The sequence below is a fragment of the Advenella incenata genome, from assembly GCF_004217095.1.
In the GTDB taxonomy this organism is placed as follows: Bacteria; Pseudomonadota; Gammaproteobacteria; order Burkholderiales; family Burkholderiaceae_B; genus Advenella; species Advenella incenata.
The window spans coordinates 2,309,602-2,367,272 of record NZ_SHKO01000001.1 but is presented as its reverse complement, the minus strand read 5'-3'; the positions used below and the strand labels follow the sequence as shown (position 1 = coordinate 2,367,272).

The following is a 57,671-nucleotide window of genomic DNA, read 5'->3' as shown; positions in this document are numbered from 1 at the left end:
TTAGTGTCAATATCCCGCCACTGCCGGAACATCATTGGAGTTCACTGCGCGTTACGCGACTAGGACGGCGTCATCCGTCGCAACCGGTCATCAAAAGCGCCAACCCGGCAGGCGAACCTATTTACTGGATCGGCATGGTAGGCGAGGTTGCCGACTTTGCCGAAGATACAGATTTTGGTGCAACCAGTCAGGGGCTCATTTCCGTGACGCCGCTGCAACTGGATCTGACACACTACAAGCAATTGAACCAGGCACGCAGCTGGGTGGAGCTGAGCAATGCGTAAACCTCCCTTTGGCACCGGCACGCACTTCGGAAATGTAAATGATGTTAACGAAAGCCGAACACGCCTTTCTTTTCCGTCCAACAAAATTAAAATTACGCCAACCAATAGCAACACCCGTATTATTGTTGCGGCAAATGCAGCACGCCCGGCTTCGGCAGTGCCTGCCACCGAAGCACGAGGCGGCCAGAATATCGGCTTAAATTCTGATCGGCTGCGCGCACTTATGGTTGAGCGACTTCGGCAAAAGGGCATTACCGACGAACGGGTTCTGCAGGCCATGCGCTCTGTACCTCGGCATGTCTTCATTGATCAGGGGCTGGCTAGCAGGGCGTACGATGATGCGGCGTTGCCCATCGGTTTTTCCCAAACCATCTCGCAGCCGTGGGTCGTTTCACGTATGCTTTCAGCGGTCGCGGAAAACCGAAAGCCGCAAAAAATGCTGGAAATCGGTACCGGTTGTGGCTACCAGGCAGCCGTGATGGCGGCAATGTGCCACGAAGTGTATACAATTGAACGAATCAAGCCGTTGTATGAAATGGCCAGAGGTACGCTGCGCGAGCTTAAACTGGTGTCCCGCATACGTCTGGTTCATGGCGATGGCATGCTGGGTATGCCGTCGGTTGCTCCGTTTGATGCCATCGTCATTGCCGCGGCTGGGCTGCAGATCCCGACCGCATTGCTGCACCAGCTGGACATAGGTGCCCGTCTGATTGCGCCCGAAGGTTCGGATCAGCAGAAACTGGTGCTGATCGAAAGAACCGGCGTAAACAGCTGGGATCGTAAGGAACTTGAACCTGTACGCTTTGTTCCACTGCGTGCAGGCATACAATTGTGACAGGAGAAAATACCCGTTTTGCGTACGTGTTACGCATCCATTGAACAGGTAGGTAAAACATATGCAGATTCACTCAATGAAAAGAAAATTCCCCGTTTTAATTGGATCCCTGGTATTGGCGGCGACGCTGGCCGGTTGCGGAACCTCTTCACGTGCGCCGGTCTCCGAGCTGGGTTCCGGCAGTTCAGCCAGTGGCCCTGCTGGTCCGGGCGAATATGTCGTGCAGCGCGGCGATACGCTTTATAAAATTTCCCGCGCCAATAACGTCAGTGTTTCCCAGCTGATGTCAATGAATAAACTTTCTTCTCCGTCACTCGAGGTAGGCCAGCGGCTGCGTGTATCTACAAGCGCATCGTCCAGCCCAGCCGGCACAGATTCGAACGTCGCCGGCAGCGCAACACCAACCGCAGCAGGCAGCGTCTCAGCCACGCCGGCCAGCGACGCCACCGCCGTGTCCTGGGGCTGGCCAGTGGCCACCACCAAAATCATCACGCAGTTTTCTGCAAGCACGCGGGGTATTGACATCGAAGGCAAGCTGGGCGATCCGGTCTCGGCCGCGGCATCCGGTTCAGTTTCCTACGTAGGCAATGGTTTGCGCGGTCTGGGCAACCTGATTCTGATTTCTCACAGCAATGGCTTTATCTCGGCCTATGCCCACAACAGCAAGTTGCTGGTCAAGAATGGGCAGAAAGTGTCCAAAGGCCAGAAGATTGCCGAAGTCGGTCAATCGGATACGTCATCACCACGCCTGCATTTTGAAATCCGCCGTCGTGGCCAGCCTGTCAATCCATTGTCTTACCTGCCACGCCGCTAAGTGGCAAAACCCGTCTGAAAGTGTCGCGCGCCATGATTCCAACGCTTGTTTTCGATCTTGAAACCATCCCCGATGCCAAGGGTCTGCGCGCGCTGAATGACTGGGATGACACCCTCTCGGATGCCGAGGTGGTCGAACGTGCCAGGGCGCTTCGCATTGAACAGACGGGCAATGACTTCTTTCCCTTGCATCTGCAGAAAATTGCCGTTATCGGTTGCGTCTTTCGCGACGACAACGGTTTTCGCGTGCGCACGCTGGGTGAGCCGGACGATGACGAGGCCGTGCTCATCGCCGGTTTTTTCAAGACCATTGAGCGCTATACACCCAGGTTGGTCAGCTGGAACGGGTCGGGCTTTGACCTGCCTGTTCTGCATTACCGCTGCCTGATCCACGGCCTGTCTGCACCGCGGTATTGGGATATGGGTGAAGATGACCGCGAATTCAAATATAACAACTACATCAGTCGCTATCACACCCGTCATATCGACCTGATGGATCTGCTTGCCAAGTTCAATGGCCGCGCCAATGCGCCACTGGATCAACTGGCCAAGCTTTGTGGCTTTCCCGGCAAGCTGGGCATGGATGGCAGTCAGGTGTGGGATGCATGGCGTGACGGCAAGGCTGATGAGGTCCGTGCATACTGTGAAACGGATGTAGTCAATACATGGCTGGTCTATTGCCGTTTCCGCCTGATGAAGGGCGAGCTGGACAAGACCGCCTATGAAGAAGAAGTTGCCCTGGTGCACAGCAGCCTAGCTGCCCTGAACAAGCCACAATGGCAGGAATACCTGGCTGCCTGGGATTATCGCTAGCGCACTATTGCTGTAAATACACATGGCAGGACGGGCCACGGGAGAGCCGGGCCTTGCGCTTTAGGTAATGCATTGAAAGATCTGCACCGCTATTGAAACACACTTGTAATTGCTTGTGACCCAGAATGGGTACGTCACCGACATGCTTATGACGTCATCGACAGACTAAACAAGGAGTATAAAATGGCTGTTCAATTTTCAGGTTCTTTCCTCGTAAAATCTCTTCTGGCCAGCGCGTTGTCCGCAGCGGTTGCCACCACTGCATTTGCGCAGGCGGTAAAGGCTGATACGGAATCCAACCCTATCAGCCCATCCGTACAAAGTGAAAGCACCAACATGGAATACCATCGCATTGGTGAGGCCAAGCCGCAGCAGGGCGTCAGAAAGCACCATAAAGGTGACGGCCACAAACACGGATATCATCGCAAGGGCAACATGCGTCACGGGGCAATTGTGATTCCTGGCCTGGGTGCAGGCAGTCAGAAACTGGTTGATGACCTGAAACTGACCGACGAACAAAAAGCCACGCTCAAAACGATCAAGGACGAACATAAGGCTGCCCGCGAACCTAATCGCGAGGCCTTCCGCAAATACCAGGAAGAGCGGCGCAAGCAACTGGATTCCGGCAATGTTGATCCAAAAGCGCTGCTGGAAGCACAGAAAGAAATGCACGAGGGCTTTGAGAAAAAAATGGCAGATGATCAGGCCAAATGGCTTGGCCTGTGGGACACATTTAGCGCCGAGCAGAAAGCAACTGTTGTTAAATACTTCAAGGATCGTTCTGCCAAATGGGAAGAACATCGCAAGAAATTTCAACAGGAACGCGCAAAGATGACCGAAGAGCCAAAACCTGAAGCGCAAGCCGCCGCCAGTGATAGCAAACCGGCACCAGCAGCACCAAAACAGTAAACGTTGCCCCTGTCCGGCCTGCCTTTCCGGGAAGTGAGGTAGAGCAGGGCAGCAAGACGTCACTGTTGTGGGCCCGTCAGCAAGTGCTGGCGGGCTTTTTTGTGGCCGGTGAACGCGATAACGAGGCTGGACGCGACTGGTGGGGCCATGTCAGAGGGTTTGGCCAAGATCTCGCTTGCCATCTTCAGTCTGGATGCTGTCGCCAGTGGTTGTGATAAATCGACCAGAGCGTGGTTTTGCCGACAATTGTTTTGCAATGTTGCCGTTTCGCGCCAACTTGGCTGGCTGGGTCATTAAAATAACGCCTTCAGAATACAGAGGTCACCCATGCAGGAAACATTTACCATCGAATCCCTTGATCTGGAAGCGCGCGGCATCGCCCGGCGCGAAGGCAAGGCCATTTTCGTTGAAGGCGCGCTGCCTGCAGAAAAGGTAAGGGCTGATATTGTTCGCCGCAAGCCCTCATATGAAATAGCCCGCACAACGTCGATCATCAAAGAGTCGAGCCAGAGAGTCACTCCACGCTGCCCCAGTTTCGGCACCTGTGGCGGCTGCATCATGCAGCATCTGGATATCACTGCCCAGGTGGCGATCAAGCAGCGGGCGCTGGAAGATGGATTCAGGCATATTGCCAAAATGACGATACCCAGAGTCTTGCCGCCGCTGCAGGGCCCCGCGTGGGGCTACCGCTATCGCGCACGCCTGTCGGTACGCAAGGTGATCAAGAAGGGCAAAGTGCTGGTTGGGTTTCACGAACGCAAGAGCCGGTATGTGACCGACATGACTGAATGTCATGTACTGCCGCCCTATGTTTCGGACATGCTGGTTCCCTTGCGTGAGCTCATTGGCAGCCTGAGTATTGACGACAAAATCCCGCAGATCGAAGTAGCCGTTGGTGAAGCCACGACTGCGCTGTTGCTGCGCCACCTGGAGCCGTTAACCGCTGTCGATATTGAACAGCTGGATGCCTTCTCGACGCGTCATAACGTAGTGTGGTGGTTGCAATCGAAGGGCCCCGATACCGTCAGGCCGCTGCACGAGGAACAGGCCGATTCTCTGTATTACCTGTTGCCGCAGTTCGGGCTGAAAATGCCATACAAACCAACGGATTTCACCCAGGTCAATTATTTCATCAACCGCTCTCTGATTGCCAAGGCACTCAATCTGCTGGATGTTCAGGCCGATGAGCGGGTGGCGGACCTGTTCTGTGGTCTGGGCAACTTTACCTTGCCCCTGGCTACCGTGGCACGTGAGGTGGTTGGCATCGAAGGCAGCAGCATACTTACCGATCGCGCATTGCAGGCGGCCAGCCAGCACAACCTGCAGGAGAAAACTCGCTTTGCTACGCTGAACCTGTTTGAGGTCGATGTGGCCTGGTTGCGCAACCTGGGACACTTTGACCGTATGCTGATTGATCCGCCCAGAGAGGGTGCGCAGGCGGTAGCGCTTGCCTTGGCACAACTTGAACCGCAAGAGCGTCCGACGAGAATCGTTTACGTGTCCTGTAATCCGGCGACTCTGGCGCGGGATGCAGGCATTCTGGTGCACGAAGGCGGCTACAAATTAAGTGCGGCAGGTGTCGTAAATATGTTCCCGCATACCGGGCATGTCGAATCCATTGCGGTATTCGAAAGCGGGTCGGGCGACGCCGCCGAGCCCACTGCTGCTGCACAGTAAACCGGCAGGATCCGGGCGCATGGTCTGGACTGCCGCGGCAAGACAGCCCCCGGTCAGGCTAAATAGGGTCAGGCTATATCGATCAAGGTCGATAACGTTAGGAAGACAAGATCGCGACCTTCTCTAAGAGCAGATCAAAGGGTGCATTGTCATTGCAAAACGATTGCTGCGATCGATTTCGTATCGGTGGCAGCGCGTAGTAAATAAAAAGACGGCGCCCGTCAAATACCGGTGCGCCGTCTTTTTTGCTTCAGACTTAATGCAGGTCAGGCCAGTTCGGCCAGCACGCGCTCAGCTTCGGCCTTGACACGGGCGGGCGCAGTGCCGCCTATATGCGCGCGTGAGGAGACAGAGCCTTCCAGGGTAAGAACGCTGAACACATCGCTATCGATCGATGTATTGAACTTGCGCATCTCTTCTAGCGTCAGATCGGCCAGATCGCACTGTTGCTCTTCGCAATGGCGTACAGCCAGGGCAACGGTCTCGTGCGCGTCACGAAAGGGCAGTCCTTTCTTGACCAGATAGTCGGCCAGGTCGGTGGCGGTAGAGAATCCCATCAGGGCAGCATCGCGCATGGCCTGTTTGCGCACCCGAATACCGCCGATCATGTCGGCAAATATCGTCAATGTGTCGCGCAAGGTATCGGCCGAATCAAACAGGCCTTCTTTATCTTCCTGGTTGTCCTTGTTGTAGGCCAGAGGCTGGCCTTTCATCAGCGTCAGCAAGGCAATCAGATTGCCGTTTACCCTGCCGGTCTTGCCTCGGGCCAGCTCCGGTACATCGGGGTTTTTCTTTTGCGGCATGATGGAACTGCCGGTGCAGAATCGGTCTGCCAGATCGATAAAGCCGATGCGCGGGCTCATCCACAAAATCAGTTCTTCCGACAGTCGGGAAATATGCGTCATGACCAGGGAAACGGCGGCGCAGAATTCGATGGCAAAATCGCGATCGGATACGGCATCCAGTGAATTGCGGCAGACGCTGTCAAAGCCCAGCAACGTGGCAACCTGCTCGCGATCGATAGGGTAGGAGGTGCCGGCCAGCGCAGCTGCACCCAACGGCAGGCGGTTGCAGCGCTTGCGGCAATCGGTCAGGCGCTCGGCATCCCGGGCGAACATTTCAGAGTAGGCCAGCAGATGATGACCGAAAGTAACCGGCTGGGCGACCTGCAAATGCGTAAAGCCGGGCATGATCGTATCGTGATGCTCCAGGGCCACTTGCGCCAGGGCACGACGCAGCGCGGTGATCAGTTCCAGTGACACGTCAATTTCTGAACGCAGCCACAAGCGGATGTCCGTTGCCACCTGGTCATTGCGTGAGCGGCCGGTGTGCAGGCGTTTACCGGCGTCCCCGATAAGCTCAACCAGGCGTTTTTCGATATTAAGGTGCACATCCTCCAGGTCCAGCAGCCAGGTAAACGTGCCGACGTCAATTTCCTGAAGAATTTGCTGCATGCCCTTGTCGATGGCGGCCAGATCGTCGGCGGAGATAACGCCTGTTGTGGCCAGCATAGTGGCGTGGGCCAGCGACCCCTGAATGTCAAAACGGGCCAGTCGCTTGTCAAAATCGACCGAAGCGGTGTAGCGCTTGACCAGGTCTGATACGGGTTCGGAGAAACGGGCCGACCAGGCCTGGGCTTTTTTGTCGAATTGATTGGTTGGGTTAGGGCTGTCTGTCATAGTGTGTGCTGATCTGTCCAATGTCGGTATTTTGCATTAATCAGCGGTATTTTAGACGCTCATCTCAGATGCTTGTGTGATAATCGGTGGTTTGCAAAAGAAACAGAGCGGGATAATGGAACCATCGGTCAGTGTCGCATTTGCACAAATCAATCAGAAGGTCGGAGATCTGGCCGGTAATGCGGCACGCATTGTCCAGGCCGCCGCACTCGCTCACGAGCAGGGGCAAGACATCCTGTTATTGCCCGAGCTGGCGCTTACCGGCTATGCACCTGAAGACTTGTTGCTGCGCTGCCAGTTTCTCGCAGACCAGCAGGCTGCGTTGCAGTCCCTGCAGGAAACACTGGCAGGCTTCCAGGATCTACATGTGGTATTGGGGCATGTTGTCAGCACAGACAAGGGCACCTTCAATGCCGCCAGTGTTTTTCTCAATGGCGACAACCTGGGCACGTACCTCAAGCAGGAGTTGCCCAATTATTCCGTATTTGACGAAAGGCGCTATTTCACGGCGGGGCGCAAGCCACTGGTGTTTACCGTCAGGGAACATACCTTCGGCGTGACCATCTGCGAAGACGTATGGTTTGCCAGCGCTGCCACGGCGGCGCGGCAGGCTGGGGCAGATACGCTACTGATCCTGAACGCCTCGCCCTATATGGTGCGCAAGCACGAAACCCGACTTGCCGTGGTGCGTCGAAACGTCTGTGACACCGGCATGGGCGCCATCTACTGCAATCTGGTAGGCGGGCAGGACGAACTGGTTTTCGATGGTCACTCTTTCGTGATAGACCGTCATGGTGACGTTGTGACCGAACTCAATAGTTTTTGCCAGGCGATGGGGCGCGTCCAGATCTTGTCGGGACAGATCCAGGACCTGACGCCGTTGCCTCTCGGGGCGGACCACTCGGTACCCGTGCAACCCCAGGAAAATGAGGTGGCCGAGGCCGAAATCTGGCGTGCGCTGGTTATGGGGACGCGCGACTATCTGGGTAAGAACTTCTTTGGAAAAGCCGTGATTGGTCTGTCCGGCGGTATTGATTCGGCCGTGGTGTTGGCTATTGCGGTTGATGCGATTGGCGCAGAGAACCTGCATGCGGTCATGATGCCTTCGCGCTTTACCGCAGACATGTCGGTCAATGACGCACAGGACATGGCTCAACGCCTTGCCGTTCGCTATGACGAGATTGCCATATCGCCCATGTTCAACAGTTACCTGGAGGCGCTGGCGCCCATTTTCGGCGACTTACCCCAGGACACGACCGAAGAGAATCTGCAGGCGCGGATTCGCGGGGCATTGCTGATGGCGTTGTCCAACAAATTCAATGCCATCGTGCTGACCACGGGCAATAAATCTGAACTGGCAACGGGCTATTGCACACTATATGGCGATATGGTGGGCGGCTATGCTCCCCTGAAGGATATTCCCAAAACGCTGGTATATCGCCTGGCGAGCTGGCGCAATACGCAGTCTGCGATCATTCCAGAGCGTATCATCACGCGGGCGCCCTCTGCTGAGTTGCGCGAAGACCAGACTGATCAGGACAGCCTGCCCGAATATGAGGTGCTGGACACCATCCTGGAACATCTGATGGAGCACAATGACTCGGTGGAAGCCATCGTCAATACTGGTCTGGCCCGTGAAGATGTGGAAAAGGTGGCGCGATTGTTGCGAATCAATGAATATAAACGGCGTCAGGGATCTCCCGGGCCCAAAATCACCACCCGGGCGTTTGGTCGCGATTGGCGCTTCCCGATAACGAACGGCTATCGATTCTAGGCTGCATAATTAAAAAATATGCTATTCTTTTCCAGTAAAAAAGCAGGGCCACGCCCCGCAAAGTAAAGGAAACCACGTGAAATTAATAACAGCCATCATTAAACCCTTCAAGTTGGACGAAGTTCGTGAATCTTTGGCAGATATCGGCGTCAGCGGTCTGACCGTTGCAGAAGTAAAAGGGTTTGGCCGTCAGAAAGGGCACACAGAGCTTTATCGTGGCGCCGAATATGTGGTGGACTTTCTTCCCAAAGTCAGGGTAGAGGTGGTCATTACAGACAGCCTGGTTGAATCGGCCATTGAAGCCATTATCAAGGCGGCGCGTACCGGCAAAATAGGGGATGGGAAAATTTTCGTAACCCCGGTCGAACGGGCAATTCGCATCCGTACCGGTGAGCAGGACGACAACGCACTTTAATCCCAAAACGAGCAGATCCCTGTGAAACAGCGGCGACAAACGCAGCGTTTTTCCAGCCCAATGTTTTTGACGTTAGCCCCACCGCCGCAGGTGTCGCCAAAGATCATGCATCCAGCGGCATGACGCTTGTCTTTGCAAAATTTACGACCGTCTGCTTTGAAAGTAGTCTGTATGACAATTGAAATGCCAGCCCTGTCAAACCCTGGGATACTTGAGCAATTGCGACCAGAAGGCCGGTAAAAAACATTCGGTTACCTGCAGCGGCTGGCCGTTTTTCCAGAAAACCGAGCGACGCGTGGGCAACCTGGACAGTGAAGGCGAGGGCAGTTGGTCAGCGCGCACGACGGCTTTAAATATTGGCATTGGCGATTTTGCTATGCAGGACTCGAACACAGATCGTACAATAGCCGGATCATGATACAGAATATCGGCCAGTGGCCGTGTGCGTAGCCGACGTACTGCCTGCCATACTGATTGGGCAGCATCCAGCGGCGTTATGCTGCGGGCGACTACCGCAGGCGTGCCGTCAATAGACATGCAGATCTCCCGTACCCAGACAACCGTATTGGCTGCCTTTCTGATGGTCCGCGCTTCATCTGTGCTGACTACTTCGGCAAATTCACCGACAACCTGGATGCGTACGTCACCTTGTCTGCGCAAGCCCTCAGTAAGCGGGCCGGGACGAGACAGCCAGTATTTCTGGACAGGATCCAGTTTAGGCGGTGGCCGGCTCAGCCAGCCAGGGGAATAAGGTTCATGCTTCATGGGTCGCGGGATGTGAGAGCCTGCAGATAAATCGTGGTATTGAAATGGCCACGTTCAAACAGAAACGTCCGGTGCGTCCGGACAAAGAAACACACTATAGCAAATTTGCGTAAGCAAACGGAATCAAATGGAAAAGACAAGAATATCTAAACTGCTTGCCGAACGAGGACTGTGTTCCCGACGTGAAGCCGACGCTTACATTGAACGCGGTTGGGTGCGCGTAGACGGAAAGGTCGCCACGCTGGGCGAGAAGGCGTTTCCCAATCAGTCCATTACGCTGGACAAGTCAGCCCAGGCGCGACAGACGGCCCGCGTCACTATCATTATGAATAAGCCGGTGGGCTACGTGTCCGGTCAGGCCGAAGAAGGTTATCGGCCTGCGGTAACCTTGATCACGCCCGATCGGCAGTACGATCGTGACAAGCATACCTTCAGTCCATCACATTTAAGAGGGCTGGCGCCTGCCGGCAGGCTGGATATCGATTCCCAAGGCCTGCTGGTTCTGACTCAGGACGGACGTATTGCCCGACAGCTGATCGGCGAAGACTCCGAAGTGGAAAAGGAATATCTGGTTCGCGTCGAAGGCAGGATCAGCGGCAATGGGCTGCAATTGCTCAGTCACGGGCTATCCCTTGACGGTGATGTGCTGCGTCCGGCGCAGGTAAGCTGGCAAAATGACGACCAGCTCAAGTTCATTTTGCAGGAAGGCAAGAAGCGGCAGATTCGCCGCATGTGCCAAATGGTGGGCTTAAATGTGATCGGCTTAAAACGGGTTCGCATGGGCAATGTGTCGCTGGCGGACCTGCCTCCAGGCAAATGGCGCTATCTTAAAAGTCATGAACGCTTTTTGTGATCGGGTGGGAAAAGTGTCCATGAGAATTTTCTACAATATCTTATAATGGCGCCATAAATCTTTTACCAGAATTAAGGAAACCGATTATGCACATGAAAAGAGGGGCACTTTTTGTCGCAATCGCTGCTACGCTGACCCTGGCAGGCTGTGACACTATGGATCACTTGCTCAAGAATCGTTCAGGCGGCACGCGAGTCAGTGATGTGCCGACTTCGCCACCGTCTTCTTCCGGCCAGGCGCCGGCCCCCGCGGCTTCCACTCCGCCAGCACCGTCGAGCTCGGTCGCTTCATCGTCACTTATCATGTATATTGCGTCGCGCACGCCAATGCAGGGTTATACGGCCGTGCGACAAAATGGCGTGCTGGTGCATGTCGATCCGACCCAGACGCTGACCCGCAACGACTTGCAGAACGCCGTGGCGACTCGCAACAGCGCCGGCAAGGCTTTTGTGAAACTTGAGTTTTCCCCATCGGGCAGCCAGCGACTGGCCAGTCTGACCAGCAACAATATCGGCAAGAGCTTTGCCGTAACCCAGAAAAACCGTCTGGTATCGATCATCAATATCGGCAAGCCCATTACGTCGGGCGTGCTGTACGTGCCGATGTCCAGCGAACAGGCGGCCACCAGCTTTGAAGACCAGATTCTGGACGGCGAGTAGTAAAGCTGGCGCTACATTAGCAACAGGGTAACGTGCTTTGGCACAGCAAGCGCCCAAAATTGGCAGGTCATGACACGACAAAGTCGTCATGTGATCCCGCTGCAGGCAGCTTAGTGGTACTGGCAAAGGGCCCCTTGAGCCTTGCCCGGTACGTTGCCAGTGTTCATGAAGCGCTTAATCCAGTAAATGCAAATAAAGGCCGGAAAATTTCCGGCCTTTATTTGCATTTTGCGATCATCAGGCAATCGCAGCGCGCCAGGATCTTGTCAGGCAAATGACAAAGAGAGCGTGGCAACGACCGGCGCATGGTCCGACGGTTGTTCATTGCCACGGGGCGCCTTGTCGATAACGCAGGCTGTACAATGCGGGGTCAGCGACGGGCTCAGCAGGATATGGTCGATGCGAAGCCCGGCGTTGCGGCGAAACCCCATCATCCGGTAATCCCACCAACTGAACAGTTTTTCTTCCTGGTCAAACAGACGAAATGAGTCGCTGAGCCCAAGGCCGCTGAGCGCCTGCATGGCGGCGCGCTCCTTGGGGGAGATCAGAATATCGCCCGTATATTTGGGATGCACATCGCGGTCTTCGGGCGCAATGTTGTAGTCGCCGCAAATGGTCAGATTGGGAAATAATTTCATCTGTGCTTCAACGAACTGGTTGAGCGCAGCATACCATTCCAGTTTGTAGTTGTATTTGTCGCTATCGAGCGCACTGCCGTTGGGGCAATAGGCGCAGATGACGCGCATCGGACCTTCGCTGGTCTGGCAGGTGGCGGTGATCAGCCGTTGCTGGGTATCGGGGTAAAGCGGATTGTTGACGATCACGTCTTCCAGTGACGAACGCGACAAAATGGCCACGCCGTTGTAGGTTTTCTGACCGGTCCAGACGGCGTCGTAACCCAGTTCCTGGAACGCATCTTTGGGAAATTTTTCATTGACCTGCTTGAGCTCCTGAATACACAAAATATCGATACTGTGCTGATCCAGCCAGGCCAATACCTGCGGCAGACGTACAGTGAGCGAATTGACATTCCAAGTAGCGATTTTCATAGCGGTCCTGATTTTCCGTTGAACACAAACAGCGGGCTTTCATTGTATGCCGGATGCGTTATGATTCGGTTCTCTTTACACAAAAAAAGGAATTATCATGCCTGACGTTTTCGTGGTATCCGGTGTTCGTACTGCCATTGGCGGCTTTGGCGGAAGTCTGAAAAATGTAAGCCCTGGCGAGCTGGGAGCAACGGTCATCCGGGCAGCCATGGAGCGTGCTGCGGTGACGGGCGACGATATCGGCCACGTTGCGCTTGGACATGTCATCAATACCGAGCCACGCGACATGTATCTGTCGCGCTATGCGGCGGTCACTGCCGGTGTCGCACAGGGCACGCCGGCCTTCAATGTCAACCGCCTGTGCGGCTCCGGCCTGCAGGCCGTCGTCTCCGCTGCCCAGACATTGCTGCTGGGAGACGCCCAAATTGCTATCGCCGGCGGCGTCGAGAACATGAGCCGCGCGCCTTACATAGCGCCGGCACACCGCTTTGGCGCCAGAATGGGTGACAGTGTGATGCAAGACATGATGACCGGCGCGTTGTCCGATCCGTTTGAAAAAATGCATATGGGGGTCACGGCCGAAAACGTAGCCAGGGAATACGGCGTGTCCCGTCAGCAGCAGGACGAACTGGCCGTCGCTTCCCATCAACGCGCGGCGAACGCCATTGACCTGGGCTATTTCAAGGAGCAGATCGTGCCGGTGGTCATGAAATCACGCAAGGGCGATATTGTGTTCGATACCGATGAGCATGTTCGACGCGACATCACGCTCGAGGGGCTGTCTGCCCTGAAACCGGTGTTTGTCAAGGAAGCCGGAACAGTTACCGCTGGTAATGCGTCGGGTATTAATGACGGCGCAGCCGCACTGGTGCTCATGAACGGTGAAATGGTCAAGGAGCGCGGCGCGAAACCGCTAGCCCGCCTGGTGGCTTACGGCCACGCCGGTGTTGACCCTCGCCTGATGGGTATTGGTCCGGTTCCGGCAACGCGCAATGCACTGGCCAGGGCCGGGCTGAAGATTGAAGATATGGACGTGATTGAGGCCAATGAAGCGTTTGCAGCCCAGGCTTGCGCAGTCACGCAGCAATTGGGAATGGATCCGGCCAAAGTCAATCCCAACGGCAGCGGTATCGGGCTGGGCCATCCGGTGGGTGCAACCGGGGCCATCATTACAGTGAAGGCCTTGCACGAGTTGCAACGTGTTGGCGGTCGCTACGCATTGGTAACCATGTGTATAGGCGGCGGGCAGGGCATTGCCGCCATCTTTGAACGGGTTTGATTGTACATGCAGCACCAGAAAACGGAACCACATCCCGACTACGATGAACCGATGATTTCCGAATCGCAGGGTGTGCGGTACCTGCATTTCAATAGCGAATGGATTCAGGGCGCCATGCGGGTGAACCGTCCTGAAAAACTGGAGTTCGACTATACACAGCAAATGATGGCCTGGCTGTTGTTTCTGGCCCCACCGGTTGATCGGGGTATTGGTATTCTGGGATTGGGGGCCGGGTCGCTGACGCGTTTTTGCCAGCATCATTTCGATAGCGATGTCGTGACCGTGGAATGGAATCCCCAGGTCACCGCCATATGTGAGTCTGCTTTTGAGTTGCAGCAAACGGCCTCGTGCCGGGTGGTGCATGAAGATGCGCAGGACTGGGTCCAGGATCCGCTCAATGAAAACGGCTATGGCGCGCTCATGGTGGATCTGTATGATTACACCGCGCAGGGGCCGGTCTGTTCGTCTGACCAGTTTTACCGGGGTTGTCGGCAGGTATGCGGCGATCTGGGAGTAGTCACGATAAACCTATTCGGCCATCACGGCAGTTTTCGCAAGAATTTTCGCAATATCAAAAAGGCATTTGATGATCGCGTGATCCTGTTTCCCGAAACAATTGATGGGAACCGTATCGTCATTGCATTTTGCGGTCCTCCATTGCAGGTCACGCTCGAGCAGTTGCAGCAGCGAGCCAGACGGGTGCAGAGCCTGTACCGGCTGCCGGCGACGGGCTGGCTTCGGACGCTGCTGCAGGAAAACGGCAAGACCGGAGAACTGATCAGTTTCTAAGTGCCGGCAACCTTGGCTGTGCGTCCAGGTTACGTTACCAGCGCACTTATTCTCGTTAATACCACTGGTACAAAGCGGTTCGCTGTGACAGAATCGCTGAGTTCAGAACATGTCATTCAGGAGTTGTTATGATCAAGGGCACGTTTGCTTTCTGTCTTTCCGCCGCGCTGGTTTCAACCGCATTGCTTGCGGGCACAGCCCAGGCGGCAGACAAGTTTGTTGCCGTTACATCCATCGTTGAACATCCGGCCCTGGATGCCGTGCGCGATGGTGTAAAGGAAGGTCTGGCCAAGGAAGGCTTTGTAGAAGGCAAAAATCTGAAATGGAAATATCAAAGCGCGCAGGGCAATACCGGTACGGCAGCCCAGATTGCACGCCAGTTCATCGGTGAAAGGCCCGATGCCATAGTGGCCATTGCCACGCCATCAGCACAGGCTGTGGTTGCAGCAACCAAGACTATTCCGGTGGTGTATTCGGCTGTCACTGACCCGGCTGCCGCCCAGTTGGTCAAGTCCATGGAGGCCTCGGGCGCCAACGTAACAGGTGTTTCCGACGTGCTGGTCCTGGAAAAGCAGATTGAATTGATCAAGCAGGTATTGCCCAAGGCCAAGCGCGTAGGAATTGTTTACAATCCGGGCGAAGCCAATTCCAGCGTGGTGGTCAAACGCCTGAAGGAACTGTTGCCCAAGTCTGGCATGACGCTTGTTGAAGCGTCCGCGCCACGCTCGGTCGATGTGGGATCGGCTGCGCGCAGTCTGGCAGGCAAGGTTGATGTGATCTATACCAATACCGACAACAACGTGGTATCGGCCTACGAAGCCTTGGTCAAGGTCGGCAACGAGTCCAAGATCCCGCTGGTCGCTTCGGACACCGATAGCGTCAAGCGCGGGGCCATTGCCGCGCTGGGCATCAACTACAAGAATCTGGGAATTCAGACTGGTACAATCGTAGCGCGTATCCTGAAAGGCGAGAAGCCAGGCAGCATCGCTTCCGAAACCAGCAAAACGCTGGAGTTGTTCGTCAACCCGGGGGCTGCCCAAAAGCAAGGGGTCACATTGAGCGAAGACTTTGTCAAAAGCGCCAAAGTGGTTGTGAAATAACCCGTTGTCACCATTTTCACCGGCCTGGGCTCATCTCAGGCTTTTTTATTTGATCACAAGTTCTTAACATGTCTCTTTTTTCTTCCCTTGGCGCGCTGGAACTGGGTTTTATCTACAGCCTGGTCGCGCTGGGCGTGTTCATCTCCTTTCGCGTCTTGCGCTTTCCCGATCTGACGGTCGATGGTACGTTTGCTACGGGCGGCGCGGTGTCTGCGCTTCTGGTCAGTAGCGGTTATGACCCCTTCGTGGCCAGCGCGGCAGCGATGCTCGCTTGCGGCTTTGCCGGAATGATCACCGGCTGGCTCAACGTCAAGTTGGGCATCATGGACCTGCTGGCCAGTATTTTGATGATGACGGCCCTGTATTCGATCAACTTGCGCATCATGGGTGGACCCAATATCCCGCTGATCACCAGCGACACCGTGTTTTCGCTCACGCAACCGGCGGCGCTCGACGATTATGTCTGGCGCCCCGTATTGCTGTTCATTGTGGTGGTTGGCGCCAAAATTCTGCTGGACGCCTATTTTTCAACCCGCTCGGGACTGGCCATGCGTTCGACCGGCTCGAATTTGCGAATGGCGCGAGCCCAGGGCATTGCTACAGACCGCATGGTGCTTATTGGCATGGCGCTGTCCAATGCGCTGGTGGGCCTGGGCGGAGCACTGTTTGCCCAATCGCAGGGCGGCTCTGATATTTCCATGGGAATCGGCACCATTGTGATTGGCCTGGCGGCGGTCATCGTGGGAGAAAGCATTTTGCCTGCACGACGTTTTCTTTTTATTACGCTGGCCGTTATAGTAGGGGCTATCCTCTATCGTTTTTTCATTGCATTGGCGCTCAACAGCGATTTCATCGGCCTCAAGGCACAGGATCTGAATTTGATTACTGCATTGCTGGTGGCCATCGCACTGATTCTGCCCAAGCTTCGCCGTAACCTGCGAATCAAAGGACGCGCCTGATATGTTGAACGCACAAAATCTACATATTACCTTCAATGCCGGCACCCCCATTGAAACCCGCGCGTTGCGTGGCTTGTCCCTGAGTATCCCACAAGGGCAATTCGTGACCGTGATCGGCTCCAACGGCGCCGGTAAGTCCACTTTTCTGAATGCGGTGTCGGGTGAGCTGATGGTTGACTCCGGCACGATTCATATCAACGACCAGAACGTCACCCGCAAAAGCGTGTGGCAGCGGGCGGTCAATGTGGCGCGGGTGTTTCAGGACCCGATGGCGGGCACCTGTGAAGACCTGACGATCGAAGAAAATATGTCGCTGGCCTATTGTCGGGGCGGCCAACGCGGCCTTCGTCCGGCTTTGCGCAGTGATCTGCGACAGTTGTTCCGGGAGCGCCTGACCATTCTGGGGCTGGGCCTGGAGTCGCGGCTGACTGACCGCATCGGCCTGTTGTCTGGCGGACAGCGTCAGGCGGTGAGTCTATTGATGGCGGCACTGCAGCCAAGCAAAATACTCCTGCTGGACGAACATACTGCTGCGCTCGATCCACGGACCGCGCAATTTGTTCTGGATCTTACAGAAAAGATCGTGACTGAACAGAAACTGACCACTATGATGGTCACGCACAGTATGAAGCAAGCACTGGAGATCGGCGAACGGACGATTATGCTGCATCAGGGACAGGTTGTTCTGGATGTGGCCGGCGAGCAGCGCCGGGACATGACGGTCAGGGACCTGCTGCAAATGTTCGAGAAGGTCAGGGGAGAGCAGATCACCGATGATGCCCTGTTGCTCGATTGATACTGTGCGGGTTTAAAAAGTAGATTTTGACCCTTCCTGGCGGGCAGATGGCGACAAAACAGGCATAGGCGTGTTATTTTTATTGCATCTTTGTCGGCGACTGATCGCTCAGCTCGATTTGCCAGGCGCTGTACCAGTGGTGATGCAGCCAGGTTGCACCCGGTATTGGCCCGCTGATACGGTGGCCTGAGTTAGCCACTGTACTGGCAGCGGGGCCTTCACAGCTGTGTTTTGTCATTATGCGACGGATCCGGCACATTGCGCCGCTTGGTCCTTCTTAGTCCTTTTCTCAGGTGAGTGTGCTCACAACATTCCCGAGAATTCGATAAAAACCCTAGAACTTAAGGGTTTATACTAAATAGTATTTGCTTAGGCAATTATTTTCTGGTTATAATCTTTTCTTCAATACCGTTCAATCTGCTATCCGTCAGGATCAGCCCTCGCTCTCAAGGTTTCCAACCCAATGACAAACAGACTCTTTTTACACAAGCGCTATGTTGCAACAGTTTTGCTGTCGTGCCTGGTTGCGCTAAGCGGTTGCGGTAAGGAAGATCAGCAAGCAGGCGCGCAAGGCGGCCCGCCGCCGACACCTGTCAGCACAATCAAACTGGCCGAAACACCCACCACCATCTTTACCACGCTCCCTGGTCGGGTCAGTGCTGTGCGTGATGCGCAGGTGCGTGCCCGGGTTAACGGTATTGTGCAAAAAATTGAATTTGAGCAGGGTCGCGAGGTGAAAAAAGGGCAGGTGCTCTTCCGGATTGATCCGGCGACCTACCAGGCACAATATGCACAGGCCGAAGCGGCCTTGAATCAGGCCAAAGCGACGGCAGGCAGTGCCCGGCAACTGGCCAATCGCTATAGCACGCTGGTCAAATCCAATGCCGTGAGCCGTCAGGAATATGACGATGCCCGGGCGCAGGCAAATCAGGCAGATGCTACCATCGCTTCAGCTAAAGCTGCCCTGGATGCAGCCCGTATCAATTTGTCTTATACCGATGTGGAATCGCCCATTGACGGCATTATTGGCCGGGCACTGGTTACTGAAGGAGCGCTGGTCAGCGGGACCGAAGCTACCGAATTGGCGCATGTGCAGCAAATGGACCCGGTTTACGTAGACTTTACCCAGTCTACTGCCGAACTGTACCGTTTGCGCAAGGCGATGGCAGATGGGCAATTGACCAAGGTTGACGAAAACACGGCTGTGGTTCAGCTTGAACTGGAAGACGGTACACAGTACCCGGAAAATGGCCAGTTGCTTTTTACCGGCGTCAGCGTTGAACCTACTACCGGCCAGGTGACCCTGCGGGCCACATTCCCCAACTCGGACAAGCTGCTGCTGCCTGGCATGTACGTTACTGTCAAGCTAGAGCAGGGCAAGGATGATAAGGCGTTGCTCATTCCAACCCAAGCCATTCAGCGTTCTACCGATGGTCTGAACAATGCCATGGTTGTACGCGACGGCAAGGTTTCTGTGGTGACCATCCAGACAGGCGGCGAAGTGAAAACCGATACGATCGTTACACAGGGCCTTAAAGCCGGTGACGAAGTGATTGTTGAAGGATTCCAAAAAATTCGCCCAGGCGCTCCGGTCAAACCTCAGCCCTGGAAAAAAGACAAGGCGGCAGGCGATAAGAGCCAGCAGCCTGAGTCTGGCACTCAGGAACCACCCAAGCAAGGGGCTGACAAGACCCCAGCACAGGAAAGCAAGCCTGAACAGCAGGGCGACAAGCCGGCACAGTGAGTATATAAAACATGTCAAATTTTTTCATTAACCGGCCAATTTTTGCCTGGGTTATTGCGATTATCATATTCTTTGCGGGTATCGTTTCCATCCCCAATATGGCAATTTCGCAGTACCCTGAAGTGGCACCGCCGACCATCACCGTACGTGCTACATACCCTGGTGCAGGCGCCGAAGAGGTCGCCCGCTCGGTTACCAGTTTGATCGAGAACGAGCTCAACGGTGCCCAGGGTATGCTGTACTATGCCTCTACCAGCGATTCCTACGGCGCCGCCAAAATCGACGTGACCTTTGAACCGGGCACCGACCCGGATCTTGCCCAGGTGGACGTCCAGAACCGTATTTCCAGCGTAAACTCCAAGCTGCCTCAGGCGGTGACTCAACAGGGAATTACGTTCTCCAAGAGTACGGCAGGGTTCCTGATGATCGTGACCCTGACCTCTACCGACGGCTCGCTCGACGATGCAGGCCTGGGCGACTACATCACGCGCAATATCCAGAACTCGGTCTCCCGGATCAAGGGTGTCGGCGAATTCCAGCTGTTTGCGTCACCACGCGCCATGCGTATTTGGGTAGATTCGGCAAAAATGACGTCGTTTGGCCTGACCACCAGCGATATCAAGACCGCCCTGCAAACACAGAATGCGCAAATTACCGGCGGTACCCTGGGGTCGCCGCCAACGCCGGATGACCAGACCACCAGTGCGACGGTAATCGTCAATGGCCAGCTTAGCACCGTTAAGGAGTTTGGCGATATTGTTCTGCGCGCCACAACAGGCGGCTCGACAGTTCGACTGCGCGATGTGGCCCGCATTGAAGTGGGTGCCGATTCCTATCAGTTTGGATCACGCCTGAACGGCAAAACGGCAGCTGCATTCGCCGTCTCGCTGGCGCCCAACGCCAATGCGCTGGAAACCTCGAACCTGGTCCAGGCCGAGATGGAAAATCTGGCCCAGTATTTCCCTGACAATATTGAATACAAGGTTCCCTACAACACGGCTCCGTACGTCGATGCGTCTATCACCCAGGTGGTTCACACCTTGGTTGAGGCGATGCTGCTGGTGTTCGTCGTGATGTACCTGTTCCTGCAGAACATCCGCTATACACTGATACCTGCGATTGTGGTCCCGGTGGCGCTGATGGGCACGCTGGCTACGCTGTCGGCCATGGGTTACTCCATCAATACGCTCACGATGTTCGCCATGGTGCTGGCCATCGGTATTCTGGTGGATGACGCCATTGTGGTGGTGGAGAACGTTGAAAGGATCATGGCCGAAGAAGGCCTGCACCCCAAAGAAGCCACGGTCAAGGCGATGCCACAGATTTTCGGGGCGATCGTTGGTATTACACTTGTGTTGATGGTCGTGTTCGCGCCCCTGTTCTTCATGAGCGGGTCCGCAGGCGTGATTTATCGCCAGTTCGCCGCGGCAATGATCATTTCTATCGGCTTTTCCGCATTCCTGGCGCTGACCTTTACGCCAGCGATGTGCGCCACGCTGCTCAAGCCTGTGCCCAAGGGGCATCATGATAAAAAAGGCTTTTTCGGCTGGTTTAACCGGACGTTTGCCAGAATCACGAACAACTATACTGGTTTCGTGGGCAGCATGCTCAAACGCGGTGGACGCATGATGCTGATTTATCTGGGGCTGGTCATTCTGCTGGGCTTTCTGTATCTGCGTCTGCCCACTTCGTTCCTGCCGACCGAAGATCAGGGCTACGCCGTCACCAATATTGAGTTGCCGGCTGGTGTCTCAGCCAAGCGGACTGAAGAAGTCATCAAGCAGGTCGAGGAGTACTATGGGAAACAGCCTGAGGTGGAGAATATCATCACCGTGCAGGGTTTCAGTTTCAACGGCTCCGGTCTGAACTCGGCCATTGCCTTTACGCCATTCAAGAAATTCGATGAGCGCAAAGGGGCAGAGCACAACGCCATGTCGGTCGCAGGTCGCGCCACGGGGCAACTGCTTTTCGGTATTCCTGATGCCATGGTGCTATCGATTGTGCCACCGTCCATCCCGTCGCTGGGTACGGCTACTGGTTTTGACTTGCGCTTGCAGGATCGCGGTGGTATGGGTCAGACCCAATTGCGTGAAGCGGCCAACCAACTGATACAGCTGTCTGGCCAGAGCAAGATTCTGTCGCAGGTGCGTATTTCCGGCCTGGGCCCTGGCCCGCAGCTGAAAGTCACGGTTGACCGCGTCAAAGCCTATTCGCTGGGCGTGAATATGACCGAAGTAGGTAATGTCCTCTCGGGCACGATCGGTAACAGTTATCTGGGGCAATTCCCGAACCAGGGCTGGATGCAGAACGTGTGGATTCAGTCCGAAGCCGCGCAGCGGATGTCGCCTGAAGATATTCTCAAACTGCGGGTGCATAACACCAATGGCGAACTGGTCCCCATGTCTTCGTTCGTGACCCTTGACTGGGTACATGGCGAAACGCAGATCCAGCGTTACAACAGCTATGATTCCATCACTATCCAGGGGCAGGCCAATGCCGGCTATGCCAACGGCGAGGCGATGGACGAGATTGTGAAACTGATTGGCCAATTGCCTGCGGGTATCGGCTATGAGTGGACGGGTCTGTCCTATCAGGAAGTGCAGGCAGGAAGTCAGGCCACGATTTTGCTTGCGCTGGCTTTTGCAGTGGTATTCCTGGTGCTGGCGGCGCTCTATGAGAGCTGGTGGATTCCTTTGTCGGCCGTTCTGATCGTACCGCTGGGTATGCTGGGCACGGTCGGTCTGGTTACCCTGGTGGGCATGTCAAATGACATTTACTTCCAGGTGGGGATGATTACCGTTATTGGTCTGTCCGCAAAGAACGCCATTCTGATTGTGGAATTTGCCAAAGACGCCTATGCTTCGGGCAAGGGCTTGGTTGAGTCCACGCTTGAGGCGGCCAAACTGCGGTTCCGCCCAATTCTGATGACCTCGTTCGCATTTATCATGGGCGTCATACCGCTTATGCTGGCCAACGCCGAAGGTGCGGCAAGCCAGCAGGCTGTGGGTTATGGGGTGTTTGGCGGTATGGTAGCGGCGACACCGTTTGCCGTGCTGTTCGTCCCAACGTTCTTCGTTGTGGTGATGACGTTCTTCAAAGTGAAACCACGGCTGTTGGGTCGTCAGGCTGATGAACACGAGAAAGCCACCGAAGCCGAAAAAGAATCTCAGCATATCTATACCGATGTGGCTGAGGCAGATGATATGACCGCCAGTGGCGACAGCAAACGTCAGGACGGATCACCTCCAAAAGGAAATGAGTAATCATGCAAGGGTCACAACGTACATTGCCCCGTTTTTCCGCTGTTTTCATGGCCGTCCTGCTGGCTGGCTGCTCTTTGTCACCCGACTATACGCGGCCGGACGCACCGGTTCCGTCTACCTATCCGGGACAAAACAACGCCAACCAGGCGACGGTTGCCGACTTGGGATGGGAGCAGTTTTTCCGTGAACCCCGCCTGAAGGCGCTGATTGGCTTGGCGCTGGAAAATAACCGCGACATGCGTATTGCGGTAAAGCGGGTTGATGAGGCGCGTGCCCAATATGGCATTACGCGCAGCGACCAGTTCCCGCAAATTGGAGCTACGGCGCAGGAAACGGCCCAGCGCATGCCGCCCAATATGCGTATGGCCGGCCCGGATAGTCCGTCGGTCTCGCGCAGCTTTACGGCAGGTATCGGTATTACCGACTTTGAACTGGATTTCTTCGGCAAACAGCGCAACTTGTCTGAAGCGGCGTTCCAGGCTTATCTGGCCACCGTGGAAGGACGCAAAACGGCGCAGATCAATCTGATCGGTCAACTGGCTACGGCTTACTACAATTTGCGTGCCGCTCAACAGCAAAGGGATCTGGTTGCCAAGACGCTCAAATCGCGTCAGTCTACCTATGATCTGGTGCAGACGCGTTTTCGCGGCGGCGTAGCGTCGGCGCTGGATGTCAATCAGGCCAAGAATCTGCTGGACTCTGCCCGGGCAAGCTCAGCTGAACTGGATCGCAGCGAACAACTGGCCCGAAATGCGTTGCAGCTGATTATCGGCGCACCGATTCCGGCCGGCCTGCCTGCGGCCAGCCCGTTCGCCGGCGACGTATTAATGACGAAAATCCCTGCGGGACTGCCTTCCGATCTGCTGGTAAGACGTCCAGATATTATTGCCGCAGAACACGAGTTGCTGGCTGCCAATGCCAACATCGGCGCGGCAAGAGCGGCTTTTTTCCCAAGCATTTCACTGACCGGGCTGATTGGATCGGCCAGTCTGGGCTTGGGTACGCTTTTTTCTGGCGGACAAGGTTCCTGGTCGTTCAACCCGGTTATCACCATGCCAATCTTTACGGCAGGGCGGTTGCGTAACAATCTTGAGCTGAGTGAAGTACGCAAGGATATTGCAGTGGCTCAGTATGAGAAATCGATTCAGACGGCATTCAAGGAAGTGGCTGACTCGCTGGCAGGGGAAGCGACCTACGGTGCGCAGTTGCAAGCCCTCAGGGACCAACAAAAATCTGCATACGAATCGCTCAATCTGTCGGATCTGCGTTACAGAAACGGCATAGACAGCTTCTTGCAAGTTCAAACTGCGCAGATCAATCTGTTCACCGTACAGCAAAGTTTCGTCCAGGTTGGGCTCGAGTCCTTGCTGAACAAAGTGGAGTTGTATAAGGCCCTGGGTGGCGGCTGGAATCGTGATACCACGATGCGTCCGAATCCCGATGCTCCCTTGACCAATACGGCGCCCGTTTCTGGTAACGCGACACAAATCACGCCGTCAACACAGCCATAAAGCAGGACGTATTCATGATTGATCTGGGTGTAAATATTGATCATGTGGCCACGCTGCGCCAGCAGCGCGGTTGTGGCTATCCTGATCCGGTCCGTGCAGCGTTGCTGGCCGAGCAGGCTGGCGCTGACGCCATTACGCTGCATTTGCGCGAAGATCGCCGGCATATTCAGGATAGCGATGTCCATGCCTTGCGGCCCTTGTTGAAAACGCGAATGAATCTGGAATGCGCTGTGACCGACGAAATGCTGGATATCGCCTGTCAGGTGCGTCCTCATGATGTCTGTCTGGTGCCAGAAAAGCGCCAGGAACTGACCACCGAAGGCGGGCTGGATGTTCAGACCCACTTCGAATCGGTCAGCCAGGCCATCAGCAAGCTGCACGCCGCAGATGCACGGGTGTCACTCTTTATCGATCCTGATCCTGAACAGATCCGTGCCGCCGTACAGGCGGGCGCCGGCGTCATTGAGCTGCATACGGGCAGCTACGCGCAAGCCACGGGCGAGGCACAGCAGCTTGAACTTGAACGCATCCGGCTGGCGATTGCGGAAGGCTTGCGCCAGGGCTTGAAAGTCAATGCCGGCCATGGTCTGCATTATCAGAACGTCCAGGCCATTGTGGCGCTTGGCGGCATCTCTGAATTGAATATAGGCCATGCCATCGTGGCCCAGGCGATATTTGACGGTTGGGAAAAGGCGGTACGGGATATGAAGGCACTACTGCGCCATTAAGGCCGGCGAATCGGCCTGGCGATCTTCCTTTGTCATCAGGGTCATCGGCCCATTTCGGGCACTGCTGCGCTATCATATTCCTATTGCAACTCAGGTAATTGTTCATGACTCAACCCATTGATTTTCTGTTGTCTCGCAGCTCCATGAAACTGGTTACGGCGCCTGCGCCCAATGATGATGATTTGGCCCGAATTCTACAGGCCGCCATGGCAGCGCCTGATCACGGCAACCTTCAACCCTGGCGGTTCAAGATTATTCGCGGCCCGGCCATCAGCAAGTTCGCCGACTTTTCCATCGGACTGCGCCAGCAGAGCGACACCCCGTTCACGCCCGAAAAAGAAGCGGCAACCCGCGCCTGGCTCAGCGAAGTGCCCATGATCATTGCTGTGGCCTGCCATATCGATTATGGCAATACCGCCATCAGCGAGACTGAGCGGGTTCTCGCTACCGGTGCCGCCGTCACCAATATCCTGAATGCAGCTTATATGCTGGGCTACGGCGCATTCTGGAGCACGGGTATTGCCACCTACATTGATGAATTTCAAGCAGGACTCGGCTTTGATTCGCTTGACTATCGGTTCCTGGGCTTTATTGCGATCGGTACACCCAGAATGCCCATCCCGCAGAAAAAGCGTTCGGATTACACCCAGTTCATCGACGAGTGGACCGAGCCACTGGACGTTTGAATTGCCAGCGAGCGCTGCGACCAGGCTTCATGTCCGACGCTCCAGCATTCTTGCCGGCCAGAGGTCAGTCGTGATCGGGTAAACAGCGTAGGCGAGATTCACACTGTCCAAACGATAGCCGCAAACAAGAGCCTGCATTGCAGGCTTTTTTATCCCCCATTTTCTGCCATCACCAGCGGTCGCCTCAGCGACTGAGGCTGCTCGTAACCCGTGACGGGTGTTGCTGCGGCCGGTTTGCCTTTACCGTGCATAAACCGTAAATCACTTAAGCGTTCACGGTGTCAAAAGGGCATGCCGAGGACAATCGAATAGTAAAAGAGGACTTTGTCATCATATTTGAATTATGATGACCGCTTTCGATAAATCGAGTAAGCACCACGATGAACCAGCCTCAAACCCGAACCGATAAAGCTGCTTCGTGGTCTGTTTTTCTTGTCTTTCTGCGTCTGGGCCTGACTTCTTTTGGTGGCCCGATTGCTCATCTGGGGTACTTTCACGAAGAGTTTGTGACCCGACGCCGCTGGCTGTCTGAGCGCAGTTACGCCGATCTGGTTGCGTTATGCCAATTTCTGCCAGGGCCGGCCAGCAGCCAGGTGGGCATTGCACTGGGCTTATCCAGGGCTGGATATATGGGTGCTGTGGTGGCATGGGCCGGTTTTACACTGCCTTCGGCCATAGCCCTGATCCTGTTTGCGCTGGGCATATCCAGCTATGCCGATGTCATGCCTGCAGGTGCACTGCAGGGTCTGAAGGTCGCCGCCGTTGCTGTCGTGGCGCAGGCGGTATGGAGCATGGCGCGCACGCTGTGTACGGATACCATACGCATTACCATGATGACTATCGCCGCCGTTGCCGCATTGCTGGCGCCGCCCCTATGGGGGCAGGTGAGTATCATCATGGTTGCGGCACTGACGGGGCTGTGGCTGTTCAAGCCGGCTCAGAACAACATGCTGGATGCATTGCCGGTCGTGGTAAGCCGACGGACAGGCATCCTGTGTCTTGCGCTGTTTTTTGTTTTACTGGCCGGGCTGCCGGTTGTGGCCCAACTTGTACAAAACCATATGATAGCCATGATGGACGCTTTTTTCCGCGCCGGCTCCCTGGTCTTTGGCGGTGGCCACGTCGTTCTACCGCTGCTGCAGGCGCAGGTGGTTCCAACGGGCTGGGTTAGCAATGACGCCTTCCTGGCCGGCTACGGCGCAGCGCAGGCCGTGCCTGGTCCGTTGTTTACCTTTGCAGCCTTTCTAGGCGCGGCCATGAGCACCGGTGCGCCTGCCTGGTTCACCGGGCTGATTTGCTTGCTTGCAATTTTCGCGCCATCTTTTCTTCTGGTAGTCGGTGTTTTGCCGTTCTGGGAGCGATTGCGTCACCATCAGCGCACCCGCGCCGCGCTGGCCGGCGTCAACGTTTCCGTCGTGGGTCTGCTGCTGGCCGCACTGTATCAGCCGGTATGGACCAGCGCCATTGATCGCCCGCATGACTTCGGGTTGGCGTTGATCGCACTGGTCGCATTGATGTTCTGGAAACTTCCACCATGGCTGGTCGTTATGTGCAGTGGTGTTGCGGGCTGGTTGCTCAGTATCGCAGCGTAAGGCGGGAGCAAAGAGGCGCTGCAAAACGTGCGGCGATGCCGCCGCGAGCCCAGTATTGCTGCCTTTTACAGCTGCCTTCCGCTGCCCAGCTTGCTCTTCTACGTTATACAAGTCGATGAAGCAGGGCGCTGCGATACGAACAGAACAGGCGCAGCGCATTCACAAAGCAATATCAGTTATCCGTCAGATAAAATGCTCGCCTGGTGCACGAAAGCAGCCAAAGCACTGCCTTGCATTCGATCTGAATCAGGCTTTTGGCAAATCGGTGGACGGGTCGGGCCGACGCGTCGTTTGTGCATCTGGTTCGTTTTGCTGGTCCCGGTCCTGCTCCGGTTCCTGCTCCGGTTCCATTTCCAGTTCCGCTTCTATTGAGGCAACGTCGCTGGCGGCCGTACGGTCGTTTTCCGCTTCACTGGCATCAGCAGTTGGCCTGGCCGAAGGCGTGACACTTTCATCGAGCGTGCTCGCCCGTTCTTCACGCAATACGAAGGAACGCACCAGCAAAATGGTACTGACCGGTGACGTGATGAAAATAAAGATACCAATCAATATTTCGTGCAAGAAGGTACGATCCTTGAGGCTGAACGTCAGCAGCAGGGACGCCAGCAGCAGGGACCAGAGGGCTGTGGAGTAGATGATCGCTTGTATGTGGGTGCGGGGCAGGAAACTGCTGACCCGCACCATGCCAATGCTGGCTGTCAGCACTAGCAGGCCGCTGATTACGATCAACGCTGAAGCGGGAATAACAATCCAGGGAGACAGGGTATCCATCATGGCTCAATAACCTCGCCACGCAGTAGAAAGCGAGCCATGGCCGCGGTGCTCAGAAATCCGAAAAGACTGACGAGCAGGGCGATATCGAAATACCACGATGTACGATACAGCATGCCCAGGGTCAGCGCGATCATCATGCCAATCAGATATAGGGCGTCGATACCCAATACCCGATCCTGAGGGGTCGGTCCGACAAACAGGGGATGGCTCAGAATAACGCCTGCCAGTGCAAAACAGAATAAGGTGAAATAGCAGGACCAGATCAGAAGGGTTTCCATTATTCAAAAATCTCCTTCAACGGTTTCTCATAGCGCTCAATAATATAGGCCTCCCAGTCGCTTTCCTGGGGCAAGTCCAGAATATGCAGTTGCACGTAATCGCCCGATTCCGGAAAGCCTGCCCAAAGGGTACCAGGCGCATAGTTGATAATCGCCGCGAGAATTGCCAGCCCGTGCGGGTCACGCAGCGTCAGGGGAATAGAGACAAATCCCGGCGTGTACTTGATTTTTGGATAACCCAGGACGATTTTGACGGCTGTCACATTGGAGTGAAACGTGTCTGCCAGCACAACACTGGCCAGTTTCAGTATGACCCAAATGCGTCGCGGCCTGGCCAGAAATGGCCTCAGACGGCGCGACATCAGGACAATAATCACTGACGCAGCCAATCCAAAAGCCAGGGTGCCCGTGCTCAGTGGCGCATCGGCCAGCAGCATCCAGATGACAGCCAGAAACAGCGTCATGGGTACCCACGAAAACCATGATTTCATTGCGCACCTCCATGTGACGATATGACGGCCGGCCGGCTGTTGAGCACTGCCTTCATATAGGTTCCCGGGTTGTCAAGTTGCTTGGCAGTAAGCGAGAGCTGGTCCATCACCGGACCGGCAAAAACGGTTAGCGCAATGCACAGCATCAGTAGCAGGGTAATGGGAAAGGCTTCGCGTCGGCTGAGTACCGGCGGCTTTAATTTCTCACTGCTCCAGAACATGCGAATGCCGGCGCGTCCCAGGGCAATGACCGTGGCCATGCCGGAAATCAGCATGGCCACCACCAACAGCCAGACGCTGGTGGTAGTAGATGCATTGGTCTGGGACAGATCCAGCGCTTTGGAGAGCAAGGCAAACTTGGCGATAAAACCCGAGAATGGTGGCATGCCGGCAATGACCAGCGCACAGATGAAAAATGCCAACCCCAGAAACGCCAGAGCAAATGGTATCGGTTTACCCACAACGGTTCCGGAATAATCCGAGCTTTCCTGATCCTCGGCGCTAAACGCTTCCAGACTGACCGCCAGCACGTTGCCCCCGAAAGACTCGGTACGTTTGATCAGTTCGATCAGGTAAAAGAACGTACTGGTCACCAGCACCGAACTGAGCATATAGAACAGGGAAGGGCCGGTCAGAATGACACTTGGCATGCCCAGTGCAGAGAGCAGGGTACCGGAAGACATAATGATGCAATAGCCCACCAGCCGACCGCTGTTTTTCTCCGACAGGATTCCCAATGTACCGAACAGCAGGGTTGCCAGCCCGATTACAAACATCCAGTCGCCACTGAAAGCCGCCGGCGCGCCGGTGGGCAGTAGCAGCGAACCAATGCGCAGCAATGCGTAGATGCCTACCTTGCTCATGATCGCAAACAGCGCCGCTACTGGCGCCACTGCCGCCGAATAGGCGCTGGTCAGCCAGAAGTTCAATGGCCAGGCGCCTGCCTTGATCAGAAAGGCGACACCCAGGATGGCGCAGGCAGCCTCAAACAATCGCCGGTCGTCGCCACTTAGTGTGGCGGCACGCAATCCCAAGTCGGCCATATTGAGCGTACCAGTAATGCCGTACAGGACTGAAATAGCGATGAGCAACAGGAACGAGGCAATCAGGTTGACGGTTACATAGTGCAAACCGGCAGCGACCCGGGCAATGCCCGAGCCATGTAGTGCCAGACCATAGGAGGCGGCCAGAAAAATCTCGAAAAAGACAAACAGGTTGAACAGATCGCCGGTAAGAAATGCGCCATTCAATCCCATCAGAATGAACTGAAACAACGGATGGAAAAAGACCCCGGCACGATCCCACAGCGCGGTCGAATACAGCAGCGAGCATAGCCCCAGCACTGCAGTCAGTATCAGCATAATGGCGCTGAGCTGGTCGGCCACCAGCACAATGGCAAAAGGCGCCTGCCAATTGCCCAGCAGGTACACCATAATATGATTTTCGTAGTCGTTGGGAATACGGCCGGTCGTAATGCCGAACAAGGCCACCGCCACGCAGAACTGGGCCAGCACGGAAATGATGCCCAGGACAACGGCTGCGTTCCGATACTGATCGCGCAGCACCAGCATGAACGCGCCCACGATCATCGGGATGGCAACCGGCAGGATGGGAAGATGATTCATCCACTGGCTCATTGCGACTCCGTTCCATCTACGTGGTCAGTATTGGACAGGCCGCGCAATGCCAGAATCACGACCAGAAACAAGGCTGTGGTGGCAAAGCTGATCACAATGGCGGTCAGTACCAGCGCCTGTGGCAGGGGATCGGCATAATTGGCCAGGGTTGTGGCCACCCCCTTTTTCAGAATTGGCGGGGCACCGGTGGTCAGTTTACCTGTTGCAAAAATGAACAAATTGACCGCATAGGACACCAGTGTCAGGCCGATAATAACCTGGTAAGTGCGCGGACGCAGTAGCAGCCAGATACCCGAACCGACCATAATGCCGATGGCGATAGACAAAATCAGTTCCATGATGGTGCTCCCTGGGCATTCGGCGGCAGCGCTGGTTTGGCCGCCACGCTGCCATCGCTGTCCTGACTAGATTCGGTGCTGTCGCTGCTCGTATTTTCTTCGGCGGTCTCGGCCGACACTTTTTTGTAAAACCGCAAGGATTGGTGACTCAGCGCGACCAGCATGAATAAGGTAGAGCCAACCACCACAGCGAATACGCCCAGGTCAAACAAGATGACGCTGGACAAATGCAAATGGCCAAGCGGGCCCAGATCAATATCCGCGGCCAGCGCAGACAGAAACGGCAGCTTGACCAGCCATGCGGACATGCCGGCAGCGCCAGCCATCAACAAACCGCCCGCAATCCAGTACTGGGGAAAGATGCGCGATCGGTCTTCGACCCAGCGGATGCCGCCCATCATATATTGCAGGATAACGGCGGCGGCAAAAATCAGGCCTGCGACAAAGCCGCCGCCGGGCAGATTGTGGCCGCGCAACAGGAAAAACAATGCAATAAGCGTAGAAATCGGCATGACAAAACGCGACAGCACGGTCGGCACCAGCATGGTGCCCGTGGGCAATTCAGCATCCTCATCGACGCTCGCTGTATCGCCGCTCTGACGAAAACGCCGATCTTCCAGAGCCTTCAAACTTTCTCGTGGCGGACGAAAACGTCGCAACAAGGCATATACGGTCAGGGCCACGATACTGAGTACGGTAATTTCGCCATACGTGTCAAAACCGCGGAAGTCTACCAACAATACGTTGACCACATTGGTGCCGCCACCTTCGGGGAGTGCCTTTTCCAGATAAAACGACGATACACCTTCCGGTTTAGGGCGTGATAACTGCAGGTAGGTAAGAATTGACATGCCCAGGCCGGCGACCACGGCGATCGTCATATCGCGCAAACGCCGCACCAGAGCCCGGCCGCGGTCTGATGGCGGCTCTGTTGACATCCTGCGCGGCAGCCAGCGCAATCCCAGCAACAGCAGAATGGTGGTGACCATTTCCACCACTAATTGGGTAAGGGCCAGATCCGGCGCGGACAGCCACAGATAGGTGAGGCTGCTGCACAGGCCGGCGCCGCCGAGCAGAACCAGTGAGCGGAAACGGTTGTACTTCGCCTGATAAGCCGCACCAACTGCGCAGCATGAACCGATAATCCACAGCAGGGTAAAGGGCAGGTCGATATTGCGCATGGCCAGTTGCGGCCAGGCTTCGAACAGCAGCAACGGCAGGATGGTAACCACAACGGTAATAACGACAATCCACAACACCTGGGGCTGCAGTCGTTTGGTGGAAAACAGATTCATTGCCTGGTAGGCCACCGTATCCAGCAGATTCATCACGAAGTCAAAGAAAACACGTCCGTCGATACGATAAAGCAGCGGCGTCTGGCCAGGCGTGCGCCGCTGCAGGGGCCGCAGGACCAGGGTCAGCAGGATACCGCCTCCCATGGCGATTAGGCTCATTGTGAGCGGCAAATTGAAACCATGCCATATGGCAAGACTGTATTGCGGTAACGTCGGCCCGAGAATCGAGTGCGCTGCCGAATCCAGCACCGGACCGATGATGGTTTGCGGCATGATGCCAATGAGCAGGCAGGTCAGCACGAGAATGCCGCTGGGCACGAGCATCCATAGTGGTGGTTCGTGCGGCTCGCTGGGCAGATCGGTCGCCTTGGGGCCAAAGAAGACCTGCATGATCAGCCGCAGGGAATAGGCAACACTGAACGCGCTGGCCAGCACGGCAAAGACCGGCAGCCAGCTGGACACTTCCAGATAGTCCGGCAGGTTCAGCGTTTCGGCAAAAAACATTTCTTTTGAAATGAAACCGTTCAGCAGCGGCACACCGGCCATGGCCGCCGCAGCCACCACGGCCAGTGTCGCGGTGATCGGCATGGCCTTGCGCAGCCCAGACAGCAATACCAGGTCCCGGGTGCCGGTTTCATGATCGACAATGCCGGTGGCCATAAAGAGCGACGCCTTGAAAGTGGCGTGATTGATCATGTGAAACAGGGCTGCAATCAGCGCCAGTTTGCTGTTCAGGCCCAACAGCAGTGTAATCAGGCCAAGATGACTGATCGTGGAATAAGCCAGGACCGCTTTCATATCTCTCTGGAAGGTGGCTACATAGGCCCCCAGAAACAGCGAACACAGGCCGGCCATGCCGATAATCCAGAACCAGGCTGAGGTGCCGGCCAGCACGGGCCAGAACCGCGCCAGAATGAACACACCGGCCTTGACCATGGTTGCAGAATGCAGATACGCCGAAACCGGTGTGGGTGCGGCCATGGCGTTGGGTAGCCAGAAATGGAACGGAAACTGCGCGCTCTTGGTCAGGGCGCCGAGCGCGAACAGAATCAGGATGGCCAGATACCATGGGTGATTGCGTAAGGTGTCGCCCGAATCGAGCACGGCATCCAGATTATAGCTGCCCACAATGTGCCCGATCATGAGCATGGCCGCCAGCAGACAGAACCCGCCGGCCGCGGTAATGGTAAGCGCCATCCGGGCGCCTCGCTTGGCATCCTGACGATGGTTCCAGTAGGCGATCAGCATGAAAGAGGACAGGCTGGTCAGTTCCCAGAAGATAACCAGCTGGATAATATTGCCGGATAACACCACACCCAGCATCGAGCCCATGAACGCCAGAAAGAAGGAGTAGAAACGGGTAACCGGATCTTTGGGCGACATATAGTAGCGGGCATACAGCACTACCAGCGCACCCATGACGGTAATCAGCAGTGAAAACAGCCACGCATAGCCGTCCATGCGAAACACAAGATTCAACTTATAGGAGGGCACCCATTCCAGGGTCTGGACGACGGTGTTGCCCTGCAGCACATCGGGCAAAAAGGACAAGGTAATCAGCGCGCCAACGACCGCGATAATGCCTGCCATCCAAGCTTCCGGGGATCTGGCGTGTACGGGCAGCAGGCCGACGAGTATACTACCCAGAAATGGAAGAATTAGAAGCAGGATTAATGACATTTAGTGCTATTTATGAAGAATTATGGCGAATTATTACAATCATACTTTATCTTTTTACATCGACGCTTATATTTTTCATCTCATCCTGAATTTCAGCTGAAAAAATGCCTGCGCTTGCCATCGATTGCCGGAAAGGGGACCCATGCTTGTGTGCAAAACGACCACGAGTCTTGATTTGCACAAACCGAGTTACAAACAAGCGAAACAGGATAGAGGTCACTTGCCGCCACCCAGTCGCAGCCGGATCCGGTGTTTAAAGGGCAGCAGGAGCCTTAAGGAGGGGCCCGCATCGAACAAAACCTGGCTGATGGCAAATTTTCGCTACAGATCGGCGACAGTTCCCTTATAAAGAATGGTGCCTGACGGCCTGTCATTGCGCGAACCACCATCAGGTTCCAGGCTGATCAAGAGCTGATCGCCAGCGACAATGGGGCCGACCCGTTCTGCGGTCAGCATAAAGGGTTTGCTGTCACGGATCAGGGCTAGGGCGCTGTCGGTCCCGTTGGACCGTTTCCACGCCTGGAGCACCAGACCGTCCGATACCGTCTGGCGTACTACCGGAGAAAAGCGGGCATCGCCAGTAGTATTGAATCGAACGACCCACCCCGTTTGCGCATTGCTCATGGAGGAGTCCAGCACAGCTACTTTCCTGGGCAGATCCGAAGCAGGGGTGCCCACGTACCAAAAAGTGAGCGCAGCAATGGCCAGCAGCAGCGCCAGGGCACGCCAAAAGGGAAGCATGAACCAGAGCTTGCGCAAGGTGCTTTTGATGCCCGCGGCGTAAGGCTGTTCGGCGCCGTCTTCGTCGTCCGTGTCCGGAACCTGTGCAACGCTGGTCGGCGCCTTGACAAATGCGGTGTTCTTTATTTTTTCCCATACCCGGCTACTGGCCACTTGCGCAGGCAATTGACTGAGCAAATGGGTAAACTGGGCTTCCCACAGCAAGGCAATGCGCGAAACGCCAGCATCGTCATTCATCAATTTGTAGACCAGCTTTTCTTCGTTTTCAGACAGCCCGCCCAATACATACTCGCCCATTTTTTCCGTCGCATGATGTGGTGGAGAAAATTCAGGCAGATGCTTGGCCAGGTGCTGTAATCCAAGAAACAGATTTTCCTTGAATCGGCCCAGAGGCATGCCGACTTTGGTCGCGGTTTGCGCTTGCGACATGCCGCTGAAATACATGTTGATCAGCGCCTTTTGCGGCTCTTCGGGCAACTCTTCCAGATGCAGATAAAAGGCCGGTGTTACCGGCAGGTCTTCACGCACGTCTGCATGCAAATTGCTGGAGACTTCGTTGAGCACCGATTCATCCTGGCTTTTGCTGGCCGTCTGGATGGCATCATAGTGTTCCTTGAAAATCTGACTGATGCGATAGCGCAGGATGGAGAAGATCCATCCTCGTGCCGGTCCCATTTCTTCGTCGTAGGCCTCGGCATTGTTCCAGATAAGCACAAACGCAGACACGACGGCCTGTTCTGCCAGATTGTAATTACCCAATACGCGCAGGGACAGGGCAACCATGAGTGGCGCTTCATGCTTAAACAGAGTTTGCAAAGCACTTTTCTGTCCTTTTGCACACGCTTTTAAGATTTTCTCGTAATTAAAAGGGGTGTTTCTGGCAAACATTTACTTTTTCCAGGCAATTGGGTGAAAATAGGTTCAAGTTTAACCGTAAACCGGCCTATTGCATACGCTTGACATTATTCAGGCCATGTTACAAAGGCTCGTTTAGCTGATATCCAGGGAAAGCAATGCAACAACAGGGTTCATATACAGATGGCTTCGGGCTGCACGATAAAGTGGTCTTTATCAGCGGCTCGACACGCGGGCTTGGCCTGGAGATGGCCTCGGCCATGGCGCGCAGCGGCGCGCGGGTGTATATCAACGGGCGCAGCGCCCAGTCTGTGGAACAGGCCTGCGAAACACTGCGGCAAACAGGCATTCACGTGCAGGGCGTGGTCGGCGATATGTCCGTTATCTCCGATATCGACCGTTGCGTGGCTTACCTGACCGAGCAGCATGGGCGCTGTGACGTGCTGGTCAATAATATGGGAATCCGAATTCGCCAGCCCCTGGCCGCTTTCAATTTTGAACAAATGGAACGGATGCTGCAGGTCAATTTGCTGGGCGCCATGTATTTGTCCCAGAAAGCGGCGGCGCTCATGAAACAGCAGCAGTGGGGCAGGCTGATTACCATTACGTCAGTGGCAGGACAGGTCGCCCGTCCCGGCGATGGTGTCTATCCCATCGCCAAGCAGGGTCTGACAGGTATGATGCGGGCGCTGGCAGTGGAATTTGCAGCTTGCGGCATTACCAGCAACGCGATTGCGCCAGGCACCTTTGCCACGGAGACTAATCTGGAGATGGTCAATTCTGCGGCCGGGCAAACGCTGGCGGCGCGTAATCCGACCGGACGCTGGGGCAGGCCTGAAGAAATTGCCGGACTGGCGGTATTTCTGGCCTCTAATCTGTCCGCCTATATCAATGGACAGGTCATCGCCGTGGATGGCGGCCTGTCCGTTCTATTCTGACGGTCAATTGATTTTCAAATTCAGCTTTTCAATCAAGGGCTGCCAGCGCGATTTTTCCTGATTCATATAATCGCGAAACGCTTCAGGCGTGCTCGGTACGGGGTCCATATAAATCGCCTTGAGCTGCTTGCCTACTTCGGGATCCCTGAGCGCAGTCAACAGCGCGTCGGTAAGCGTATTGCGGATGCCGATTGGCACTTTTGACGAAATAATGAAGCCGGACCAGGCTGCGCCTTCAATGCCGGGTGCACCGGCCTCTGACACCGTGGGAATATCCGGCAGGGAGCTGTTGCGTTGCGCACTGGTCTGCGCCAATGCAACCAGTCGTCCTTCTTTGACCAGAGGCAGCACGGCAATAGGCGCCAGCGCGGTAAACTGTGTATCGCCTGCTATGAGTGAATTGAGCGCGGCGGGCGAAGACGGATACGGCACAGCGGTCGCCTTGCCATTGACGGCCTGCAGCATAAGTTCTATGGAAAGGTGCGAGCCCGTGCCGTTGCCCGATGTCGCAAAATTCAGTTTGTCCGGCTCGGCCTGGATTTTGCTGATCAGTTCCTTCAAGGTCTTGATGCCCGACTGTTTTGTCACAACAATCACATTCGGTTGCGTCACAGCCATGGTCAGCGGAGCAAGATCCTTTTCCGGGTCATATGGCAAGTTGTTGTAAATAAACTGGTTATTCACCAGCGGGCCGGTAATGGAAATACCGAACGTATAGCCATCTGGTTTGGCTTTGGCCACCTGGTTCGTACCAATATTGCCGCCGGCGCCGGCTTTATTCTCTATCACAATAGGCTGCCCCAGTTTTTTCTCGGCGCTGCGTGCAATAATGCGCGCAATCTGGTCTGGTGTAGAGCCGGGGCCGAAAGGTACAATCAGGTTCAACGGGTGTTCGGGCCATTTGCTCTCGTCGGCATGAGCAGCAGGCGTAGCCAGTACCAGATTGCTGGCAGTCAGGCTGGCAAGGGCCAGAGCAAGCATTGTTTTTCTTTTGTTCTTTTGCATTTTTAAAACACGTCCTTTGGAACAATTATCAATAAACATAATGGCAGAGGAATCAGCGATCCATGCCGGTCATAATCTGTAGAAACACTTCGTAGGGCTGCATGTGCACCGGGCCAGACTCGGCAGACACCGGTGTTTGCTGAATACGAACATATTCGGCGTATGGCAATGTCGCCTTGAGTTTTGCGAAGCGCGCTTCGCACTCCGGAAACATATCCGTCTCGGCCGGATCGTCCATGTAACTGGTTGCGTACTGGGCGGTCATGCAGGCAATAATGGCCCGTTCCTTGTCGAACTGCGAGTAGTCGCCCGCAGTTTCGTGAGGTCGGCTCATGCTGGTCCATAGAAAAGCCAGCGCAATCAATACGAACAGCACGGCAATCAGATATTTTATTAGACGCATGCGATCACGGATATCTTTCATAAGCCGATGTCCTCTTTTTTCAGCCCGAAAAGCGTGGTTGCCAGTTTCTTGTACGTGGTTTTGGAAGCAGGGGGCAGATTATCAAAGACATCGTGCAGCGAATATTTCATGCGGTATGCCCGCTGAAAGCTGTCATAGACTTCGGTCTGCTGATCACGCAGTTGTTGCGCCGATACGTCCTGCATCAATGTGGCGTAGGCCGCAAGGCACTCTTGCTCAATGGTCGCCAGCGCCTGCTTGTCGACGTACTTGCCGCTAAGCAACAGGGAGGCACGCGTCACCGTGCAATCGGACATAAGCGCCAGTCGCAAACGCTCATCGTCCTGCTGGTCCGAGCAGGCACTCAGGCCAACAAGCAGGGAAAGGATCACGGTAAGTCTGAGCATAGGGCAGTTTTCGCTGCGCATTGCCGGATAGTCTCGGCCAAAAGGAGCCATTCGGAGTGAAGGGCGCCTTTCAGTAAAGGCCTTGTCCAGGCATCGCTGTGCAATTGGAAAATGGGTAGAAACAAAAACTATACACGGATTTGTGCTGCGATTGAGCTGAAATAAGTAAAATGCATTTTCATGTATATACACACCCATTTCCTTTCATGCACGCCGGGCTGAGTCGCGCCGGCAGGCTCGCGCTGATGCTGCTTGGCTGCTTGGCTGCCATCATGCACGCGCTGCCCGCGCTGGCCCAATCCGATGAAGACCTGGACACGGCGCCCGACGTACCAACAGTCGATTCCGATGTTAAAACCATACGGGGGCTGGCTGATGACCTGGATCCGCCAAAAGGGTGCAGCAGCAAGGGGTGTGGGCCGTCCCTGAAACTGGACCTGAAAATCATGGGTTTTCTGTCCTCGCCACTGGACAAGAGTTATGTCTCGTCCCGTTTTGGCTTGCGCATGCACCCCATATACAATCAGTTGCGCTTTCACGCGGGTGTGGATCTGGTCGCGCCGGTAGGCAGTCCGGTCAAAACGACGCTGGGCGGCAAGGTGTCGTTCGCCGGCACCAAGGGCGGCTACGGCAATACCGTGATCGTGGAGCATGGTTCGGGTTATGAAACGCTATACGCGCATTTGCAGAAATTTGCACCGCGCCTGGCTGTGGGCCGGGTTGTAGATAAAGGCGAAGTGATCGGCCATCTGGGCGATACCGGAAAAGTGACCGGTGCACATTTGCATTATGAGGTCCGTTATAACAATTATGCAGTCAACCCGCTAACCGGACAGGGTGCGGCTGGCATCGGCCGTATCCAGAAAACGTCTGTTATCAAGGGCGGTCAGAGTCAGCGCATGCGTTCCGGCCGCATCAGAACCATCATCCGTCCCTGACCGGCCGCGTCCGGCACTATGCAAATTTCAGCCAGGACGGGACCTGGTTATGGCTATCGCGCACGCCCATAAAGCAGCCGGTTGGTACCTCCGGCAGCTTCGCGATTGCCTGGCGCGCCCAGACGGGCATGCAGTGTGCCTGAACGGCAGGGCAGGGCCGTGTGGGACAAGCCGCAGGTCCACGCCCAGTTATCCCTCACGGCTCAATAACCAATTGGTTACCGGCGGTTCCAGGGTTGGGCTGCGAGCGTCTTCTGCATAAAATCGATGAAGCTTTGAATCCGCAGGGCCAGTGGCGAGTTCCGGTAATACACCGCATGAATCGGCTGAACCTGTTTTTCTGTCAACATGGGCAGAATCGGCACCAGGCGAGCATCGCGGATATCGTCATACGTCATGAATTCGGACAGACAGACAATGCCCTGTCCGGCCAGGGCCAATTGTCGCAACGTTTCGCCACTGGAGGCTGCTACGTCCGGTGTAATCATCAGTCTGTCAGAAGTGCCGGCACGACGAACGGGCCATAGATTCAGGCTGTCGGGCTGGGTAAAACCCAGCAAAGTATGTTCGTCCAGCGCGGCTACCGTCTGAGGCGAGCCGCAACGGGATACATAATCGGGGCTGGCCAACAGGTGGAGTGCGCTGCCGCCCAGCGAGCGGGCGTGGAGCGTCGAGTTTTGCAGCGCGCCAATCCGAATAGCAACATCGGTGCTTTGCTCCAGCAAATCAATATTCAGGTCATGGGTATTGAGCTGCAACTCGATATGTGGATAGTTCTGTCGAAATACACCAATATACGGCACGATCATGTGCAGCATGAATGGCGAGGCGGCGTTCACCCGCAACCGTCCGGCCGGAGATTGTCGCCTGGTGGCAAGGGTCTCCTGCATGTCCTGCATCCGTGCAACAATGATTCGGGCATGCTCCAGCAGAAAGCGGCCCTCTTCGGTCAGATGCATGCGGCGGGTGGTGCGGTTAAGCAAGGTCGTCTCCAGGCTCTGCTCAAGCCGGGACAAGGTCCGACTGACTGCTGACGGTGTCAGGCTCAGTTGCTCGGCTGCCGCGCTGATGGAACCGCTGTCAATGACGGTGACAAACGTCAGCAGATCGTCGGAATTGGTCATCAAAACGCCAGCCTTTTGCATATATTTAATCGTCCCAGTCAGGAGCCAGGCCTTCAGGGCTGGTAATCCGTTCGTTGCGGTCAAGCGCGGCAATCGCCGTCATATCTGCTTCGGATAATTGCAGCTGTTGTGCCGCAAGATTGCTTTGCAGATGTGCGCGTTTGGTTGAAGAGGGGATAACGGCGAAACCGCTATGCATGGCCCATGCCAACACCACCTGAGCGGGCGTTGCCTGCAGGCGCTGCGCAATGGCCTGTATCACCGGATCGTGCAACACCTTGCCATAGCCAAGTGTCATATAGGAGGTAATGGCAATATCATTTTTGCGCGCAAACGCCACAACGTTCCTGTTTTGCAGGTACGGATGCAACTCAATCTGGTTGGTGGCAATCTGCCCGGCGCCTACTGCGTCAATGGCTTCTCGCAACAAAGCAATGGTGAAATTGGATACGCCGATTTGCCGGGTCAGGCCCTCATCCTGTGCTTGCGCCAGCGCACCCATGAACTCAGCTACAGGTACCGCGTTGCCCGGTGAGGGCCAATGGATCAGCGTCAGGTCCAGATAGTCGGTGCGCAGCTTATGCAGGCTTTCTTTCAAACTTGGAATAAGTCGGTCTGCAGCATAATTGTCTGTCCAGATTTTTGACGTCAGATACAACTGATCACGCGCTACAGGACTGGCGTCTAACGCCTGCCCAATGTCCGCCTCGTTGCCATAGATTTGCGCGGTATCGATCGCCCGGTAACCCAGCTCGATTGCGGCCGTTACAGAATCGATGACGGTTTGTCCCTTGAGGCGAAAGGTGCCAAGTCCAAAAGTGGGTATGTTCATTCGAATATCTCTCGTAAAAGTCACTACTCGTGACTATCGGTGGTGTTGAAAACACGAAGGCGTTTTTCTGCCACGTGTCCTTATGGTTTTTCTGCGATGACAGTGATGCTTGTGCTGTTCAATCCCAGACGGTAGTGTACGAAAGACAGTATAAGAGGCCTGATCCTAAAGAAAAATAGCGCCCCTGACAAAGGATTGTTGCGCGAAAATCAGTAATCGTCAATATGTGAAATTTCTGTCCGGAGCCGTTCGTGCAGGCCGTCACCGCCGATGGGCCGAGTCATGACACGGCAAACGACATGGGTGCGATTGTGACTGTGATTGCCACCATTTCACGCGATCAAGCGTTTCGTGCAAAAAATTACGGGGAACCCAAGCGCAAGAGCGGGGCGGGAGGATGGTTCAAGCGGACGGGGAAACCTGGCTGGCGCATTATTGCGTTATTAATTATTATTAAGCGCCTGTCGCGACATCGCGTGGATGACGCGACAGGATCGCGACAGACCGCCGCAGTGTTACACCACCGTCAGCGTTACGTCTACATTGCCTCGTGTTGCGTTTGAATAGGGACACACCACATGCGCTTTATTGACCAGGTCTTCAGCTACGCTGCGTTCCACGCCAGGCACGGAAATTTTCAGTTCCACCTCAATGCCAAACCCCTGTGCAATGGGCCCGATTCCTACGCTGCCGTCAATCCGGGTATCGTCCGGCAATTTAACTTTTTCGCGTGAAGCGACCAGTTTGAGCGCACCCAGAAAGCAGGCCGAATATCCCGCTGCAAAAAGCTGTTCAGGATTGGTGCCGGTACCGCCGGCGCCGCCCAATTCTTTGGGTGTGGTCAGTTTCACGTCCAGCACATTGTCCGAAGACACTGCACGTCCGTCGCGTCCACCTGTCGCCGTTGCGTGTGCAACATAAAGTACTTTTTCAACCGCCATGTCTGACTCCTGTTTAGGTAACTGCGTAAAAGGAACTAGCATTATTGTTATAACACTTCCAGTCAGTACAATAGGGCGATGACCCTGCGCCTGTACTGGAAAATGCGCTGAGCAACCGTCTGCATCTGATTGGTAAAAAGCGTCAAGATGTGCCGAAAATGTCTGCCTGGCAGGTGGGTCGGTTCGCAGGACATCCGTTACGCACGGCATTAAAGCAGATCGGTTCAGCGCGACGATGTGGAAGCGGTTGTGGTCGTCGCAACGGGCTGCCAGCCACCACCCAGCGTCTTGAACAGGGCCAGCCGGTTCAGTTGCTCAAGCAGCCCGAGCGTGATCATATCCTGCTGCGCCGCATAGTATGCGCGCTGGGCATCGAGCACCTCCAGGAAACCCGAACCACCGCCGCGCGTAAACAGTGCACTGGACAACTGAAAGCTGCGATAGCTAGAGGCGACCAGCGATTGCTGCGATTGCAACCGTGCTGCAATGGAGGTGCGCACGGCCAATGCATCGGCAACCTCGCGAAAAGCCGTCTGGATAGCTTTTTCGTATGTGGCAAGCAGAATTTCTCTTTGTGCTTTTGTCAAATCCAGGTTGGCGCGATTGGCCCCGCCGTCGAAGATAGGCAAGCGCAATGACGGAGCCACGCTCCACGCCAGCGTGCCGCCAGAAAACAGGCCAGAAAGACTGCTGCTGGCCGTTCCCGCTGATCCCAGCAGCGAAATGCTCGGGAAAAAGGCCGCTCTGGCCGCACCGATATCTGCATGGGCGGCGATCAAATCATGTTCGGCAGCCAGAACATCTGGTCGCTGTTGCAGCACACTGGAAGGCAGACCCGCCGGTGGCATGACCAGACGAGTTACTGCTCGCGCCTGCAGCGCAAACTCCGTAGGCGGCAAAAGAGAAGAGGGAACCGGCGCACCCGCCAGCAGGGTGAGGGCATTTTTATCCTGCGCCAACTGGGTTTCATATTCGGCGACCTTGACACGGGCGGCATCGACCGTGGTTTGCGATTGTGCCAGCGTGAGTCCCGATTCGGCGCCCAATGCGTGGCTGCGGCGGATCAGATCATGCGACTTCTGCTGATTGACCAGGGTGCTGCGGGCCAGCGCAAGCTGCTGACTCGTTGCCTCAAGCTGTAGCCAGGCTGCCGCGATTTCGCTGACCAGACTGATCTGCGCACTGCGCCGGGTTTCCTGCGCCGCCAGGTAGCGTTGCAGCGCCGCAGCCTTCAGGTTGCGGATTTTTCCAAAAAAGTCAATCTCGTAGCTAGTCAGGCCCAGGTCGACGTTATAACGGGATGACAGGGTGGTCTCACCGGAATTGGCGACACTGGCCGGCGTGCGGCTGCGGCTGGCTTGGGCATCGACGCCGATTGCCGGCAGCCCATCGGCGCTGGCAATGCCGTATTGCGCGCGGGCCCGTTCAATATTGATGGTCGCGATCCGCAAATCACGGTTATTTCTCAAGCCAAGCTGGACCACGTCGCGCAGGCGTGCATCGGTGAAAAAAGTCAGCCAGTCCAGTTCGTTTGCTGCCGGTTGGGCTGGGCCGCTGTTGGCTGCAGGATTCTGGGGCCAGGTACCTGTCACAGGAGCCGTCGGTTGATGGTATTCGGGCGCAAGATTTACGCAGGCGGTCAAAGCCAGCAACGGTATGGCAAATGCAATTGATCTGCACAGGGGGTTCATCAATGTTTTCATGATGTCGTGCCTGAAGTGCTGTCTGGCGCATGCGCGCCAGGATGGTCGTCATGCGAATGCCGTTTGCGCCTGAAGCTGCGTACAAGCACAAAGAACAGCGGCACAAAAAAGAGACTGAGCGCAGTGCCTACGATCATCCCACCCAGGACAGCAGTGCCGATCGCGTGACGGCCCCCCGCGCCAGCGCCGGTGCCGATGGCCAATGGCAACACACCGAAACCAAAGGCCAGCGAGGTCATCAGAATGGGACGCAGGCGCTGGCGCACCGCGATCAGCGTTGCTTCTAGAACCGCGTGTCCGCGTTCCTGCAGCTGTTTGGCAAATTCGACAATCAAGATCGCATTCTTTGAGGTTAACCCGACGGTGGTCAGCAACCCGACCTGGAAGAAGACATCATTATGCAATTCACGCAAGGCCGTAAACAGAAGTGCACCGACAATGCCCAAGGGCACCACCAGAATAATGGCGAACGGCACGGACCAGCTTTCATACAACGCGGCCAGGCACAAAAATACAAACAGAATGGAAACGGCGTAGAGCAGGGGGGCCTGCGCGCCCGAAATACGCTCCTGCAGCGAGGCGCCGGTCCATTCAAAACCGATGCCGGCCGGCATTTGCTGCAATACCTCCTCGACCGCCAGCATGGCGGCGCCCGAACTCACGCCAGGCGCTGCATCGCCCTGGAATTCAAGACTGGGGCTGCCGTTATAGCGACTCAGCTCGGGTGAGCCAAAGGTCCAACTGGTGCTGGAGAAGGCGGGAAACGGCACCATCTGGCCCAGGGTGTTGCGCACGTTCCATTGATCGATATCGCTTGGCAGCATACGAAATGGTGTATCGCCCTGGACATAGACGCGCTTGACCCGACCGCGATCCAGAAAGTCATTCACATAGGTTCCGCCCATGGCCGTCGATAAGGTACTGTCGATTGCATCGGTCGCCAGGCTGAAGGCGCCAGCGCGGGCATCGTCTATTTTCACGGCAAACTGCGCGGTATCTTCCGGCGCATCAATGCGCACGTTCATCAATTCGGGACGCTCGCTAAGCAATCGCAATGCGTCGCGGCTGGCCTGCACCAGCGCTTCGTGACCCAGGCCGTTGACATCCTGTAGAAAAAAGTTGAACCCCGAGCTTGAACCCAGGCCGCGCACGATCGGCGGCAGGGTGGCGATAATCCGGGCATCGCGGATATGGGCCAGGTCGCGGGTGGCCTTTCTGGCGATGGCCGCAGACGACTGTTCCGGCAAAGGCCGCAAGCTCCAGTCTTTGAGCATCACATAGGCTCGTGCCGAGCTTTGATCGCCACTTCTGCCGGTAATGGTGGTGATGCTGCGCACATCTGGCTGCTTCAGAAAATACTGCTCAATCTGCCGCATAATCGGCTGCAGCCGCGCATCTGTCGCACCTGCAGGCAAGGTCACCTGCAGTCGAACTGCCCCCTGATCTTCGGGCGGCAGAAAGGATGTGGGCAAGCGCAAAAACAGCAACGCCATGACAATCGCAATAATCAGATAGGCGATGAGCCCGCGCCGCGGTCGCTTGGCAACCCCGGCTACTGTGTCCTGATACCGATCTGCCGTGCGGTCAAAACGACGATTGAAGCCAACGAAGAAGCGATCCAGATAGCCAAACAAGCCCTTGCGCGCGTGCGACGGATCAATATGTTCGCCTTTTTTTACCGGTTTAAGCAGACTGGCACAAAGGGCAGGGGTCAGCGTCAGAGCCACGATAACCGAGAGCACCATGGCAGAGACTATCGTAATAGAAAACTGTCGGTAAATGACACCAGTGGAACCGCCAAAGAACGCCATGGGGATAAACACAGCCGACAATACAAGTGTAATGCCGACCAGCGCGGGCGTAATTTCACGCATGGACTTGCGGGTCGCTTCACGCGGCGAGAGTCCCTGTTCATGCATGACGCGTTCCACATTTTCCACCACCACAATGGCATCATCAACCAGCAGGCCGATGGCCAGTACCATACCAAAAAGCGTCAGGGTATTGATCGAAAACCCGGCTATCGACAAGACGCCAAAAACCCCGAGCAATACAACGGGAACCGCAATAGCAGGAATCAACGTGGCGCGAATATTCTGTAGAAACAGATAGATAACCAGCACCACCAGCACCATTGCCTCGAGCAGTACCTTGACCACCTCATCGATGGATGCGCTGATAAACGGCGTGGAATCAACGCCGATAAAGGTTTTTAGATTATTGGGGAAAAACGGTTCAAGTTCGGCCAGTTTGTCGCGCACCCGCTGCGCCACTTCCACCGCGTTGGCGCCGTCTGCAGTAATGATACCCATGCCAGCGCCGGGCAAGCCACCCAGTGCCGAACGAATCGTCAGATTCTCTGCCCCGAGTTCAACCCGGGCCACATCGCTGATCCGCACAATGGCGCCATCGGGCGCGACACGCAGGACCACATTGCGAAAATCTTCTTCGGTCTGCAGCATGCTGCGTGCGGTAATTGTGGCATTCAACTGCTGTCCGCTGACAGCCGGCAGTGACCCCAATTGCCCCGCGGACACCTGCACATTCTGCTTTTCAATGGCTGCGGTCACATCGGCCGGCATCATGTTATAGCTGAGCAGTTTACGCGGATCCAGCCAGATACGCATGGCATAGCCTGTGCCCAGTGTCTGCACTTCACCGACACCATCGATCCGGCTGATGACATCGACCAGATTGCTTGTAATATAGTCCCCTACATCGACTGGTGAGGCGCTGCCATCATCCGAGTAGAGCGAGACGATCATCAGGAATTCTTCACCACCTTTGGTGACGGTCACCCCGCGGCTTTGCACCTGCTGGGGCAGGCGCGACATGGCCTGCTGCAGGCGGTTCTGCACCTGCATCTGCGCGACATCAATATTCGTACCCGCGTCAAAAGTGAGTGTGATCCGCGCCCGTCCGGCAGCATTGCTTGTGCTGCGCATATACAGCAGATTATCCAGGCCCTTCAATTGCTGTTCAATGACCTGCGTCACCGAGTCTTCCACTGTCTTGGCCGACGCGCCAGTATACGTTGCAGTGATCGCTACCCGGGGTGGTGCAATGTCGGGATATTGCTCAAGCGGCAAGGTCTGGATCGACGCCAGCCCGGCGAGCATGATGACAATGGAAAGCACCCATGCAAAAATCGGACGGCTGATAAAAAACTGTGCCATGCGCCGATCCCTAACCCGGTTTACTTGTGGTTTCTACCGGCCGCACGACAGTGCCTGGCCGGACATGCAGGGAACCGGTCACCACAACCCGATCGCCCGCCGCAAGGCCTTCCAGCACTTGCCAACTGTCGCCAATTGCGCGTCCGACCACGACAGGCCGTTCCTGTACTTTATCGTCGGCGTCAATCACCAACGCAACTGTGCTGGCATCAGGCCGGCGGGTAATGGCCTGTTGCGGCACCAACAAAGACTGATCACCCGTATTGTTTTCCAATACGGCCCGCACATACATGCCCGGCATCAGTACCCGATCCGGATTGGGTACGCTGGCGCGCAATGTAATCGAACCTGTGCCGGGATTGACGGTGACACCACTGAACGTCAGGCGTCCCGGCTGCGGATACAGGCGCCCGTTCTCCAGCCGCAACCGGATGGCCGCATCATTGTCTGCCGTTGCCTGCAGCCGGCCAGCGGCAATGTCGTCCTTCAACTGCAATAATTCAGCCGATGACTGCGCTACATGCACATAGAGCGGATCCAGTTTCTGAACAATGGTAAGCACGGTATCCTGATTGGCCGTGACCAGCGCACCCGGCGTGACATTAGACAGTTCAATCCAGCCGTCGATGGGCGACACAATGCGGGTATAGTCTAGATTGATTTTGGCGCGCTGTTCCTGCGCTTTGGCAACGGCCAGATCGGCCGCCGCCTGTTGTGCTTCGGCCTGTGAGGTCTCGTTTATCTGCGCACTGATTGCATCAATACGCACCAGCTCGCGATTGCGCCTGGCCACGGTGCGGGCATTCGCATAGGTAGAGTCGGCCTTCTTTACATTGGCTCTGGCAACGGCATACTCGGCTTCGTAAACAGCAGGATCCAGCTGATAAAGCACCTGTCCTGCCTTTACCTGTGAACCTTCGGTGAACAGCTGCTTCTGGACAATCCCGTTGACCTGGGGACGGATTTGCGCGATGACCGGCGCAACAGTGCGCCCAGGCAGTTCGGTGGCAAAGGTGATGCGTTGTGATTTGAGCGTAACTACGCCAACTTCGGGCGGACCTTCGGCCTTGGGTGCCGGTGTGTCAGCACCATCACCCGGTGAACAGCCGGCAAGCACTATGGCAAGCAAAAGCAGTATCAGCAAGGTCAGTACCGGTGCCCGAACAAAGCGGCGCTGCGGATCCAATGTTGAAATACTGACGGATTTAATCATGGCATCGAGTAAAAAACGGAGCAGGGGATGGGAGGATTCACAGTCCCCGTGCCGCTGTGTCTGCTTACCGGGCCTTTGCTGAACAACAGCACACCTTTACGGCGGCCCAGGCATGCAGCGACAGACAGAACAGGCGAAACGAAAAAATAGTAGCATGATTACACAGTATTTCAGTTGAAACTTTTGTATCACCGGATCAAATTGCGCTTTATTCGGCAGAAAACAGAATTTAAGGCGTTTTCGTGCGATTTGCACCTGCGTTCATAGTGCGCATCGCTGTCTTTCAAGCCAACGGGGTATGCACGGGACGGAGAACGCAAATTTAAGTAGTACGATTGAGCCATCAACTTATGACCCTAAAGGACATTCCTTGCTCATTAGACCAAATCGGCAATTGTTTCGATTGATCCGTCATTCTCGGCAAAGAAGCTGAACATAGTGAATAACATGAACGCGCATATTAATTTACGGAATGCAAGTAAGACAGATCTGGCCGGCCTGGGTATTCTCAAACTCAATTCGACGATGGCATGGGGGAAATACAAAGACGAACTGCGAGAACTACCGGAAGCACGATGCGTGCCTGAAGTTCATTTGAATCATGTCATCATTGCAGAACTGGCGGGGAGGCTCGTCGGATTCACAACCATAATACCAGGGAAACACACCACGGTAGCCGAGCTGGAAGATCTGTTTGTATTGCCTTCGCAGTGGCGACGAGGAATCGGTAAGCATCTACTAAGAGCGGCTGAAGTGCGCGCCTTGGGACTTGGCGCCACCAGCGTGCATGTTGTTGCTAATGAGTACGCGCAGCTGTTTTACGAGTCAGCAGGATACGTTTTGGTTGGCACGGCGCACACAGATTTTGGTTTGGCTGCAAAATTGCGCAAAAATTTTGATTAAGCTTTCCACAGCCGAGGGCCAAGGCAGGGTGTTATCCCTTTATTCATCTGGAGTATGGTATATCCATCGATCATTCAGTTATTGATACACGGCTGGACTAACCAAATATATAACTTTACATAATATATATTATGCGAATATTAAGTATATAGAAAAAGACTCTGCTACGACCGATCCTTACTGTAGGTATGACGAAAACCGTATTCCATCCGTGGCTGAGATTCTGCTCTTTACCGTAGGCCCCATCCCGAAGTTTAAATACCGTTTCCGAAAATCAGATCCCCCCGGTTTAACAAACTGATGCCGCTCCCGTACTTACGACTCGCGTCGTTCTTTTCTGACAAAGTAAACTTCCGTAGTTCCTTGCATCGTGCGAGAAATTCGCAATCCACCGTAAAATAAACAAAACGTTGTGCGGATCGCTACGCACGCTCCTGTTCAAGAAATGAGCATCAAGGTAATGGAATGCACGACTCAACTTATCGAATGATCGCCTCGCTGCGAATGCGGCAGTTCGAATTGCTCACTGTTTTGGCCGATTTGGGTAGCATGCGTGCCGCCGGCGAAAAGCTCTGCGTGAGTACCGCAGCCGTTAGCAAAGGACTCGGTGAAATAGAAACGCTATTGGGTGTCACTATATTCGAGCGTCATGGCCGCGGCGTCAGCCTAACGCACGACGGCAATATTCTGGTGCATCGCTCCCGCCTGCTGTTGTCCGAGGTGGCCAACCTGGCTGATGACCTGCGCGACCGAAAACTGAGCCACGAGCCAGTGCTGCGAATCGGCGCGCCGCCCTTCATAGCGTGGTCTTTACTCCCCGATATCCTGCGTGTCATGGCACAACATGGCACACTTGCGCCGATTCAAATTGTTGAAGGACGTCTGGATGATACTCAACGCAAGTTGGAAAGTGGCGAAATAGACGTGTTGATTACGATGAATACTGCCTCCGAATTAGGCAGCCTGTGCCAGGATGGCCTTCTTATTCGTCCCGTCTGCCACGAGCAGTGGATCGTGGTTTGCGCGCCCGATCATCCAGCAGCCCTTCAACGCAGATCCGACGATTGGACGTGGCAGGACTTAAGACGTGAATCCTGGGTGCTTCCTCCACGACCGACACAAGCGCGCTTGATGCTGGAGCAACTACTACTTAACCAAAACTTGCCCCCTATCGCCCCTGTGATCGAATCGATGAACGCGATCACGAACCTCAAACTAGTCCAACAGCGCCATGGCCTAAGTCTGCTTGCGCAGCGCACTGTAAAAGAAAGCCTGAGCAAAGGTACACTAGTAGCTCTTTCGGTAAAAGAGCTACCGGATTCAATCCCTATTGTTGTAGTACATCGAACTCAATTTCATCAAACCGACATCATTGAGCGCTTTCATGATGCGGCACATGCGCTTTTACACGCTCCTAGCAGTTCTTCAATTGACATTGCCTCCGGTAACAATGAGGCCATTAAAAAATTCTGATCCCGGAAAGATCGCTTGTAGACAGCCTCCAGTAGCGTAATGCAAGCGGATAATGTCGGACACGGCACGCCGCTCACCTGGGCCAGGCGCTCCAAAAATACCAATCCAAATGGCACGTCTTCCAGCACATAACGATGTTCCAGAAGACCTGGACCCAATGGGCCAGCGCCTCGTTCTTCGATCGCCTGTGCCATCTCATTTAGTGGGCCGCATTTCACATGATAGGAACGCTGATAGTGCTGCGCCAGCGTAGGCAGCGTAAATCCCAATCGGTGCGCCAGCGTTAACCGTTCTTGATCCAGTGCCTCTGCCATATTGGCAACCACGCCTGTAAAGTTTCCAAAAAGTTGCCAAGCCTCTCCCCTATCCATCCGGGTTAGATTGGGAATCACTTCTGCTGCGTGCGCGATCGGGTTGATGTTAGCCAGTGTGCAGGCCAACAAACTGTCCGTAAGCAAAAATCTGTCGCCGAAAAATTGTTGGCAATCGACATAAGCGCTTTGTGCCCCGACCACGTGATCCTGCGCACCGGGTTCATCGCCTGCTTCGGTTGCAACAACACTGCGAGCCGGGAGCCAGGCCATATCAATCCGGTCACGCAATGCATTGATATGCAAGCGTCCATCAGGCAGAAAATGGGCGGTTGTTAGCGTCGTACCCCAACCTACTGTCGTCACACAAACGTTATTCGCTGCGGCCATGCTCTTGATCCACAGCGGCACCAGCGAGAGTGCGCCGCTGACAATGATGGTCTGGCCATCCTTCCAATATTGCCCGGCAGACGTCAGTACTTGCTGATAGAGGGACGCTGGTAAACAAACAAAGATATGAGAGTAATCAGATAGCGAATCGAGATGGCCCAGGCAATCGACCGTGACCGAAGCATTGACGGCCCCTACGCACTCGAACTGCGCCCTACCTTTCTTCTTGTGTAAACGCCCGGCCGTCGGAGACCACATAGCGACAGGAATACCTCGCGCACTCAGAAATGCAGCAGTGGCACAACCGATAGCCCCAGCACCAAGAATCAGAACGCGGCAAGCACTTTGTTTCATGTCATTTCACCGTGATATGGCGTTCGTCAATGATTTTTCCCCAACGCGAACTTTCTCTGGCCGTATAGTCTCGTAACTCGGCGGGAGTCGAACCTATTGTTACCACGCCCTGCTGCACCAGTTTCTGTTGTAGCTTTTCATCATTAATTGCTTTAACGGTCGCGGCATTAAGTCGCTGAACCACAGTTGCTGGGGTTTGTGCAGGGACAAACAAACCGAAGGTGGTCGTAACTTCAAAGTCCTTCACCCCGGACTCGGCAACGGTTGGCACTTCAGGCAGAAGGGTCGACCTCTTGTCGCTGGATACAGCCAATGCCAAGAAGCGGTTCGAACTCAGAAACGGCAGAGAGACACCCAGATCGAGAAAAGCTATGTCTACTTCTCCAGACATGACTGCGCTCGCTGCGGGTGCACCTCCCTGGTAAGGAATATGGGTCATTTGAATACCAGTCAGGGACATCAACAATTCAGCAGCCAGATGACTAGTGGATCCCTGCCCTCCCGAAGCGAAGTTCAGACGACCGGGACGTTCACGAGCAATAACCAGAAGTTGCTCCAGCGTTGAGACCTTCAAAGCGGGATTGACCGCCAGGACCAGAGGACTGGCAGCGACCAACGACACGGCTGCCAAGTCCTTCTCGTGCTGGTATGGCAATTTCTTGTAAAGATGCGGCCCGATAACAAATGTGCTATTGGACGCAAGAATGGCGGTATAGCCATCAGGCCTTGCGCGAACCGCCTGAGCATGAGCGATCGTGCCGCTGGCGCCGGCCCTGTTCTCGACAACGATTGATTTTCCCAAATCTTTCGATAGGACGGTTCCCAACTGACGTGCCAGCAGATCTACGGCTCCACCGGGAGACCATCCCACAATCAGGTTAATGGGCTGTTGCGGATATACAGCCGGCTCTGCGGAGGATTGCGCGCCGGCGCTACGACCGAACAACACACAAAGCAGGATCAGGAAAAACACTAAACCAGTATTACTCCGCATCATCGCAAGCCACCTTCAAAATATTGGAGATAGCAGTGTAGCAACACTACCCTTGCCTATCCATCAACAGTTATTCACGGCGCATTAACTTACGGTTGATGAAGGCCTGGGAAACATTCAGATAATCTATTTTTTCGCAATCCTGCAATGGGTCAATCCTTGCGCAATTGCCCGTCAAGCATTCTAAAAATCTCAGATGAATTGTTCTGTTTTAGTGCCTCAGGAAGCAATTGATCTGGCATATCCTGATAACACACGGGGCGCAGGAAGCGATCTATAGAGGTTGCACCTACCGAAGTAAACATGGCATTGGAACTGGCGGGAAACGGCCCACCGTGAACCATAGCATGGCAAACTTCGACACCTGTAGGAAAGCCGTTAACCAGAATTCGACCCGCTTTGCGCTCAAGCAGTGGCATCAAGCGGGCTGCAGCGGCATAATCGGCCGGCTCAATTTGCAAGGTGGCAGTCAGTTGTCCCTCTAAAGCTTGCGTAATCTGCAAAAGCTCATCCATATCCCTGGCGCGAACAATGATGGTGGCCGGTCCGAACATTTCCGCATGCAGATCCGGATTCTCCAGGAAGTGCGCAGCGTCGGTCGCATACAGCGCAGCGCGTGCCGCATTCGGCTTGCCATCCGCATCTTGGCCCATAGCCACTGTTTGCACTCCGCTTGCCATTTGCACCTTGGCATTGCCTGCGTCGTAGGCTTCATGAATCGGACCAGTCAGCATTGTTTGTGCTTCTTTTCCGATCACGGCATCGGTGGCTGAGTGGATGAACTGCTCAAGCTCTGGACTGTCGATCGCCAAGACCAAACCAGGGTTGGTGCAGAACTGGCCTGCCCCCATTGTCAGTGAATCGACCAGACCCCGCGCAATTTCAGCGCCACGCAGGTTCAGGGCTGCCGGCAGAATAAAGACCGGATTGATACTGCTCATCTCGGCGTACACAGGAATGGGTTCAGGGCGATTGCGGGCGATGTTCACCAATGCCAATCCGCCCTGACGAGAGCCCGTAAATCCCACTGCTTTGATAACTGGATGAGCGACAAGCTGTTCACCCACTTCACGCCCCTTTCCAAAAAGCAGCGAGAATACGCCTTCGGGCAATTGATGCTCACCTACCGCTTTCTGTATCGCGCGCCCAACCAGTTCCGACGTCCCCAGATGGGCACTATGAGCCTTGACAATCACCGGCGCGCCGGCAGCTAAAGCAGAAGCGGTATCACCTCCAGCAACGGAAAAGGCCAAAGGGAAATTACTGGCGCCAAAGACGGCAACCGGCCCTAAGGGTATTTTGACCAGTCGCAAATCAGCACGCGGTAGCGGTTGACGATCCGGTTCAGCAGAGTCAATAGTGGCAGACAAAAAGTGACCATCACGCACCACTTTGGCAAACAGGCGCAACTGACCGACCGTGCGGCCACGCTCGCCTTGCAGCCGGGCGATAGGCAGGCCTGTTTCAGCGTGTGCCCGTTCCAGCAGGATGTCACCGATTTGCATGATGTTGTCGGCGATGGACTCCAGAAATGCAGCGCGACGGCTTAATGGCAAATTGCGATAATAATCAAACGCGTCGTGAGCCAGCTGTGCTGCGCGTTCGACCTCTTGGCGAGCGCCAAGGTTAAATACAGGTTCTGGGATATCAGTATTGGTGGTGGGATTGAATGCAAGTTGATTGCCTGCGTTTCCACGTACGGCACTTGCACCAATGAGCATTTCGCCATTTAAGACCATGTTGTTCTCCATGACAGGTTGTCCAGGGTATCCCGACGCCATGGCCGGGATAACTTTGTATTGCAGTTGTGGTTAATGATTATTGCAAGTCATTAACACTGTCGATCAGTTCCTTGAGCATTTCCTTTTCTTGCGCATCCAGATTCGTCAATGGCCAACGTACCGGGCCAGGCGTGCGCCCTATCAGTTCCACCCCTGCTTTGATAGCTGAGACGGCATAGCCGGGTTGACGGTCGCGGATCTGCACAAACGGGAAGAAAAATCGTTCGAGTATTTCGTCCATGGTCGCGTTATCGTTGGCTTGCAAGGCGTTATAGAAACGCACAGCCATGCCTGGCACAAAATTGAATACGGCTGAAGAATATGTCGTCAGGCCAATGCCATTGAAGCCTTGCGCGAACAGCTCATGGGTGGGCATGCCCCCTACATAGCAAAGGCGTTCGCCCAGCTTGGCAGTGATATGGCGCACCAGATCCGTTTTGCCTGTACCGTCCTTGAAACCGATCAGGTTTGGACACGCATCGGCAAGACGGGCAATCGTATCGGCCGTAGCGACTGAATTGGCCCGGTTGTACACTATTACGCCCAGTCCGGTAGACTCGCAAACGGCCTTTACATGCTGGTAAATTCCTTCCTGGGGCACATTCATAAGGTAATGAGGAAGCAGCAACAGGCCATCAGCGCCCGCCTCTTCCGCCAGCCGCGCAATATCCTTGGCAAGTGCCGTCCCATAGCCGCAGCCAGCGATAATCGGCATTTCACCCGCTGCTTCCTTAGCCGCTTTTGTGGTATTGGCAATCTCTTGGGGGGTCAGCGAAAATAGCTCACCAGTACCACCCGCAGCGAATAACCCGGCAGCGTCGAACCCGGATAACCAGTTGACATGGGACTGATAGCTGTCCAGATTCAGGCTGAGATCCTCGTTGAAATGTGTTACGGGAAAGGAAAGCAAGCCAGTCGAAATACGTTTTTTTATTTCCTGCGGAGACATAATGCGTCGTAGTCCTCTAAATTGATAATATGAATTAATTTAAATCATAGTATGAATTTAGAGGGGCTGTCAATCGCAATTGTGATATCTACAGCGCAATCATGATTTAATCGTGTCAGCTTTCTGGTCAGGAAGAAGAACACCAACCTTGCGTGCCATCGACCGATAGCGTTGCAGACCGATCTGCAAATGTGTGCGCATCGTTTCGCGCGCCAGCTCAGTGTCGCCAGCGCTGATGGCATCCGCTATCGCCGAGTGCTCTGCGAGGATCGTATGATCCCGGCTGGGCAGATCCACTCCTCCCGTGATGCTGCGCAATTTCACTCGTGGGATCATGCGACGGCCGATATGCTCAAGGAACGTCTTAAAGCGCGCATTGTTGGTCGCAGCCGCGATTGCCATATGAAAGCAAAAATCAGCCTCGTCCGTCGGCTTGCCCTCATGGCTCAGTTGCGCAAACCGTTCAATCTGGTGCAGGATTTCGGCTTCCTGAGCGGGAGATCTGCGGGCCGCTGCCAATCCCGCAGCCTCCACTTCTATCCCAATACGCAGTTCCAGCTCTTCTATGATGTCTGAAATTCTGTCCGAAGCGGGAGCCAGAAGCAGCATCAGCTCAGATGGCTCGGGTGGGGTCAGCACAAATACACCGGCACCCTGCCGTGATTCAAGCAAGCGATCAGCTCGCAAAGCGGCGATGGCCTCGCGAATGACGGTCCGGCTGAAACCGAACTGCTGGATAAGGACAGGTTCAGTGGGCAGTTTGTCGCCTGGTGCATATTCACCGCGCTCAATACGCGCGCGCAATTCGTCGGCGACCTGAGCAGACAATGCTTTTTTTCTGGGAACGGAATTGGTTTCTTTTGTCATTGGCATCTCCTGGCGCAATCGTACAGCCTGAACAGGAGATTTTGTCATTTAACGGGCCAATGTGCAACAAAGTCTGTAGTCCGCTCTGCGCAATTGTGATAACCCGGAGCCGTTTATTTGATAAAAATTTTTTTTTCTTCGACTTTAACGTTTCCCTGTATCCTCAACTATTCACTTAATGCAGTCTGCCTAGCGCATGAAGCCTGGGTAGATTCCCCAGCAACATACCAAGACAAAGGAGGTTTTTGATGGCTTTATTCCTGGATTCGATCGATAACTGCAGAACCCTGCGAACGGAACCCGAACAGACAGCAGTGACGCGTGACAGAATGCAATTCTTGCGGGAACGTAATGAAAATGTACGCGCTTTCGTGCATATTGCAGATGAGCCTGCTCAGGACGCCTCTGTACGTAGCCACGACGCAGCGCTACTGCGTGGCGTGCCGCTCGCAGTAAAAGACCTGATCGATGTCGCCGGCATGCCCACGCGTCTTGGTTGCCGCGCAGTCAATCTGCAACCGCAGCAACATGCTTCTGTCATCGCCAATCTGATCCGTGAAGGAGCTGTTATTGCCGGCAAAAGTCATACCACCGAATTTGCGATGAGCGGCTGGGGAGTCAGTCCCCTGGGCCGCCCGCTCAATCCGATTGACGCATCTGATGCCTTTTTCTCTGGTGGATCCAGCAACGGTTCGGCTTGCGCAGTCGCGGCCGGATTAGTGCCGGCCGCGTTGGGAACGGATACCGGCGGTTCCGTACGTATCCCCTCTTCCTGGTGTGGCATTACGGGACTCAAGGGATCCCCGGGATGGGTCAGCACGGAAGGCGTGGCAGCGCTCAGCCAGCGCTTTGACGTTGTCGGGCCAATGGCTCGCACCGCTGCCGATGTACGTGTGCTGTATCAGGCGATGTTACCGGCAGCACGGCGTCATTCGCTGGAAAGAGGACTGGAGCAGGCCGCACAACAGCCTGTACCCACCCTGGTCTTTTTAGATGACGCCAGCCTGCCCGAAGCTGATGCAGACATGATGGCCAGTTATCGCGATAGCCAGGCGCGTTGCGAGGCGCTAGGCTTTCCGACCTGCGTCACCAGCATCCCGGTCAGCTTCGCGCAAATGTCACAGACCTGGGTGGGTATCTCGGGTACCGAAGGGTATCTGAATAATCGGCAATGGGTGGATGATCCGGACGCGCCACTGGATGATGCAGTACGCGAAAGCCTCATGCAGTCGGGCCGAACAGACCTCTCTACCTATTTCAGTCTGCTCAATCGCGCAGCTCAATACCGCGAGCAGATCGAATCCCTGCTGCCCGTTGGGCGGGTTCTGGTCCTGCCTACGACAAGCACGCCCGCCGTCAGACTGACGCAATTTGATCCCCAGCGAGCGCTGGGCATCTATACGCGCTTTGTCAATCTGATCCAGGGTTGTGCCATTGCCGTTCCCAACGGCATCACGCAGGACCGGCGCCCTACCTCCATGCAGTTTGTCGCAGCCTACGGGCAGGATGCCGCCATTTTACATGCCGCCATCCAATGGCAGACCCATACCGACTGGCATGCGCAGGTGCTTCAGCAGCATCAACTGCAAATGCAACAGTAAATCAAATAATCGCAGGCAAACAAAAAAGCGGGAATTGTTCCCGCCTTTTGTTTGCCGTAGCGTGTACGCCAAGGCTTTACGATCGTATATTCCTCAGGATCGCGGACCCTGCGGGTCCTGCACCAAAAATCGTGTCTGATGCGTTTGCATAAAATCAATAAATTCAGTCTGCGTTGGGCGCACGCCACCGGCCAGATGCCGTTCAATTTCATTTTGCGTTTCCAGATCCGTGATGAAAGCCAGATCAATGTACGGCGCACCCACAGGAAAACGGGCAAGCGAATGCCACACGTGCTGCCACAGGAGT

51 protein-coding genes (2 of these 51 only partly in view) are annotated in these 57,671 nt (G+C 55.2%); 26 read left to right on the top strand and 25 right to left on the bottom strand.

Annotated features, from left to right (window positions below; all coding sequences use genetic code 11):
• The 6 genes from surE to rlmD all read left to right on the top strand — a co-directional run.
• A protein-coding gene (gene surE / locus EV681_RS10685) for a 5'/3'-nucleotidase SurE (protein ID WP_128394122.1) crosses the window boundary here: on the top strand, nucleotides 1–284 show its final stretch. It extends 472 nt beyond the left edge of the window; 284 of the gene's 756 nt are visible here — the last part of the coding sequence; the start codon falls outside the window, past its left edge; it ends in the stop codon at nucleotides 282–284.
• The gene (locus tag EV681_RS10680; RefSeq protein ID WP_128394123.1) at nucleotides 277–1,119 is read left to right on the top strand and encodes a protein-L-isoaspartate(D-aspartate) O-methyltransferase; all 843 of its coding nucleotides are present in this window, start codon (nucleotides 277–279) and stop codon (nucleotides 1,117–1,119) included. Before surE ends, EV681_RS10680 begins: the two co-directional genes overlap by 8 nt.
• A gap of 76 nt (nucleotides 1,120–1,195) precedes the next feature.
• On the top strand, nucleotides 1,196–1,933 hold the full coding sequence (locus EV681_RS10675; RefSeq protein ID WP_130303905.1) for a peptidoglycan DD-metalloendopeptidase family protein: 738 nt from the start codon (nucleotides 1,196–1,198) through the stop codon (nucleotides 1,931–1,933).
• A gap of 32 nt (nucleotides 1,934–1,965) precedes the next feature.
• Nucleotides 1,966–2,745, top strand: a complete 780-nt coding sequence (locus EV681_RS10670; RefSeq protein ID WP_128394125.1) for a 3'-5' exonuclease — start codon at nucleotides 1,966–1,968, stop codon at nucleotides 2,743–2,745.
• Nucleotides 2,746–2,928: 183 nt separating this feature from the next.
• A complete protein-coding gene (locus EV681_RS10665; RefSeq protein ID WP_128394126.1) occupies nucleotides 2,929–3,654 on the top strand; it encodes a Spy/CpxP family protein refolding chaperone in 726 nt (241 codons plus the stop codon).
• A 327-nt stretch (nucleotides 3,655–3,981) separates the two neighbouring features.
• Nucleotides 3,982–5,331, top strand: coding sequence for a 23S rRNA (uracil(1939)-C(5))-methyltransferase RlmD (gene rlmD / locus EV681_RS10660; RefSeq protein ID WP_130303904.1), 1,350 nt, complete (start codon nucleotides 3,982–3,984; stop codon nucleotides 5,329–5,331).
• Nucleotides 5,332–5,597: 266 nt separating this feature from the next.
• On the opposite strand, the gene argH is transcribed toward rlmD, so the two are convergent.
• Entirely contained in the window at nucleotides 5,598–7,010 is a 1,413-nt protein-coding gene (gene argH, locus EV681_RS10655) for an argininosuccinate lyase (protein ID WP_130303903.1), read from the bottom strand.
• A gap of 115 nt (nucleotides 7,011–7,125) precedes the next feature.
• On the opposite strand from argH, the gene EV681_RS10650 reads away from it, so the two are divergent.
• Both EV681_RS10650 and EV681_RS10645 read left to right on the top strand, forming a co-directional pair.
• The gene (locus tag EV681_RS10650; protein ID WP_130303902.1) at nucleotides 7,126–8,784 is read left to right on the top strand and encodes an NAD+ synthase; all 1,659 of its coding nucleotides are present in this window, start codon (nucleotides 7,126–7,128) and stop codon (nucleotides 8,782–8,784) included.
• A 76-nt stretch (nucleotides 8,785–8,860) separates the two neighbouring features.
• Nucleotides 8,861–9,199, top strand: coding sequence for a P-II family nitrogen regulator (locus EV681_RS10645; RefSeq protein WP_128394130.1), 339 nt, complete (start codon nucleotides 8,861–8,863; stop codon nucleotides 9,197–9,199).
• A 195-nt stretch (nucleotides 9,200–9,394) separates the two neighbouring features.
• Here the strand turns inward: EV681_RS10645 and EV681_RS10640 are convergent, their stop codons facing one another.
• Nucleotides 9,395–9,964, bottom strand: a complete 570-nt coding sequence (locus EV681_RS10640; RefSeq protein ID WP_128394131.1) for a chorismate--pyruvate lyase family protein — start codon at nucleotides 9,962–9,964, stop codon at nucleotides 9,395–9,397.
• Nucleotides 9,965–10,091: 127 nt separating this feature from the next.
• Here EV681_RS10640 and EV681_RS10635 point away from each other — a divergent pair, with 127 nt between their 5' ends.
• Together EV681_RS10635 and EV681_RS10630 are read left to right on the top strand one after the other, a co-directional pair.
• Nucleotides 10,092–10,817 (top strand): pseudouridine synthase, encoded by a 726-nt coding sequence (locus EV681_RS10635; RefSeq protein WP_128394132.1) that lies wholly within the window; start codon nucleotides 10,092–10,094, stop codon nucleotides 10,815–10,817.
• Nucleotides 10,818–10,903: 86 nt separating this feature from the next.
• Nucleotides 10,904–11,476: a SecDF P1 head subdomain-containing protein gene (locus EV681_RS10630; protein ID WP_130303901.1), complete on the top strand. Its 573-nt coding sequence runs from the start codon at nucleotides 10,904–10,906 to the stop codon at nucleotides 11,474–11,476.
• Nucleotides 11,477–11,742: 266 nt separating this feature from the next.
• Here EV681_RS10630 and xth read toward each other — a convergent pair whose 3' ends face one another.
• Nucleotides 11,743–12,525 (bottom strand): exodeoxyribonuclease III, encoded by a 783-nt coding sequence (gene xth, locus EV681_RS10625; protein ID WP_128394134.1) that lies wholly within the window; start codon nucleotides 12,523–12,525, stop codon nucleotides 11,743–11,745.
• A 97-nt stretch (nucleotides 12,526–12,622) separates the two neighbouring features.
• Here xth and EV681_RS10620 point away from each other — a divergent pair, with 97 nt between their 5' ends.
• The 11 genes from EV681_RS10620 (at nucleotide 12,623) to chrA (ending at nucleotide 26,972) form a co-directional block, all read left to right on the top strand.
• A complete protein-coding gene (locus tag EV681_RS10620; protein WP_128394135.1) occupies nucleotides 12,623–13,804 on the top strand; it encodes an acetyl-CoA C-acyltransferase family protein in 1,182 nt (393 codons plus the stop codon).
• Between the two features lie 6 nt (nucleotides 13,805–13,810).
• The gene (locus tag EV681_RS10615) at nucleotides 13,811–14,593 is read left to right on the top strand and encodes a class I SAM-dependent methyltransferase (protein ID WP_165393004.1); all 783 of its coding nucleotides are present in this window, start codon (nucleotides 13,811–13,813) and stop codon (nucleotides 14,591–14,593) included.
• A 128-nt stretch (nucleotides 14,594–14,721) separates the two neighbouring features.
• On the top strand, nucleotides 14,722–15,693 hold the full coding sequence (locus tag EV681_RS10610; RefSeq protein ID WP_128394136.1) for an ABC transporter substrate-binding protein: 972 nt from the start codon (nucleotides 14,722–14,724) through the stop codon (nucleotides 15,691–15,693).
• 68 nt (nucleotides 15,694–15,761) lie between these two features.
• The gene (locus EV681_RS10605; RefSeq protein WP_128394137.1) at nucleotides 15,762–16,652 is read left to right on the top strand and encodes an ABC transporter permease; all 891 of its coding nucleotides are present in this window, start codon (nucleotides 15,762–15,764) and stop codon (nucleotides 16,650–16,652) included.
• Between the two features lies 1 nt (nucleotide 16,653).
• Nucleotides 16,654–17,448 (top strand): ABC transporter ATP-binding protein, encoded by a 795-nt coding sequence (locus EV681_RS10600; RefSeq protein WP_128394138.1) that lies wholly within the window; start codon nucleotides 16,654–16,656, stop codon nucleotides 17,446–17,448.
• Nucleotides 17,449–17,911: 463 nt separating this feature from the next.
• A complete protein-coding gene (locus tag EV681_RS10595) occupies nucleotides 17,912–19,192 on the top strand; it encodes an efflux RND transporter periplasmic adaptor subunit (RefSeq protein WP_128394139.1) in 1,281 nt (426 codons plus the stop codon).
• An 11-nt stretch (nucleotides 19,193–19,203) separates the two neighbouring features.
• On the top strand, nucleotides 19,204–22,455 hold the full coding sequence (locus tag EV681_RS10590) for an efflux RND transporter permease subunit (RefSeq protein ID WP_130303900.1): 3,252 nt from the start codon (nucleotides 19,204–19,206) through the stop codon (nucleotides 22,453–22,455).
• Between the two features lie 2 nt (nucleotides 22,456–22,457).
• Nucleotides 22,458–23,966 carry an efflux transporter outer membrane subunit gene (locus tag EV681_RS10585; protein ID WP_130303899.1) on the top strand — a complete coding sequence of 503 codons (1,509 nt, stop codon included), beginning with the start codon at nucleotides 22,458–22,460 and terminating at the stop codon, nucleotides 23,964–23,966.
• Nucleotides 23,967–23,980: 14 nt separating this feature from the next.
• Nucleotides 23,981–24,694, top strand: coding sequence for a pyridoxine 5'-phosphate synthase (gene pdxJ, locus EV681_RS10580; RefSeq protein ID WP_128394142.1), 714 nt, complete (start codon nucleotides 23,981–23,983; stop codon nucleotides 24,692–24,694).
• Nucleotides 24,695–24,798: 104 nt separating this feature from the next.
• Entirely contained in the window at nucleotides 24,799–25,380 is a 582-nt protein-coding gene (locus EV681_RS10575) for a nitroreductase family protein (protein WP_130303898.1), read from the top strand.
• A gap of 380 nt (nucleotides 25,381–25,760) precedes the next feature.
• Nucleotides 25,761–26,972, top strand: coding sequence for a chromate efflux transporter (chrA, locus tag EV681_RS10570; protein ID WP_130303897.1), 1,212 nt, complete (start codon nucleotides 25,761–25,763; stop codon nucleotides 26,970–26,972).
• A 246-nt stretch (nucleotides 26,973–27,218) separates the two neighbouring features.
• Here the strand turns inward: chrA and EV681_RS10565 are convergent, their stop codons facing one another.
• The 7 genes from EV681_RS10565 to EV681_RS10535 all read right to left on the bottom strand — a co-directional run bounded on the left by EV681_RS10565 (nucleotide 27,219) and on the right by EV681_RS10535 (nucleotide 35,022).
• Complete coding sequence (locus EV681_RS10565) at nucleotides 27,219–27,746, bottom strand: monovalent cation/H(+) antiporter subunit G (protein ID WP_130303896.1); 528 nt, start codon at nucleotides 27,744–27,746, stop codon at nucleotides 27,219–27,221.
• Complete coding sequence (locus tag EV681_RS10560; protein ID WP_014750683.1) at nucleotides 27,743–28,024, bottom strand: K+/H+ antiporter subunit F; 282 nt, start codon at nucleotides 28,022–28,024, stop codon at nucleotides 27,743–27,745. The genes EV681_RS10565 and EV681_RS10560 overlap by 4 nt, the downstream gene beginning before the upstream one ends.
• Nucleotides 28,024–28,515, bottom strand: a complete 492-nt coding sequence (locus EV681_RS10555; RefSeq protein WP_130303895.1) for a Na+/H+ antiporter subunit E — start codon at nucleotides 28,513–28,515, stop codon at nucleotides 28,024–28,026. Before EV681_RS10555 ends, EV681_RS10560 begins: the two co-directional genes overlap by 1 nt.
• Nucleotides 28,512–30,152, bottom strand: coding sequence for a monovalent cation/H+ antiporter subunit D (locus EV681_RS10550; protein ID WP_128394147.1), 1,641 nt, complete (start codon nucleotides 30,150–30,152; stop codon nucleotides 28,512–28,514). The genes EV681_RS10555 and EV681_RS10550 overlap by 4 nt, the downstream gene beginning before the upstream one ends.
• Complete coding sequence (locus EV681_RS10545; RefSeq protein WP_128394148.1) at nucleotides 30,149–30,490, bottom strand: Na+/H+ antiporter subunit C; 342 nt, start codon at nucleotides 30,488–30,490, stop codon at nucleotides 30,149–30,151. Before EV681_RS10545 ends, EV681_RS10550 begins: the two co-directional genes overlap by 4 nt.
• Complete coding sequence (locus EV681_RS10540; RefSeq protein WP_130303894.1) at nucleotides 30,481–33,465, bottom strand: monovalent cation/H+ antiporter subunit A; 2,985 nt, start codon at nucleotides 33,463–33,465, stop codon at nucleotides 30,481–30,483. The genes EV681_RS10545 and EV681_RS10540 overlap by 10 nt, the downstream gene beginning before the upstream one ends.
• A 321-nt stretch (nucleotides 33,466–33,786) precedes the next feature.
• Nucleotides 33,787–35,022 (bottom strand): anti-sigma factor domain-containing protein, encoded by a 1,236-nt coding sequence (locus tag EV681_RS10535; RefSeq protein ID WP_165393003.1) that lies wholly within the window; start codon nucleotides 35,020–35,022, stop codon nucleotides 33,787–33,789.
• Nucleotides 35,023–35,219: 197 nt separating this feature from the next.
• Between EV681_RS10535 and EV681_RS10530 the strand changes: the two genes are divergently transcribed.
• Nucleotides 35,220–35,999: an SDR family oxidoreductase gene (locus tag EV681_RS10530; protein ID WP_128394151.1), complete on the top strand. Its 780-nt coding sequence runs from the start codon at nucleotides 35,220–35,222 to the stop codon at nucleotides 35,997–35,999.
• A 3-nt stretch (nucleotides 36,000–36,002) separates the two neighbouring features.
• On the opposite strand, the gene EV681_RS10525 is transcribed toward EV681_RS10530, so the two are convergent.
• The 3 genes from EV681_RS10525 to EV681_RS10515 form a co-directional block, all read right to left on the bottom strand.
• Nucleotides 36,003–36,980: a Bug family tripartite tricarboxylate transporter substrate binding protein gene (locus EV681_RS10525; RefSeq protein ID WP_242612192.1), complete on the bottom strand. Its 978-nt coding sequence runs from the start codon at nucleotides 36,978–36,980 to the stop codon at nucleotides 36,003–36,005.
• A gap of 76 nt (nucleotides 36,981–37,056) precedes the next feature.
• Entirely contained in the window at nucleotides 37,057–37,428 is a 372-nt protein-coding gene (locus EV681_RS10520; protein WP_128394153.1) for a hypothetical protein, read from the bottom strand.
• On the bottom strand, nucleotides 37,425–37,814 hold the full coding sequence (locus tag EV681_RS10515) for a hypothetical protein (protein ID WP_130303891.1): 390 nt from the start codon (nucleotides 37,812–37,814) through the stop codon (nucleotides 37,425–37,427). Before EV681_RS10515 ends, EV681_RS10520 begins: the two co-directional genes overlap by 4 nt.
• A 170-nt stretch (nucleotides 37,815–37,984) precedes the next feature.
• Between EV681_RS10515 and EV681_RS10510 the strand changes: the two genes are divergently transcribed.
• Nucleotides 37,985–38,752: a M23 family metallopeptidase gene (locus EV681_RS10510; RefSeq protein ID WP_128394155.1), complete on the top strand. Its 768-nt coding sequence runs from the start codon at nucleotides 37,985–37,987 to the stop codon at nucleotides 38,750–38,752.
• Between the two features lie 218 nt (nucleotides 38,753–38,970).
• Here EV681_RS10510 and EV681_RS10505 read toward each other — a convergent pair whose 3' ends face one another.
• From EV681_RS10505 to EV681_RS10480, 6 genes are all read right to left on the bottom strand, one after another.
• A complete protein-coding gene (locus tag EV681_RS10505) occupies nucleotides 38,971–39,879 on the bottom strand; it encodes a LysR family transcriptional regulator (protein ID WP_165393002.1) in 909 nt (302 codons plus the stop codon).
• Between the two features lie 22 nt (nucleotides 39,880–39,901).
• On the bottom strand, nucleotides 39,902–40,708 hold the full coding sequence (gene dkgB, locus EV681_RS10500; protein ID WP_130303890.1) for a 2,5-didehydrogluconate reductase DkgB: 807 nt from the start codon (nucleotides 40,706–40,708) through the stop codon (nucleotides 39,902–39,904).
• Nucleotides 40,709–41,223: 515 nt separating this feature from the next.
• Entirely contained in the window at nucleotides 41,224–41,649 is a 426-nt protein-coding gene (locus tag EV681_RS10495; protein ID WP_128394158.1) for an organic hydroperoxide resistance protein, read from the bottom strand.
• Between the two features lie 224 nt (nucleotides 41,650–41,873).
• On the bottom strand, nucleotides 41,874–43,352 hold the full coding sequence (locus tag EV681_RS10490) for an efflux transporter outer membrane subunit (RefSeq protein ID WP_130303889.1): 1,479 nt from the start codon (nucleotides 43,350–43,352) through the stop codon (nucleotides 41,874–41,876).
• Nucleotides 43,349–46,528: an efflux RND transporter permease subunit gene (locus tag EV681_RS10485; protein WP_130303888.1), complete on the bottom strand. Its 3,180-nt coding sequence runs from the start codon at nucleotides 46,526–46,528 to the stop codon at nucleotides 43,349–43,351. Before EV681_RS10485 ends, EV681_RS10490 begins: the two co-directional genes overlap by 4 nt.
• Nucleotides 46,529–46,538: 10 nt before the next feature.
• The gene (locus tag EV681_RS10480; protein ID WP_130303887.1) at nucleotides 46,539–47,741 is read right to left on the bottom strand and encodes an efflux RND transporter periplasmic adaptor subunit; all 1,203 of its coding nucleotides are present in this window, start codon (nucleotides 47,739–47,741) and stop codon (nucleotides 46,539–46,541) included.
• 447 nt (nucleotides 47,742–48,188) lie between these two features.
• Between EV681_RS10480 and EV681_RS10475 the strand changes: the two genes are divergently transcribed.
• Nucleotides 48,189–48,644, top strand: a complete 456-nt coding sequence (locus EV681_RS10475) for a GNAT family N-acetyltransferase (RefSeq protein WP_128394162.1) — start codon at nucleotides 48,189–48,191, stop codon at nucleotides 48,642–48,644.
• A gap of 465 nt (nucleotides 48,645–49,109) precedes the next feature.
• On the top strand, nucleotides 49,110–50,117 hold the full coding sequence (locus tag EV681_RS10470) for a LysR family transcriptional regulator (protein WP_128394163.1): 1,008 nt from the start codon (nucleotides 49,110–49,112) through the stop codon (nucleotides 50,115–50,117).
• Here EV681_RS10470 and EV681_RS10465 read toward each other — a convergent pair.
• From EV681_RS10465 to EV681_RS10445, 5 genes are all read right to left on the bottom strand, one after another.
• A complete protein-coding gene (locus EV681_RS10465) occupies nucleotides 50,027–51,172 on the bottom strand; it encodes an NAD/NADP octopine/nopaline dehydrogenase family protein (RefSeq protein ID WP_130303886.1) in 1,146 nt (381 codons plus the stop codon). The genes EV681_RS10470 and EV681_RS10465 overlap by 91 nt on opposite strands.
• Before the next feature lies 1 nt (nucleotide 51,173).
• Nucleotides 51,174–52,169 (bottom strand): Bug family tripartite tricarboxylate transporter substrate binding protein, encoded by a 996-nt coding sequence (locus tag EV681_RS10460; protein WP_128394165.1) that lies wholly within the window; start codon nucleotides 52,167–52,169, stop codon nucleotides 51,174–51,176.
• Nucleotides 52,170–52,318: 149 nt separating this feature from the next.
• Entirely contained in the window at nucleotides 52,319–53,905 is a 1,587-nt protein-coding gene (locus EV681_RS10455; protein ID WP_130303885.1) for an aldehyde dehydrogenase (NADP(+)), read from the bottom strand.
• Nucleotides 53,906–53,984: 79 nt separating this feature from the next.
• A complete protein-coding gene (gene kdgD, locus EV681_RS10450) occupies nucleotides 53,985–54,896 on the bottom strand; it encodes a 5-dehydro-4-deoxyglucarate dehydratase (RefSeq protein WP_128394167.1) in 912 nt (303 codons plus the stop codon).
• Nucleotides 54,897–54,995: 99 nt separating this feature from the next.
• Nucleotides 54,996–55,763, bottom strand: a complete 768-nt coding sequence (locus tag EV681_RS10445; protein WP_207227028.1) for a FadR/GntR family transcriptional regulator — start codon at nucleotides 55,761–55,763, stop codon at nucleotides 54,996–54,998.
• Between the two features lie 248 nt (nucleotides 55,764–56,011).
• On the opposite strand from EV681_RS10445, the gene EV681_RS10440 reads away from it, so the two are divergent.
• Nucleotides 56,012–57,364, top strand: a complete 1,353-nt coding sequence (locus EV681_RS10440; RefSeq protein ID WP_130303884.1) for an amidase — start codon at nucleotides 56,012–56,014, stop codon at nucleotides 57,362–57,364.
• Nucleotides 57,365–57,457: 93 nt separating this feature from the next.
• On the opposite strand, the gene EV681_RS10435 is transcribed toward EV681_RS10440, so the two are convergent.
• Nucleotides 57,458–57,671, bottom strand: the end of a protein-coding gene (locus tag EV681_RS10435) for an ureidoglycolate lyase (protein ID WP_128394169.1). 362 nt of this gene lie beyond the right edge of the window; 214 of the gene's 576 nt are visible here — the last part of the coding sequence; its start codon lies off the right edge, out of view — the gene reads right to left on this strand; it ends in the stop codon at nucleotides 57,458–57,460.

Bases quoted from the DNA above. Each gene is read 5' to 3' on its own strand.
- EV681_RS10680 (WP_128394123.1), top strand. From the start codon at position 277: ATGCGTAAACCTCCCTTTGGCACCGGCACGCACTTCGGAAATGTAAAT.
- EV681_RS10675 (WP_130303905.1), top strand. From the start codon at position 1,196: ATGAAAAGAAAATTCCCCGTTTTAATTGGATCCCTGGTATTGGCGGCG.
- EV681_RS10670 (WP_128394125.1), top strand. From the start codon at position 1,966: ATGATTCCAACGCTTGTTTTCGATCTTGAAACCATCCCCGATGCCAAG.
- EV681_RS10665 (WP_128394126.1), top strand. From the start codon at position 2,929: ATGGCTGTTCAATTTTCAGGTTCTTTCCTCGTAAAATCTCTTCTGGCC.
- rlmD (WP_130303904.1), top strand. From the start codon at position 3,982: ATGCAGGAAACATTTACCATCGAATCCCTTGATCTGGAAGCGCGCGGC.
- argH (WP_130303903.1), bottom strand. From the start codon at position 7,010: ATGACAGACAGCCCTAACCCAACCAATCAATTCGACAAAAAAGCCCAG.
- EV681_RS10650 (WP_130303902.1), top strand. From the start codon at position 7,126: ATGGAACCATCGGTCAGTGTCGCATTTGCACAAATCAATCAGAAGGTC.
- EV681_RS10640 (WP_128394131.1), bottom strand. From the start codon at position 9,964: ATGAAGCATGAACCTTATTCCCCTGGCTGGCTGAGCCGGCCACCGCCT.
- EV681_RS10635 (WP_128394132.1), top strand. From the start codon at position 10,092: ATGGAAAAGACAAGAATATCTAAACTGCTTGCCGAACGAGGACTGTGT.
- EV681_RS10630 (WP_130303901.1), top strand. From the start codon at position 10,904: ATGCACATGAAAAGAGGGGCACTTTTTGTCGCAATCGCTGCTACGCTG.
- xth (WP_128394134.1), bottom strand. From the start codon at position 12,525: ATGAAAATCGCTACTTGGAATGTCAATTCGCTCACTGTACGTCTGCCG.
- EV681_RS10620 (WP_128394135.1), top strand. From the start codon at position 12,623: ATGCCTGACGTTTTCGTGGTATCCGGTGTTCGTACTGCCATTGGCGGC.
- EV681_RS10615 (WP_165393004.1), top strand. From the start codon at position 13,811: ATGCAGCACCAGAAAACGGAACCACATCCCGACTACGATGAACCGATG.
- EV681_RS10610 (WP_128394136.1), top strand. From the start codon at position 14,722: ATGATCAAGGGCACGTTTGCTTTCTGTCTTTCCGCCGCGCTGGTTTCA.
- EV681_RS10605 (WP_128394137.1), top strand. From the start codon at position 15,762: ATGTCTCTTTTTTCTTCCCTTGGCGCGCTGGAACTGGGTTTTATCTAC.
- EV681_RS10600 (WP_128394138.1), top strand. From the start codon at position 16,654: ATGTTGAACGCACAAAATCTACATATTACCTTCAATGCCGGCACCCCC.
- EV681_RS10595 (WP_128394139.1), top strand. From the start codon at position 17,912: ATGACAAACAGACTCTTTTTACACAAGCGCTATGTTGCAACAGTTTTG.
- EV681_RS10590 (WP_130303900.1), top strand. From the start codon at position 19,204: ATGTCAAATTTTTTCATTAACCGGCCAATTTTTGCCTGGGTTATTGCG.
- EV681_RS10585 (WP_130303899.1), top strand. From the start codon at position 22,458: ATGCAAGGGTCACAACGTACATTGCCCCGTTTTTCCGCTGTTTTCATG.
- pdxJ (WP_128394142.1), top strand. From the start codon at position 23,981: ATGATTGATCTGGGTGTAAATATTGATCATGTGGCCACGCTGCGCCAG.
- EV681_RS10575 (WP_130303898.1), top strand. From the start codon at position 24,799: ATGACTCAACCCATTGATTTTCTGTTGTCTCGCAGCTCCATGAAACTG.
- chrA (WP_130303897.1), top strand. From the start codon at position 25,761: ATGAACCAGCCTCAAACCCGAACCGATAAAGCTGCTTCGTGGTCTGTT.
- EV681_RS10565 (WP_130303896.1), bottom strand. From the start codon at position 27,746: ATGATGGATACCCTGTCTCCCTGGATTGTTATTCCCGCTTCAGCGTTG.
- EV681_RS10560 (WP_014750683.1), bottom strand. From the start codon at position 28,024: ATGGAAACCCTTCTGATCTGGTCCTGCTATTTCACCTTATTCTGTTTT.
- EV681_RS10555 (WP_130303895.1), bottom strand. From the start codon at position 28,515: ATGAAATCATGGTTTTCGTGGGTACCCATGACGCTGTTTCTGGCTGTC.
- EV681_RS10550 (WP_128394147.1), bottom strand. From the start codon at position 30,152: ATGAGCCAGTGGATGAATCATCTTCCCATCCTGCCGGTTGCCATCCCG.
- EV681_RS10545 (WP_128394148.1), bottom strand. From the start codon at position 30,490: ATGGAACTGATTTTGTCTATCGCCATCGGCATTATGGTCGGTTCGGGT.
- EV681_RS10540 (WP_130303894.1), bottom strand. From the start codon at position 33,465: ATGTCATTAATCCTGCTTCTAATTCTTCCATTTCTGGGTAGTATACTC.
- EV681_RS10530 (WP_128394151.1), top strand. From the start codon at position 35,220: ATGCAACAACAGGGTTCATATACAGATGGCTTCGGGCTGCACGATAAA.
- EV681_RS10525 (WP_242612192.1), bottom strand. From the start codon at position 36,980: ATGCTTGCTCTGGCCCTTGCCAGCCTGACTGCCAGCAATCTGGTACTG.
- EV681_RS10520 (WP_128394153.1), bottom strand. From the start codon at position 37,428: ATGAAAGATATCCGTGATCGCATGCGTCTAATAAAATATCTGATTGCC.
- EV681_RS10515 (WP_130303891.1), bottom strand. From the start codon at position 37,814: ATGCTCAGACTTACCGTGATCCTTTCCCTGCTTGTTGGCCTGAGTGCC.
- EV681_RS10510 (WP_128394155.1), top strand. From the start codon at position 37,985: ATGCATTTTCATGTATATACACACCCATTTCCTTTCATGCACGCCGGG.
- dkgB (WP_130303890.1), bottom strand. From the start codon at position 40,708: ATGAACATACCCACTTTTGGACTTGGCACCTTTCGCCTCAAGGGACAA.
- EV681_RS10495 (WP_128394158.1), bottom strand. From the start codon at position 41,649: ATGGCGGTTGAAAAAGTACTTTATGTTGCACACGCAACGGCGACAGGT.
- EV681_RS10490 (WP_130303889.1), bottom strand. From the start codon at position 43,352: ATGAAAACATTGATGAACCCCCTGTGCAGATCAATTGCATTTGCCATA.
- EV681_RS10485 (WP_130303888.1), bottom strand. From the start codon at position 46,528: ATGGCACAGTTTTTTATCAGCCGTCCGATTTTTGCATGGGTGCTTTCC.
- EV681_RS10480 (WP_130303887.1), bottom strand. From the start codon at position 47,741: ATGATTAAATCCGTCAGTATTTCAACATTGGATCCGCAGCGCCGCTTT.
- EV681_RS10475 (WP_128394162.1), top strand. From the start codon at position 48,189: ATGAACGCGCATATTAATTTACGGAATGCAAGTAAGACAGATCTGGCC.
- EV681_RS10470 (WP_128394163.1), top strand. From the start codon at position 49,110: ATGCACGACTCAACTTATCGAATGATCGCCTCGCTGCGAATGCGGCAG.
- EV681_RS10465 (WP_130303886.1), bottom strand. From the start codon at position 51,172: ATGAAACAAAGTGCTTGCCGCGTTCTGATTCTTGGTGCTGGGGCTATC.
- EV681_RS10460 (WP_128394165.1), bottom strand. From the start codon at position 52,169: ATGATGCGGAGTAATACTGGTTTAGTGTTTTTCCTGATCCTGCTTTGT.
- EV681_RS10455 (WP_130303885.1), bottom strand. From the start codon at position 53,905: ATGGTCTTAAATGGCGAAATGCTCATTGGTGCAAGTGCCGTACGTGGA.
- kdgD (WP_128394167.1), bottom strand. From the start codon at position 54,896: ATGTCTCCGCAGGAAATAAAAAAACGTATTTCGACTGGCTTGCTTTCC.
- EV681_RS10445 (WP_207227028.1), bottom strand. From the start codon at position 55,763: ATGACAAAAGAAACCAATTCCGTTCCCAGAAAAAAAGCATTGTCTGCT.
- EV681_RS10440 (WP_130303884.1), top strand. From the start codon at position 56,012: ATGGCTTTATTCCTGGATTCGATCGATAACTGCAGAACCCTGCGAACG.